Annotated in this window: 75 protein-coding genes and 2 pseudogenes (2 of these 77 only partly in view); 44 read left to right on the top strand and 33 right to left on the bottom strand. The window is 24.1% G+C overall.

The window, feature by feature from the left end:
* The 5 genes from ACZ91P_RS02465 to ACZ91P_RS02445 all read right to left on the bottom strand — a co-directional run.
* A protein-coding gene (locus tag ACZ91P_RS02465) for a hypothetical protein (RefSeq protein WP_465157857.1) crosses the window boundary here: on the bottom strand, positions 1–343 show its beginning. The gene continues 689 nt to the left of window position 1, outside the view; the window shows 343 of its 1,032 coding nt (coding positions 1–343); its start codon is at positions 341–343; its stop codon lies off the left edge, out of view.
* Between the two features lie 95 nt (positions 344–438).
* Entirely contained in the window at positions 439–1,665 is a 1,227-nt protein-coding gene (locus ACZ91P_RS02460; RefSeq protein ID WP_465157856.1) for a hypothetical protein, read from the bottom strand.
* Positions 1,666–1,683: 18 nt separating this feature from the next.
* Complete coding sequence (locus ACZ91P_RS02455; protein ID WP_465157854.1) at positions 1,684–2,142, bottom strand: hypothetical protein; 459 nt, start codon at positions 2,140–2,142, stop codon at positions 1,684–1,686.
* Positions 2,143–2,215: 73 nt separating this feature from the next.
* Entirely contained in the window at positions 2,216–3,013 is a 798-nt protein-coding gene (locus tag ACZ91P_RS02450; RefSeq protein ID WP_465157853.1) for a hypothetical protein, read from the bottom strand.
* Positions 2,977–3,261, bottom strand: a complete 285-nt coding sequence (locus ACZ91P_RS02445) for a hypothetical protein (protein ID WP_465157852.1) — start codon at positions 3,259–3,261, stop codon at positions 2,977–2,979. The genes ACZ91P_RS02450 and ACZ91P_RS02445 overlap by 37 nt, the downstream gene beginning before the upstream one ends.
* A 1,763-nt stretch (positions 3,262–5,024) precedes the next feature.
* Between ACZ91P_RS02445 and ACZ91P_RS02440 the strand changes: the two genes are divergently transcribed.
* From ACZ91P_RS02440 to ACZ91P_RS02415, 6 genes are all read left to right on the top strand, one after another.
* Entirely contained in the window at positions 5,025–5,528 is a 504-nt protein-coding gene (locus tag ACZ91P_RS02440) for a hypothetical protein (RefSeq protein WP_465157851.1), read from the top strand.
* A 17-nt stretch (positions 5,529–5,545) separates the two neighbouring features.
* Positions 5,546–5,788: a hypothetical protein gene (locus ACZ91P_RS02435; RefSeq protein ID WP_465157850.1), complete on the top strand. Its 243-nt coding sequence runs from the start codon at positions 5,546–5,548 to the stop codon at positions 5,786–5,788.
* Between the two features lie 3 nt (positions 5,789–5,791).
* Positions 5,792–6,328: a hypothetical protein gene (locus ACZ91P_RS02430; protein ID WP_465157849.1), complete on the top strand. Its 537-nt coding sequence runs from the start codon at positions 5,792–5,794 to the stop codon at positions 6,326–6,328.
* Positions 6,329–6,337: 9 nt separating this feature from the next.
* Complete coding sequence (locus ACZ91P_RS02425; protein WP_465157848.1) at positions 6,338–6,721, top strand: hypothetical protein; 384 nt, start codon at positions 6,338–6,340, stop codon at positions 6,719–6,721.
* Positions 6,722–6,800: 79 nt separating this feature from the next.
* Positions 6,801–7,859 (top strand): hypothetical protein, encoded by a 1,059-nt coding sequence (locus ACZ91P_RS02420; RefSeq protein ID WP_465157847.1) that lies wholly within the window; start codon positions 6,801–6,803, stop codon positions 7,857–7,859.
* 92 nt (positions 7,860–7,951) lie between these two features.
* Positions 7,952–8,656: a hypothetical protein gene (locus ACZ91P_RS02415; protein WP_465157846.1), complete on the top strand. Its 705-nt coding sequence runs from the start codon at positions 7,952–7,954 to the stop codon at positions 8,654–8,656.
* Positions 8,657–9,243: 587 nt separating this feature from the next.
* Here the strand turns inward: ACZ91P_RS02415 and ACZ91P_RS02410 are convergent.
* Positions 9,244–9,531: a hypothetical protein gene (locus tag ACZ91P_RS02410; RefSeq protein ID WP_465157845.1), complete on the bottom strand. Its 288-nt coding sequence runs from the start codon at positions 9,529–9,531 to the stop codon at positions 9,244–9,246.
* Positions 9,532–10,187: 656 nt separating this feature from the next.
* On the opposite strand from ACZ91P_RS02410, the gene ACZ91P_RS02405 reads away from it, so the two are divergent.
* The 15 genes from ACZ91P_RS02405 (at position 10,188) to ACZ91P_RS02335 (ending at position 20,037) form a co-directional block, all read left to right on the top strand.
* A complete protein-coding gene (locus tag ACZ91P_RS02405; protein WP_465157844.1) occupies positions 10,188–10,475 on the top strand; it encodes a hypothetical protein in 288 nt (95 codons plus the stop codon).
* Positions 10,439–10,924 (top strand): hypothetical protein, encoded by a 486-nt coding sequence (locus tag ACZ91P_RS02400; RefSeq protein WP_465157843.1) that lies wholly within the window; start codon positions 10,439–10,441, stop codon positions 10,922–10,924. Before ACZ91P_RS02405 ends, ACZ91P_RS02400 begins: the two co-directional genes overlap by 37 nt.
* Entirely contained in the window at positions 10,902–11,183 is a 282-nt protein-coding gene (locus ACZ91P_RS02395) for a hypothetical protein (RefSeq protein WP_465156213.1), read from the top strand. Before ACZ91P_RS02400 ends, ACZ91P_RS02395 begins: the two co-directional genes overlap by 23 nt.
* Positions 11,183–11,419, top strand: coding sequence for a hypothetical protein (locus tag ACZ91P_RS02390; RefSeq protein WP_465156215.1), 237 nt, complete (start codon positions 11,183–11,185; stop codon positions 11,417–11,419). The genes ACZ91P_RS02395 and ACZ91P_RS02390 overlap by 1 nt, the downstream gene beginning before the upstream one ends.
* A 174-nt stretch (positions 11,420–11,593) precedes the next feature.
* A complete protein-coding gene (locus ACZ91P_RS02385) occupies positions 11,594–12,052 on the top strand; it encodes a hypothetical protein (RefSeq protein WP_465156217.1) in 459 nt (152 codons plus the stop codon).
* A 17-nt stretch (positions 12,053–12,069) separates the two neighbouring features.
* Complete coding sequence (locus ACZ91P_RS02380) at positions 12,070–13,290, top strand: hypothetical protein (protein WP_465156219.1); 1,221 nt, start codon at positions 12,070–12,072, stop codon at positions 13,288–13,290.
* A 73-nt stretch (positions 13,291–13,363) separates the two neighbouring features.
* The gene (locus tag ACZ91P_RS02375) at positions 13,364–14,923 is read left to right on the top strand and encodes a hypothetical protein (RefSeq protein ID WP_465157842.1); all 1,560 of its coding nucleotides are present in this window, start codon (positions 13,364–13,366) and stop codon (positions 14,921–14,923) included.
* A 12-nt stretch (positions 14,924–14,935) separates the two neighbouring features.
* Positions 14,936–15,337 (top strand): hypothetical protein, encoded by a 402-nt coding sequence (locus ACZ91P_RS02370; protein WP_465156223.1) that lies wholly within the window; start codon positions 14,936–14,938, stop codon positions 15,335–15,337.
* 53 nt (positions 15,338–15,390) lie between these two features.
* A complete protein-coding gene (locus tag ACZ91P_RS02365; RefSeq protein WP_465157841.1) occupies positions 15,391–15,741 on the top strand; it encodes a hypothetical protein in 351 nt (116 codons plus the stop codon).
* A 24-nt stretch (positions 15,742–15,765) separates the two neighbouring features.
* Positions 15,766–16,179, top strand: a complete 414-nt coding sequence (locus ACZ91P_RS02360; protein ID WP_465157840.1) for a hypothetical protein — start codon at positions 15,766–15,768, stop codon at positions 16,177–16,179.
* A gap of 15 nt (positions 16,180–16,194) precedes the next feature.
* On the top strand, positions 16,195–16,464 hold the full coding sequence (locus ACZ91P_RS02355; RefSeq protein ID WP_465157839.1) for a hypothetical protein: 270 nt from the start codon (positions 16,195–16,197) through the stop codon (positions 16,462–16,464).
* Positions 16,465–16,477: 13 nt separating this feature from the next.
* Complete coding sequence (locus ACZ91P_RS02350; RefSeq protein WP_465157838.1) at positions 16,478–16,750, top strand: hypothetical protein; 273 nt, start codon at positions 16,478–16,480, stop codon at positions 16,748–16,750.
* A gap of 324 nt (positions 16,751–17,074) precedes the next feature.
* Positions 17,075–17,731: a hypothetical protein gene (locus ACZ91P_RS02345; RefSeq protein ID WP_465157837.1), complete on the top strand. Its 657-nt coding sequence runs from the start codon at positions 17,075–17,077 to the stop codon at positions 17,729–17,731.
* Positions 17,731–18,207 (top strand): hypothetical protein, encoded by a 477-nt coding sequence (locus ACZ91P_RS02340; RefSeq protein ID WP_465157836.1) that lies wholly within the window; start codon positions 17,731–17,733, stop codon positions 18,205–18,207. Before ACZ91P_RS02345 ends, ACZ91P_RS02340 begins: the two co-directional genes overlap by 1 nt.
* A gap of 186 nt (positions 18,208–18,393) precedes the next feature.
* The gene (locus ACZ91P_RS02335; protein ID WP_465157835.1) at positions 18,394–20,037 is read left to right on the top strand and encodes a hypothetical protein; all 1,644 of its coding nucleotides are present in this window, start codon (positions 18,394–18,396) and stop codon (positions 20,035–20,037) included.
* Between the two features lie 134 nt (positions 20,038–20,171).
* On the opposite strand, the gene ACZ91P_RS02330 is transcribed toward ACZ91P_RS02335, so the two are convergent.
* From ACZ91P_RS02330 to ACZ91P_RS02320, 3 genes are all read right to left on the bottom strand, one after another.
* On the bottom strand, positions 20,172–20,450 hold the full coding sequence (locus ACZ91P_RS02330) for a hypothetical protein (RefSeq protein WP_465156383.1): 279 nt from the start codon (positions 20,448–20,450) through the stop codon (positions 20,172–20,174).
* A gap of 9 nt (positions 20,451–20,459) precedes the next feature.
* The gene (locus tag ACZ91P_RS02325) at positions 20,460–20,660 is read right to left on the bottom strand and encodes a hypothetical protein (protein WP_465156417.1); all 201 of its coding nucleotides are present in this window, start codon (positions 20,658–20,660) and stop codon (positions 20,460–20,462) included.
* Between the two features lie 131 nt (positions 20,661–20,791).
* Complete coding sequence (locus tag ACZ91P_RS02320) at positions 20,792–21,577, bottom strand: hypothetical protein (protein ID WP_465156415.1); 786 nt, start codon at positions 21,575–21,577, stop codon at positions 20,792–20,794.
* Positions 21,578–21,979: 402 nt separating this feature from the next.
* Here ACZ91P_RS02320 and ACZ91P_RS02315 point away from each other — a divergent pair.
* Positions 21,980–22,956: pseudogene (locus ACZ91P_RS02315) on the top strand (IS30 family transposase).
* 106 nt (positions 22,957–23,062) lie between these two features.
* Here ACZ91P_RS02315 and ACZ91P_RS02310 read toward each other — a convergent pair.
* The 12 genes from ACZ91P_RS02310 to ACZ91P_RS02255 form a co-directional block, all read right to left on the bottom strand.
* Complete coding sequence (locus ACZ91P_RS02310) at positions 23,063–24,388, bottom strand: hypothetical protein (RefSeq protein WP_465157834.1); 1,326 nt, start codon at positions 24,386–24,388, stop codon at positions 23,063–23,065.
* A 187-nt stretch (positions 24,389–24,575) separates the two neighbouring features.
* Positions 24,576–25,667: an MFS transporter gene (locus tag ACZ91P_RS02305; protein WP_465157833.1), complete on the bottom strand. Its 1,092-nt coding sequence runs from the start codon at positions 25,665–25,667 to the stop codon at positions 24,576–24,578.
* 645 nt (positions 25,668–26,312) lie between these two features.
* Entirely contained in the window at positions 26,313–26,972 is a 660-nt protein-coding gene (locus ACZ91P_RS02300; protein ID WP_465157832.1) for an HNH endonuclease family protein, read from the bottom strand.
* Between the two features lie 107 nt (positions 26,973–27,079).
* The gene (locus ACZ91P_RS02295; protein WP_465157830.1) at positions 27,080–27,220 is read right to left on the bottom strand and encodes a hypothetical protein; all 141 of its coding nucleotides are present in this window, start codon (positions 27,218–27,220) and stop codon (positions 27,080–27,082) included.
* Positions 27,221–27,226: 6 nt separating this feature from the next.
* Positions 27,227–27,523 (bottom strand): GmrSD restriction endonuclease domain-containing protein, encoded by a 297-nt coding sequence (locus tag ACZ91P_RS02290; protein ID WP_465157828.1) that lies wholly within the window; start codon positions 27,521–27,523, stop codon positions 27,227–27,229.
* A 35-nt stretch (positions 27,524–27,558) separates the two neighbouring features.
* A complete protein-coding gene (locus tag ACZ91P_RS02285) occupies positions 27,559–27,777 on the bottom strand; it encodes a hypothetical protein (protein ID WP_465157827.1) in 219 nt (72 codons plus the stop codon).
* 18 nt (positions 27,778–27,795) lie between these two features.
* Positions 27,796–27,972: a GmrSD restriction endonuclease domain-containing protein gene (locus tag ACZ91P_RS02280; protein ID WP_465157826.1), complete on the bottom strand. Its 177-nt coding sequence runs from the start codon at positions 27,970–27,972 to the stop codon at positions 27,796–27,798.
* A gap of 222 nt (positions 27,973–28,194) precedes the next feature.
* Positions 28,195–29,763 carry a PTS transporter subunit EIIC gene (locus ACZ91P_RS02275; RefSeq protein WP_465157824.1) on the bottom strand — a complete coding sequence of 523 codons (1,569 nt, stop codon included), beginning with the start codon at positions 29,761–29,763 and terminating at the stop codon, positions 28,195–28,197.
* A 35-nt stretch (positions 29,764–29,798) separates the two neighbouring features.
* Positions 29,799–30,371: a hypothetical protein gene (locus ACZ91P_RS02270; protein ID WP_465157823.1), complete on the bottom strand. Its 573-nt coding sequence runs from the start codon at positions 30,369–30,371 to the stop codon at positions 29,799–29,801.
* Positions 30,372–30,642: 271 nt separating this feature from the next.
* Positions 30,643–31,392: an L-lactate dehydrogenase gene (locus ACZ91P_RS02265; protein WP_465158941.1), complete on the bottom strand. Its 750-nt coding sequence runs from the start codon at positions 31,390–31,392 to the stop codon at positions 30,643–30,645.
* 334 nt (positions 31,393–31,726) lie between these two features.
* Positions 31,727–31,999 (bottom strand): hypothetical protein, encoded by a 273-nt coding sequence (locus ACZ91P_RS02260; protein ID WP_465157822.1) that lies wholly within the window; start codon positions 31,997–31,999, stop codon positions 31,727–31,729.
* Between the two features lie 265 nt (positions 32,000–32,264).
* Complete coding sequence (locus ACZ91P_RS02255; protein ID WP_465157821.1) at positions 32,265–32,594, bottom strand: hypothetical protein; 330 nt, start codon at positions 32,592–32,594, stop codon at positions 32,265–32,267.
* A 2,676-nt stretch (positions 32,595–35,270) separates the two neighbouring features.
* Between ACZ91P_RS02255 and ACZ91P_RS02250 the strand changes: the two genes are divergently transcribed.
* The 12 genes from ACZ91P_RS02250 to ACZ91P_RS02195 all read left to right on the top strand — a co-directional run bounded on the left by ACZ91P_RS02250 (position 35,271) and on the right by ACZ91P_RS02195 (position 43,467).
* A complete protein-coding gene (locus tag ACZ91P_RS02250; protein WP_465157820.1) occupies positions 35,271–36,002 on the top strand; it encodes a hypothetical protein in 732 nt (243 codons plus the stop codon).
* Positions 35,983–36,381 carry a hypothetical protein gene (locus ACZ91P_RS02245; RefSeq protein WP_465157819.1) on the top strand — a complete coding sequence of 133 codons (399 nt, stop codon included), beginning with the start codon at positions 35,983–35,985 and terminating at the stop codon, positions 36,379–36,381. Before ACZ91P_RS02250 ends, ACZ91P_RS02245 begins: the two co-directional genes overlap by 20 nt.
* A gap of 12 nt (positions 36,382–36,393) precedes the next feature.
* Complete coding sequence (locus tag ACZ91P_RS02240; protein WP_465157818.1) at positions 36,394–36,525, top strand: hypothetical protein; 132 nt, start codon at positions 36,394–36,396, stop codon at positions 36,523–36,525.
* Between the two features lie 346 nt (positions 36,526–36,871).
* Entirely contained in the window at positions 36,872–38,092 is a 1,221-nt protein-coding gene (locus ACZ91P_RS02235) for a hypothetical protein (protein ID WP_465157817.1), read from the top strand.
* Positions 38,093–38,128: 36 nt separating this feature from the next.
* Complete coding sequence (locus ACZ91P_RS02230; RefSeq protein WP_465157816.1) at positions 38,129–39,088, top strand: hypothetical protein; 960 nt, start codon at positions 38,129–38,131, stop codon at positions 39,086–39,088.
* A 121-nt stretch (positions 39,089–39,209) separates the two neighbouring features.
* Positions 39,210–39,404, top strand: coding sequence for a hypothetical protein (locus ACZ91P_RS02225; protein WP_465157815.1), 195 nt, complete (start codon positions 39,210–39,212; stop codon positions 39,402–39,404).
* 9 nt (positions 39,405–39,413) lie between these two features.
* Positions 39,414–39,725 carry a hypothetical protein gene (locus ACZ91P_RS02220; RefSeq protein WP_465156371.1) on the top strand — a complete coding sequence of 104 codons (312 nt, stop codon included), beginning with the start codon at positions 39,414–39,416 and terminating at the stop codon, positions 39,723–39,725.
* Positions 39,726–39,737: 12 nt separating this feature from the next.
* The gene (locus ACZ91P_RS02215) at positions 39,738–40,673 is read left to right on the top strand and encodes a hypothetical protein (RefSeq protein ID WP_465157814.1); all 936 of its coding nucleotides are present in this window, start codon (positions 39,738–39,740) and stop codon (positions 40,671–40,673) included.
* Positions 40,674–40,688: 15 nt separating this feature from the next.
* Positions 40,689–40,958, top strand: a complete 270-nt coding sequence (locus ACZ91P_RS02210) for a hypothetical protein (protein WP_465156375.1) — start codon at positions 40,689–40,691, stop codon at positions 40,956–40,958.
* Between the two features lie 13 nt (positions 40,959–40,971).
* A complete protein-coding gene (locus ACZ91P_RS02205) occupies positions 40,972–41,121 on the top strand; it encodes a hypothetical protein (RefSeq protein WP_465157812.1) in 150 nt (49 codons plus the stop codon).
* Between the two features lie 97 nt (positions 41,122–41,218).
* Entirely contained in the window at positions 41,219–42,226 is a 1,008-nt protein-coding gene (locus tag ACZ91P_RS02200; protein ID WP_465157811.1) for a hypothetical protein, read from the top strand.
* Positions 42,226–43,467: a hypothetical protein gene (locus tag ACZ91P_RS02195; RefSeq protein ID WP_465157809.1), complete on the top strand. Its 1,242-nt coding sequence runs from the start codon at positions 42,226–42,228 to the stop codon at positions 43,465–43,467. The genes ACZ91P_RS02200 and ACZ91P_RS02195 overlap by 1 nt, the downstream gene beginning before the upstream one ends.
* A 14-nt stretch (positions 43,468–43,481) precedes the next feature.
* On the opposite strand, the gene ACZ91P_RS02190 is transcribed toward ACZ91P_RS02195, so the two are convergent.
* Entirely contained in the window at positions 43,482–43,973 is a 492-nt protein-coding gene (locus ACZ91P_RS02190; protein ID WP_465157808.1) for a lipoprotein, read from the bottom strand.
* Positions 43,974–44,333: 360 nt separating this feature from the next.
* Here ACZ91P_RS02190 and ACZ91P_RS02185 point away from each other — a divergent pair, with 360 nt between their 5' ends.
* The 3 genes from ACZ91P_RS02185 to ACZ91P_RS02175 all read left to right on the top strand — a co-directional run bounded on the left by ACZ91P_RS02185 (position 44,334) and on the right by ACZ91P_RS02175 (position 46,529).
* Complete coding sequence (locus ACZ91P_RS02185) at positions 44,334–44,573, top strand: hypothetical protein (RefSeq protein WP_465157804.1); 240 nt, start codon at positions 44,334–44,336, stop codon at positions 44,571–44,573.
* Between the two features lie 552 nt (positions 44,574–45,125).
* Positions 45,126–45,419, top strand: a complete 294-nt coding sequence (locus ACZ91P_RS02180) for a hypothetical protein (protein ID WP_465157805.1) — start codon at positions 45,126–45,128, stop codon at positions 45,417–45,419.
* Between the two features lie 45 nt (positions 45,420–45,464).
* Positions 45,465–46,529: a hypothetical protein gene (locus ACZ91P_RS02175; protein ID WP_465157807.1), complete on the top strand. Its 1,065-nt coding sequence runs from the start codon at positions 45,465–45,467 to the stop codon at positions 46,527–46,529.
* A gap of 26 nt (positions 46,530–46,555) precedes the next feature.
* On the opposite strand, the gene ACZ91P_RS02170 is transcribed toward ACZ91P_RS02175, so the two are convergent.
* The 3 genes from ACZ91P_RS02170 to ACZ91P_RS02160 all read right to left on the bottom strand — a co-directional run bounded on the left by ACZ91P_RS02170 (position 46,556) and on the right by ACZ91P_RS02160 (position 48,817).
* Positions 46,556–47,686, bottom strand: coding sequence for a hypothetical protein (locus tag ACZ91P_RS02170; RefSeq protein WP_465157806.1), 1,131 nt, complete (start codon positions 47,684–47,686; stop codon positions 46,556–46,558).
* 45 nt (positions 47,687–47,731) lie between these two features.
* The gene (locus ACZ91P_RS02165) at positions 47,732–48,025 is read right to left on the bottom strand and encodes a hypothetical protein (RefSeq protein WP_465157805.1); all 294 of its coding nucleotides are present in this window, start codon (positions 48,023–48,025) and stop codon (positions 47,732–47,734) included.
* Positions 48,026–48,577: 552 nt separating this feature from the next.
* Entirely contained in the window at positions 48,578–48,817 is a 240-nt protein-coding gene (locus tag ACZ91P_RS02160; protein ID WP_465157804.1) for a hypothetical protein, read from the bottom strand.
* A 360-nt stretch (positions 48,818–49,177) separates the two neighbouring features.
* On the opposite strand from ACZ91P_RS02160, the gene ACZ91P_RS02155 reads away from it, so the two are divergent.
* Complete coding sequence (locus ACZ91P_RS02155) at positions 49,178–49,690, top strand: lipoprotein (protein ID WP_465157803.1); 513 nt, start codon at positions 49,178–49,180, stop codon at positions 49,688–49,690.
* A gap of 18 nt (positions 49,691–49,708) precedes the next feature.
* Here the strand turns inward: ACZ91P_RS02155 and ACZ91P_RS02150 are convergent, their stop codons facing one another.
* Positions 49,709–50,002 (bottom strand): hypothetical protein, encoded by a 294-nt coding sequence (locus ACZ91P_RS02150; protein WP_465157801.1) that lies wholly within the window; start codon positions 50,000–50,002, stop codon positions 49,709–49,711.
* Between the two features lie 26 nt (positions 50,003–50,028).
* Here ACZ91P_RS02150 and ACZ91P_RS02145 point away from each other — a divergent pair, with 26 nt between their 5' ends.
* Together ACZ91P_RS02145 and ACZ91P_RS02140 are read left to right on the top strand one after the other, a co-directional pair.
* Entirely contained in the window at positions 50,029–50,775 is a 747-nt protein-coding gene (locus tag ACZ91P_RS02145) for a hypothetical protein (RefSeq protein WP_465157800.1), read from the top strand.
* Positions 50,685–51,134 carry a hypothetical protein gene (locus ACZ91P_RS02140; protein WP_465157799.1) on the top strand — a complete coding sequence of 150 codons (450 nt, stop codon included), beginning with the start codon at positions 50,685–50,687 and terminating at the stop codon, positions 51,132–51,134. The genes ACZ91P_RS02145 and ACZ91P_RS02140 overlap by 91 nt, the downstream gene beginning before the upstream one ends.
* 162 nt (positions 51,135–51,296) lie before the next feature.
* Here ACZ91P_RS02140 and ACZ91P_RS02135 read toward each other — a convergent pair.
* Positions 51,297–52,274, bottom strand: a pseudogene (locus ACZ91P_RS02135) (IS30 family transposase).
* A 406-nt stretch (positions 52,275–52,680) separates the two neighbouring features.
* Between ACZ91P_RS02135 and ACZ91P_RS02130 the strand changes: the two are divergent.
* The 4 genes from ACZ91P_RS02130 to ACZ91P_RS02115 all read left to right on the top strand — a co-directional run bounded on the left by ACZ91P_RS02130 (position 52,681) and on the right by ACZ91P_RS02115 (position 54,085).
* On the top strand, positions 52,681–53,076 hold the full coding sequence (locus tag ACZ91P_RS02130) for a hypothetical protein (RefSeq protein WP_465157798.1): 396 nt from the start codon (positions 52,681–52,683) through the stop codon (positions 53,074–53,076).
* 38 nt (positions 53,077–53,114) lie between these two features.
* The gene (locus ACZ91P_RS02125) at positions 53,115–53,465 is read left to right on the top strand and encodes a hypothetical protein (protein ID WP_465157797.1); all 351 of its coding nucleotides are present in this window, start codon (positions 53,115–53,117) and stop codon (positions 53,463–53,465) included.
* 131 nt (positions 53,466–53,596) lie between these two features.
* Positions 53,597–53,797 (top strand): hypothetical protein, encoded by a 201-nt coding sequence (locus tag ACZ91P_RS02120; protein WP_465157796.1) that lies wholly within the window; start codon positions 53,597–53,599, stop codon positions 53,795–53,797.
* Positions 53,798–53,806: 9 nt separating this feature from the next.
* On the top strand, positions 53,807–54,085 hold the full coding sequence (locus ACZ91P_RS02115) for a hypothetical protein (protein WP_465156383.1): 279 nt from the start codon (positions 53,807–53,809) through the stop codon (positions 54,083–54,085).
* 14 nt (positions 54,086–54,099) lie between these two features.
* On the opposite strand, the gene ACZ91P_RS02110 is transcribed toward ACZ91P_RS02115, so the two are convergent.
* The 6 genes from ACZ91P_RS02110 to ACZ91P_RS02085 form a co-directional block, all read right to left on the bottom strand.
* Positions 54,100–54,945 carry a hypothetical protein gene (locus tag ACZ91P_RS02110; RefSeq protein WP_465157795.1) on the bottom strand — a complete coding sequence of 282 codons (846 nt, stop codon included), beginning with the start codon at positions 54,943–54,945 and terminating at the stop codon, positions 54,100–54,102.
* Entirely contained in the window at positions 54,908–56,173 is a 1,266-nt protein-coding gene (locus tag ACZ91P_RS02105; RefSeq protein WP_465157794.1) for a hypothetical protein, read from the bottom strand. The genes ACZ91P_RS02110 and ACZ91P_RS02105 overlap by 38 nt, the downstream gene beginning before the upstream one ends.
* Before the next feature lie 143 nt (positions 56,174–56,316).
* Positions 56,317–56,529 carry a hypothetical protein gene (locus ACZ91P_RS02100; RefSeq protein WP_465157793.1) on the bottom strand — a complete coding sequence of 71 codons (213 nt, stop codon included), beginning with the start codon at positions 56,527–56,529 and terminating at the stop codon, positions 56,317–56,319.
* Positions 56,529–56,987 carry a hypothetical protein gene (locus tag ACZ91P_RS02095; protein ID WP_465157792.1) on the bottom strand — a complete coding sequence of 153 codons (459 nt, stop codon included), beginning with the start codon at positions 56,985–56,987 and terminating at the stop codon, positions 56,529–56,531. Before ACZ91P_RS02095 ends, ACZ91P_RS02100 begins: the two co-directional genes overlap by 1 nt.
* The gene (locus ACZ91P_RS02090) at positions 56,951–57,187 is read right to left on the bottom strand and encodes a hypothetical protein (RefSeq protein ID WP_465157791.1); all 237 of its coding nucleotides are present in this window, start codon (positions 57,185–57,187) and stop codon (positions 56,951–56,953) included. The genes ACZ91P_RS02095 and ACZ91P_RS02090 overlap by 37 nt, the downstream gene beginning before the upstream one ends.
* Before the next feature lie 372 nt (positions 57,188–57,559).
* On the bottom strand, positions 57,560–57,671 hold the 3' portion of the coding sequence (locus ACZ91P_RS02085; protein WP_465155766.1) for an Mbov_0401 family ICE element transposase-like protein. Its footprint extends 1,229 nt past the window's final position; the window shows 112 of its 1,341 coding nt (coding positions 1,230–1,341); the start codon falls outside the window, past its right edge; the stop codon is at positions 57,560–57,562.

Raw genomic sequence — 57,671 nt, 5'->3', positions numbered from 1 at the left:
TTTCAAGTAGTTTAGTTTCTTTCGCTAATTTTAAAATTTTAGTTGTTCGAGCAGCACGCGTTAATTTTCCAATACCACCAATTGCTGGTAGCAAATTTAAGACAGTACTTTTTACTGTCACTTCTGATGTTAATTTATCGTATATTTGATTTACGGCAAAATCGGTTGCTGTTTTTATTCCAAATGAGATAAATGCTGCGGCAAAATTAGATAATCTCGCACTAAGACCAACAGCCGAAGCAATACCACCAGTTAAAACTGATAAACCAAGAGCTAAAACTTGAATTCCTAAAAATTCTAATAACTGTAAACCAAAACTTTTTTCTTGTTGTTGGATTGACAATCTAGTTCGATTTTTTTAACAGCATAAATAAGGGCTGTTTTAGATGTTCCAATTGGCATATCTATCAAACGAAAAAGTACTATTTTTTAGTACTATTAAGAATTTTTAATTTTAACATCAATCGGAGATATTTGACCAGTAGCGTTGTTTTTACCATCAATTTGAACAGAAACAGTTTTATCATTTGTAATATTAATTGGTCAATCTTCACCTTTACTTTCAACAAAGTAATCAAAATCACTTTCAGTTAAAGAACTATTTACTGCTTTTACTGCTTTTAAAACAACATCTTTAAATTGTGATTTTAACTGTTCGACTGTTGCTTTTGTTGGGTCTGTAACATGAATATTTGGTTTATCTATTTTATTAATTTTACTAATATCAATTTTTGAAACAATATGTTTAATAATTCCTTTGGGTTCAACCACTGCTCCACCTAAATATAAAACTCTTTCCATAATTAAAGTATTACCCATTACAGTACCCAATGCAGCTGCACCAACTCTTAATGGAGTATGGTCTTTTTTGTGTAAGATAAGAGGGTCATATTTTTTACTAAATTTAAAGGCAATTGCATTAACACCATCTGGTAATAGAGTAATTGTTCCTTCTGAATCATCTTTATTAATAATTGGTAATTTTTTAGGAACCATATAATATGTTGTTCCTTCAACAGTTTTCATTGCTCCGCTTGTTTCAATTACATTGTTTATTTGGTCATTTGCTCCAAGTTGTAACTGTAATTTATTACGAATTCCACGAATAAAATCAGCCGAACCTAAAACAACTGTTTCTGATGGGGTAAATCCATTTTCATATATTTTATCCATAATTTCATTGTGAATTTGTAAAGCATTAGTATCATCTGCTTTTTGGCCTTGAATGGTTGTAACTACTCCTTTATTAATAATTTCTAAAATTTTATTACGTTTATAAGCAACCTCAGTATCCATTGCTTCTTCAATATCAGCAGCCCAAAGATTAGGGTTAAAATCACTTTCTACAGGGTCTAATTTACGAGCAAAAGTTAAAATTGTATCTAATTCAACAATTCCATCATCAAATTCTACTTCTGAATAATTTAATAATTTATCATCAGTATTAAATACTTTCCCATCTTTACCAGAACCTTCATTATATTTAATATTTTTCTTTCTTTTATATGCTAAACTAAATTTACTTGCATCTTTTCATGCAAATAATGCTTCTCAACTAAATTTTTGTTGATAAGTTTGTAAATATCATTGTTCAAATGTTTCTCGATCTCGTTTTGTTGCTTGATTAGCAATATCTCCGAAAATTCTTTGTGGGTTTTGTGCCATAATTTTATACCTTCTTTCTTATTTATTAAATACATTGTCTGTATCTAAAATATTGTTTTCTTTGTTTTTTACTTTTTGTACGCCACCAGTATTAACTGTTTGTACCTTAATTAATTCATCATAAACACTTTGCAATTGTGTTTTAATGATTTCAATATCATCAGTAATATCATAAGACTTTAATAAAACATTTTTAAATTCTTCATTATCAGTTAAAGAATTAATAAAGTCAATTACTTCAATTTGTTTTAATTGAATTGTTTGTTGTTCAATTTGTGAAGTTAATTCAGTATTTTTTGTTTGTAGTTCGTTGATTTGCTGATTACTATTTTCTAAATTAATTGCATTAAATTCTTCAACTTCAGCAGTATTTTCTAAAATAATTTCAGCAGTTTTAATATCTAAACTACCATCTTCATTTTTAATAGGTTCACTATTTTCATTAATAAGAACATATTTTACATTTTTTAATGCCATTGTTTTTCCTCCTATTTTTTAATATTTGTATTTGTTCTTTTTCTAATCGCTTTTTGTATAATTTCAAAACTGTCTACTCTAAAAGACAAAAAAAGCGTTTAGTTTTTATATTTAACTGATTAAATACTGAGCCTTTAATTTTTATCTCATCATCTTTTTTTAATTTCAAAAACTCAGTTAAAATAGATGGGTTATATATTGATAATGTTGAGTAATTTAATCCTTCTCACTGACATTTAGCCGAGCAAGCATCAACTTCAACACCACCAGCAACCAGTGCCTTAATCTTAGTTTTAATCGGATTTTCATGTAATCTAACAGTTAATTCTAACTTATTAACTTTTTTATTTTTTATTTTAGGTTTATTAGTTATTGATTTTTTAGGTAAATTACTTTTTGTTTGTGCCATTTTTTCAACTCCTTTTGCTAAAAAATACTGTAAATGTTTTCAAGCATCGTGTTCGTGCTCTGACATTTTAATATTTCCTTTATAAATATAATTTTTCTTAATGACTGGTGATTGCAAAATATATTTTAAATTAAATAGATATTTGCATAAAATTTTTAAACCACCAATAAATTTAGGAGTAGATAATGGATTTTTTATTTTTAAACCCTTATGAAGTTGATAATCTTCAATTATTACAATAACTTTATTTAAATAAGAACAAATTTTATTTTTAAACTCATTTAATATTAAATACATATTATTTATTTCTTCTTCTTCATTTTTGGAATTAAAAGTAATATTATTAATTATTTTCTTTTGCAAAACATTATAAATAATAATACCAGTTTGTCCAATTCCAGCAGGGTCAATTGCAATAATATATTTTAATTTATTTGTTTTATTTTTTTGTCAATTTGTCATATTTTTCATCCATCGGATGCTAAATCTAAAATATCGTTAATTTTATAATATTGCATATATGAAACAATAACATCTCACTTGTCTTTAAATAAATTTAAGTACATTTTGGCTCATTCTAAACATTGCAAATCACAATGCTTTTTATGATGTGAAATACGACAATTAATAGGTTGACAATTAACTCAATCAAATGATGTTGTTATTTCATTTCAAGTTTTATTAATATATTTACTTTTATATTCTGTCATTTATCTATACTCCTTAATTCTTTTTATTTGTTGATCAAATTTCATCATTAATATCATTTACTGTTACCAGATAAGCTTGTATCATTAATTCTTGTAATTTATTTTTAATTTTTTTATTTCATTTTTTCATCAAATATTTTTCTTTCTGTAAAAAAACATAATATTCCTTTATTGGTTAATATTTTGATATTTAGTAAATAATTTATTTTAATATTTAATTACTTCGCCGCCCGCTCCACTTTGAAGGTGAGCGGGGGCGGATAGGATATTTTGATAGAGTTTACCCCCATACGGAAATAAACAAAAAACAGTTTATCCAGTTATTAATTACGCTTCATCCATCCCTACACAACTTTATATAAAGAAAATAACCTTTTAGAGTTCCAACCCTCTTGTTTTTTAGTGTCCGATATTGTTTTTTTCGGTTTAACAACACTCTTTTTATGAAAACAAACCAAAAAACACATGCTCTGACATTTCGCAAGTGATTAATCTTGCCGAAAATTAAAGAAATAAATAGGAGTAGTAAATCCAATCGCTTTCACACTTTCTTTAAGGCTTCGTGCCATAGATGAGTTATCCATCTTTAAGCATCAAAAAATATTAAGTTTTAGTATTGCATTATTCATCAGATAGTACCTTTATTAAAAATGATATTATTAGTTGTTAAACCGAAAAAATATAATAAATCACAGAAAGGAAATTATAAAAATTAACTAGTTTGTAGGGCAAAATAGGTTAATTTTTAATTTTAAAGATACTATCTGATGAATAATGCAAATAAAAAAATCGTTCTAATAAGCGATTACTTTAATTTGTATTTAATTACTTTATTTATAATTTTTATAAAAACTAAGCTTTTTTCCGATTACCAAAAAATTACTTACAAAATAATACTTTTTTAAATGATATTAAAATAGAAAATGATTATCTTTATTCATTAGTACAAAATAATGAAGAAGAAAATATATATAAATTAGATTATAATAAAAAAGAAGATACTTTTATTAGAGATAGTATTTTTTTAAGATTTAATACATTTTTAACAAATATTAATCAATACATTAAAAACAAATATTCTAATTATTATATAAATTATGAACCAATTAATTATGATATTAATGAACTTTATATAACAATTAAATTTATTGATTTAAATAAAATTAATGAAAAAAATGAAAGTAACTTTAATAATTCAATTTTAAAAGTTGTATCTTGTGAATTTGAATTTAATTATCAAATTAAATATAAAAAACAAATAAAAATAGCAAATTTTACAACAAATTTTAATATAACAAATAATAATAAAGGATTTAATATTTTGAAAAAAAGAAATCATAAATTATTTTGATCAAAAAATATCTTCATTTTTTATTAATAAACAATTAATAGAATTCGCAGAAAAAGATTTTAAAACTTTATATAATGAATTTAAAATTGATTTAAAAGTTAATGAAAACAATGTTAATGATATATTTACTAAAATTTTACAAAATTTTATAAAAGAAAATAATATTGAAGGAATTACTTATAATAAAGGGAAATTTATAAATTTAGAATCTTATCTATTTAATGACATATATGATCGTGGAGACTATCACAATAATATTAAAGGCAAAAGATTAGAACATCAATTAAATTTATGAATTAAAAAAGATGAAAAAGAAGAAGATTTAATTAATAATTTTATTCAACAATATAAAAATAAAATAGTACCAAAACTAAATGGTAAAATTATTGAATTAGCAAAATTTAGTTTTAATATGAATTATATTAATATTTATGGTTTATCATTAAATGGAAGATATCAATATACATCAGGAAAAAACTTTCTTTCAACTTTTCAATTAAGAGAAAAAGATATCAATAATAAGTTATCTGAATTTGCAAAAAAAATATTAGAATTTTTAAATTATTACAAAGTAGTAGAATACTGAAATAACGAAATAAAACAATTTAAAGTTTTTGAAGAATTTTGAAATATATTAATAGAAAATATCAAAGAAAAAAAATTAACAACAATGAACTTAACATCAAAATTATGGGAAAATTTCAAAAATAATAATATTAACATAAATGAAAAATCATTTAAAATTATCCCAGAGACAGTATGATATTCAAAACCAGTTTTTCTTAATAAAGAAGAAAATAAAATATTTTTTAATGGCGGAGGATATGAAACTTATTTTATATTTTACCAATCATTTATATATAAACCATTTTATTATTTATATAAAACTTCAATGAAATATGAAATTATAAAATAATTATTTTAGTAGACCAAATGCGACAAAATGAATTAATTACTACTAGATTAGATAATTGAACAATGGAGCCAATAAGAGCGATAACTGAATATGATAATGTTGATGAATTAGAAGCAATCAAATATTATGAAAAAATTGAAAAATACTGAGATAAAAGGCATGCCCAAGAGATAAAACATAATAATAAATTAATGGAATATTATGAAACTGGTAATAATCAAAATGCCGTACAAGGTAGAACAGAAATAAAGGAGAATTAACAAATGCAAAAAAATAGTCCAGCAGCTATGCAATGATTAAGAACAGGAGCAGGTGCTACTGCAATAGATATAAGAGAAAGTATAAAAGAACATAGACATTGAATGGTATTTCCTTTTAATGTTTATAGTTCATATATTCCTGATACTGAAACAGGTTGAAAACCCAATAATGCTAAACCAAGTGATTATGGTAGTTATTCAAGAATATTTGATAATATGGAAAGTACGATTGCTCAATGACAAGATACTTTAAAAATAGTCCAAAAATATAAAGGTCAAGAAATTAATATATTAACAATTGATGATTTTAAAAATCAACCAATTAACTCAACAATATGAGCCAATAATGAAACACCTTTTGCGATAAAATTAAAAGATAAAAATAATAATCTTTATTGAAAATTAATTGATGGTGAAAATATTTATGATATTAATAAAATGTTAGAATACTTAAACCAATATAAATTAAGTTATTTTATTAATAATGATAATAAAGCTGATAACTTTTATACAAAAGAGGTTAAAGTTGGTAAATATTAAGATACTTATATGGTTGATGATATAAGTTCTATTAAATTTGGTGATGCTAAATTTGAACAAGTATTTACTCAACAATCAACAGAATGACAATATACTTTATTAATTTTAGATGAAGATATTACTAAATTAAATATTAATGATTATTATAATTTTTATACTGTATTTGATGACCGTGGTTTAAATATTAGTGGTGGTGATATTAATTCTGCACCTCAAGATAGACAATGATTATATCCATCAAATGTTATTAATTATTATTCCGTAGAAGATGGTGATTTCTTATGACAAGAAATTACTTTTTTAAGTATTAATAACAAAATTAGTAATAGTGGTTTAATCAGTACGACAATTTATTCAAACAAGTGCCCCAGGTGAAGGTTATTGTTTTCCTAAAATAACTTATGATGAAAAACTAAATAAAGGTATTGTTGAATTAGATGAGATTTTATTAAAAGACCCAGGTGTTAGAGCAATGGCAGTTAAATTTTATGGTAATCCAATCTTTTTTGATATGCCAGTTATTGGCCGACCAATTATTAAAGGTCAATTTAATAAAAAAGTAATGAATTCAAGAGATTTATTAATGTATAACATGTTTCCTGCACCACCTGATAAAATAAATACTTATGCTTCACCCGAAGTAAGTTGATATAACATTCAAGGGATACAACCAACTATTATTACTGGATATAAAGATTGAAAAGAACATATTCAATCAATGTCTGATTTTTGAATTGAAAAAAATAATGAGGGTATGATAATAACAGATAAAGCAAGTTCAACAGCAACTAATCCAACTGTTGGAACAACTATTAAGGAAGAAAATTCAAATTCTAAACCTTATTGGTCTAAAAATTGAATGATTACTCCACCAGATAAAGTAAAAGTAAATAGTGGAACTATTAATAACATTATTAGTACCCAAGCATCATCATATTTTAGAAGAAAAGATGAATTTGGTAATACTGTTGATCAAGTTCAAATTGAATATAATAAAATGGGTGCATGTAATGTTTGAGATATCTTAAATATGAATAATTTTATTAATCGTCAAATTACAGTATTACCTTTAAACTATACGCAAAAATTAGTATTTAATCCTTTTACGATACCTGTTATTGGAAAGTTTTTAAACTTTGTTTCGTTCGGTATTCCTTGGGACTGAATTGGTAATTTAACAATTACACAAGATGATAAATGACCTAATTTCCCGTGACTTAATGGTTTTATGAGTTCTAATGTTTATAGTTTTTATAACGATGCCTTTTGAGATGATAAAGCTGCTGGTAAAGGTTATTTACCATTTGAAATATTTAGAAAACAAGGGAATGATAAAATTGGTGCTATGATTGGTGCTAATGCTACTAGTTTTAGTTTTACTACTTTATTAACTGATAAAATACAAGGTAATGTTTTAGAAAAAGATGGTAAACCAACTGAACGAATAACTTATTCAACTTACAATTTAAAACAATTAAACCCTAAAACTAATCGCATATATTTAATTAATGAATTAGTAAGATCAGTGTAGATGCTCAAACACTAGTTAGTGATAGTGAAAAAGATAATAATTGCGAATTCTTACAAACACCTGATGGGACAAATTGTAGTTATATTATTGATATGTTTTCAATACAAGCATTATATAAAGGTAATTTTGAAATTATCTTTTATGCTGATAACCCATATACTAACAATGAAGAAGATTATTTAAAATTATCAGTATGAAGTTTTCGTGGTAAAACAAAAAGCGTATTAAATAATTATTTACGAGATATGACAACGAATTATAAAACTAGTTTCTTATTACCACATGATTATGAAATACCAACATTTAATTACCCACAATATGTTCTTCCACCAGTTCCATATAACTATAAACCTTATATCAAAGATATTATGCCTTCCGATGTAGTACTACCATTAAAAACTAAAATTATTGCACCAGCTCAATGTAAAGAAAACTTTCCTCCCGTTAATTTATTTGATGATACAGCAGAACATAATGCTTATTATGAAACTGAAATTGATTTAAAACAAATTGACCCAACAATTCAAAGTATTAGTAAATTTCAAGATGCTTATAAAACTATTGAAATAAGTAATCTTAATAATTTACAAGTAGAATGTGGACGACCTAATATAGAAAATTTTATTCCTGATAGAAATGTTGATATTTTGGGTGGTTTAAACTGTAATATTAATTTGGGTTCATTAGCAAATATAACTTTACAAGAAAGTGGTCGTTTACAAACAGATAAAGTTAATTTTGATAATATAAGAACTTTATATACAAAAAATATAAATAATAATAATTCAAACATTTAAACCTATTGCATATACTAATGGTTTACAGGGTGATGATTACGAAAATAGATATTTTGCTTCTGATAAAAGAGTAGTTTTAGATTTTTTACTTCAAATAACAAAATTATCTAATAATGATAGCGGTAAAATAAAAGAAACATATTTACAAGCATATTACACTAATAATGTAAAATTAAAAATTAGAATATCAAAAATTATAAATATAAATTTATTATTAGATAGCACAATGCATTGAAAATATTTTGGTAATAACAAAAATATTGTATTGGATGTTGATAATCCAAATGTACTAGGCATTAGGAATAAAAGTGAAAACCCAGTCAAAATTACATTTATACCAAGATAAAGAAAAAAAGAGATTTAATAATCTCTTTTTATTATTTATTATTCCTTAACTTTTAAATTATCCTCTTTATCAATTTTAGGTAAATTGAGTTCATCATTGCCTAAATATTGATAAATTCCTTTGAAGTTGCTAACTCCTCTTTCTCACGGTGAAACATTATTTCAATCTCCATTAAAATTAATAAGTCCTATTGTATAGTATTTTCTTTCAATATCATTTACATTGCTTGTTAATCAATATACTATACTTTTTTTGAATTCGATGCTCCAAAAATATAATTTGGCTTAATTTCTTTATTTTGAAATTTAAATATTTCTCAATTATCTTCTAAATTTAATTTAGCAATAATAATATATCATTTATTATCAGCTACATTAAATTTTTCTTCTCTGTAACATATTCTTTCAAAATCACTAATAATTTGGTAGTCGGAAAAAAGTTTAGGTTTTATAAAAATTATAAATAAAGTAATTAAATACAAATTAAAGTAATCGCTTATTAGAACAATTTTTTTATTTGCATTATTCATCAGATAGTATCTTTAAAATTAAAAATTAACCTATTTTGCCCTACAAACTAGTTAATTTTTATAATTTCCTTTCTGTGATTTATTATATTTTTTCGGTTTAACAACTAATAATATCATTTTTAATAAAGGTACTATCTGATGAATAATGCAATACTAAAACTTAATATTTTGATGCTTAAAGATGGATAACTCATTTATGGCACGAAATCTTAAAGAAAGTGTGAAAGCGATTGGATTTACTCTCCTATTTATTTCTTTAATTCTCGACAAGATTAATCACTTGTGAAATGTCAGAGCATGTGTTTTTTGGCTTGTTTTCATAAAAAAGTGCTGTTAAACCGAAAAAAACAATATCGGACACTAAAAAAACAAGAGGGTTGGAACTCCAAAAGGTTATTTTCTTTATATAAAGTTGTGTAGGGATGGATGAAGCGTAATTAATAACTGGGTAAACTGTTTTTTTATTTCCGTATGGGGTAAACTCTATCAAAATATCCTATCCGCCCCCGCTCACTCCCCAAAGTGGAGCGGGCGGTGAAGTAATTAAATACTAAAATAAATTACAAGAATTAATGATATGTGCTTATCCAGTAACTGCAAATAATATTAATGATGAAATTTAATCAACAAATAAAAAAATTAAGGAGTATAGATAAATGACAGAATATAAAAGTAAATATATTAATAAAACTTGAAATGAAATAACAACATCATTTGATTGTTGAGTTAATTGTCAACCTATTAATTGTCGTATTTCACATCATAAAAAGTATTATGATTTGCAATGTTTAGAATGAGCAAAAATGTACTTAATTTTATTTGAAAACAAATGAGATATTATTGCTTCTTATATGCAACATTACAAAATTAACGATATTTTAGATTTAGCATCAGATGGATGAAAAATATGACAAATTGACAAAAAAATAAACCAGATAAATTAAAATATATTATTGCAATTGACCCTGCTGGAATTGGTCAAACTGGTATTATTATTTATAATGTTTTACAAAATAAAATAATTAATAACATTACTTTTAATTCCAAAAATGAAGAAGAAGCAATAAATAATATGTATTTAATATTAAATGAGTTTAAAAATAAAATTTGTTCTTATTTAAATAAAGTTATTGTAATAATTGAAGATTATCAACTTCACAAAGGTTTAAAAATAAAAAATCAATTATCTACTCCTAAATTCATTGGTGGTTTAAAAGTTTTATGCAAATATCTATTTAATTTAAATTATGTTTTACAATCACCAGTTGTTAAGAAAAATTATATTTATAAAGGAAATATTAAAATGACAGAGCAGGAATTAGATGCTTGAAAACATTTACAATATTTTTTAAAAAAGAAAGTGATAAATAATGACAATAACAGAATCAATTAAATTTAACAAACTTAAAGAAGAAAATGAAACACTTAAAAAAGAACTTGCTAAAAAAGAACAAGAAATAAATAGTTTCAAACAACAAATAGATATGGCACATAATTTTAATCAAAATTTAGGTAGTGAAATTGAAGAATTAAAACAACAACAATTATATAAAGAAGATTTTTACAAAAATCCATATTCAACAGGTTCTATCGATTGAATATTAGTTGACAGTTCAAAATATGACAAATTATCTAATAAGGATGTTAAATAATGTCTCAAACAAAAAATAATTTACCTAAAAAATCAATAACTAATAAACCTAAAATAAAAAATAAAAAAGTTAATAAGTTAGAATTAACTGTTAGATTACATAAAAATCCTATTAAAACAAAAATTAAGGCTCTTGTTGCTGGTGGTGTTGAAGTTGATGCTTGTTCGGCTAAATGTCAGTGAGAAGGATTAAATTACTCAACATTATCAATATATAACCCATCTGTTTTAAATTAGTTTTTGAAATTAAAAAAAGATGATGAGATAAAAATTAAAAGCTCAGTATTTAATCAGTTAAATATAAAAACTAAACGCTATTTTTTTGTCTTTTAGAGTAGATAGTTTTGAAATTATACAAAAAGCGATTAGAAAAAGAACAAATACAAATATTAAAAAATAGGAGGAAAAACAATGGCATTAAAAAATGTAAAATATGTTCTTATAAATGAAAATAATGAACCTATTAAAAATGAAGATGGTAGTTTAGATATTAAAACTGCTGAAATTATTTTAAAAAATACTGCTGAAGTTGAAGAATTTAATTCAAGTAATTTAGAAAATAATAATCAGCAAATCAACGAACTACAAACAAAAAATACTGAGTTAACTTTACAAATTGAACAACAAACAATTCAACTAAAACAAATTGAAGTAATTGATTTTATTAATTCTTCAACTGATAATGAAGATTTTAAAAATGTTTTATTAAAATCTTATGATATTACTGATGATATTGAAATCATTAAAACACAATTGCAAAATGTTTATGATGAATTAATTAAGGTACAAACAGTTAATACTGGGGGCGTACCAAAAGTAGAAAACAAAGAAAACAATATTTTAGATACAGGCAATGTATTTAATAAATAGAAAGAAGGAATAAAAATATGGATCCAAAAACAATTTTTGGCGATATTGCTAATCAAGCAACACAAAGAGACCGAGAAACATTTGAACAATGATATTTACAAACTTATCAACAAAAATTTAGTTGAGAAACTTTATTTGCGTGAAAAGAAGCAAATAAATTTGGTTTAACATATAAAAGAAAGAAAAATATTAAATATAATGAAGGTTTGGGAAAAGATGGACAAGTATTTAATACCGATGATAATCTTCTAAAATATTCAACAGTAGAATTTGAAGATGGAGTTGTTGAATTAGATACAATTTTAACTTTTGCTCGTAAATTAGATCCTGTAGAAAATGATTTTAATCCTAATCTTTGGGCTACCGATATTGAGCAAGCAATGAATACTGAGGTTGCTTATAAACGCAATAAAATTTTAGAAATTATTAATAAAGGAACAGTTACAACTATTCAAGGCAAAAAAGCAGATGATACAAATGCTTTACAAATTCATGATGAAATTATGGATAAAATATATGAAAACGGCTTTACTCCATCAGAAACAATTGTTTTAGGTTCGGCTGATTTTATTCGTGGAATTCGTAATAAATTACAGTTACAACTTGGAGCAAATGACCAAATAAATAGTGTAATCACAACAAGTGGAGCAATAAAAACTGTTAAAGGAACAACATACTATATGGTTCCTAAAAAATTACCAATTATTAATAAAGATGGTTCAGAAGGAACAATTAAATTATTGCCAGATGGTGTTAATGCAATTGCCTTTAAGTTTAGCAAAAAATATGACCCTCTTATTTTACGCAAAAAAGATCATACTCCGTTAAGAGTTGGTGCTGCTGCATTAGGTACTGGAATGGGTAATACTTTGATTATGGAAAGAGTTTTATATTTAGGTGGAGCAGTGGTTGAACTAAAAGGAATTATTAAACATATTGTTTCAAAAATTGATATTAGTAAAATCAATAAATTAGATAAACCAACTATTCATGTTGCAGACCCAACAAAAGCAACAGCCGAACAGTTAAAACTACAATTTAAAGATGGTGTTTTAAAAGCAGTAAAAGCAGTAAATAGTTCTTTAACTGAAAGTGATTTTGATTACTTTATTGAAAGTGCTGGTGTTGATTGACCAATAAATATTACAAATGATACCAAGGTTTTTGTCCAAATTGAAGATAAAAACAACACTACTGGTCAAACAAATCCGATTGATGTTAAAATTAAAAATTCTTAATAGTACTAAAAAATAGTACTTTTTCGTTTGATAAATGATATGCCAATTGGAACATCTAAAACAACCCTTATTTATGCTGTTAAAAAATCCAACTAGATTGTCAATCCAACAACAAGAAAAAAATTTTGGTTTACAGTTATTAGAATTTTTAGGAATTCAAGTTTTAGCTCTTGGTTTATCAGTTTTAACTGGTGGTATTGCTTCGGCTGTTGGTCTTGGTGCGGGATTATCTAATTTTGCCGCAGCATTTATCTCGTTTGGAGTAGAAACAGCAACCGATTTTGCCGTAAATCAAATATATGATAAATTAACATCAGAAGTAACAGCAAAAAGTACTGCCTTAAATTTGTTACCAGCAATTGGTGGAATTGGTAAATTAACGCGTGCTGTTCGAACAACTAGAATTTTAAAATTAGCAAAAGAAACTAAACTACTTGAAAAATTAGGTGTAATAACTGCTAATAATTTAGAAGATGTTGTAAGGCAAGTTACAGGTAAAAAGATTTTATCTTCTAAATTAATATTTGATTTTACAAAGCAGGCTAATAATGAAACTTTATTATATACAATTGGAAAATTAGCCCGAAATGATTTTTATAAAGGTTTTAAAGTTTCTAATTTAGAAACAATTAATAATTTATTAAAAATTGAGAAAAATATTCAAAAAATAAGTCCTAAATTAGTTCAAAAAATACCACGCGTGAATGAAAAAAATGCTAATAAATGATTGTCTGAATATGGATTAAATATTAATAAAATAAGTAAAATTAATACTAATGAGTGATATAACATTATGACTAATCTTCATAAAAAAGGTGTTGGTAAAAATCTACTATTAAATGCTAATTTAATGCGGGGCAGTAAAATACATAATAATAAATTATTAAATATTTTTTATCAAACACCAATTAAATTAAATAAAATTTTAAATCATTTAAACCCAAATTTTTATATTCAAAAAGTAACTAAAAAATTATTAGACCCTATTGAAAAACAAATAATTACTATTAAACAAAAAGTAATTAGTAAAATTACTGATAAATCTAAAAAAATATTATCTAAATTTGAAACTAAGGCTATTAAAAAAGGTCAATTATTACCTTTTGCTTATGGTTCTGATGTTTTTTTAGCAGTTAAAATTGTTCCATTATCAGTTGCGGGTGAAGTTGCTTTAACAATATATTATAAAAATCCTAAATATGCCCTTATTGTCGTTATGACAACTTTAATCAAAGCAAAACAGTTTGTTTTGGCTCCTGAACCATTTAAATTCTATATGAACAGTGAGTGGTTTATTGGTTGGGGATTTAAAAAAACAAGTTTGTTTAATTTAGTTTCTTTTGCCCCACTTGTTTATCAGCAAGTAGTAAAAAATAGTTTTAAAATATATCGGACAATTGCTAAGATATTAAAAATTCAAGAACAATTTAAAAATAACTTTAATAAAGATAAATTGTTAAATACGTTAGAAGATAGTGCGGTTACTAGTTTGTTAGGTAATGGACTAGTATTTCAAGCATATAAACAACTCAGAACAAAACAAGATTTAAACAAAACAATTAAAACAAAAACATTACTAAATAGTAAAAAAATTATATTAAAGAAAATATATTCTAAAAAAAGTAAATGATAAGGAGATGATTAAATGTTAAATGAATTATGACAAAATGTTACTTTGGAAAATTATAATAATTTTATTTCAATGACAGGTAAAATTACACAAGTTCCAGTTTGTTATAATAAGTTTTTTAAAGGTGATATAGAATTATGATTTAAAACATTTGCTTTAAGAGCCCAAAATATGATTAATTCTTACTTAAACTATCCATTTTCAAAACTAAAGTTTGAAACATTTAAAGATCCATTATTAAAGAAAATTTGTATTAATATGGTGTTTATTACGATTAAACATTTAACCGCATTCCAATTGAATTTTTTACTTCGGCAAATATGAGTGTTGGTGATATTAATTATTCATCGCAAAATGACCCCATGATTATTTGACAAGGTCTATTGCCTACCTATGCAAAATCATTCGCTAATTTAACAACTTTAAAGAAAATGTTTCGTACTTTTTAAGAAGAAGGTATTGATTTAACAATGATTGATTTAGAATCATATTATACTCAATTAGAAGTTGATGCTTTAATAGAAAAAGAAAAAACTAAGATTGAAAATAAAACTATTGTTAAAAATAACAATAATAAAATAAATGTTCCCTTTGATAATGATACTATTTATGAAAAAAATGATGTCTGAAAAGCAAAACAAAGTGGCGGTAGTGATATTAAAATTTATAATAAAACAATTATTAAAAATACTGCTAATGAATTAATGGTTTCAGATTTAAAACAAAATAAAATAACTTTGTTACCTAATAGTAGTGGTCGTGTTAATGCTGATTTTAATGCTGAAAAGGGGGAATTAAGAATTTGAGACCCTAGTTTTTAAGCTGGTAAAAATACTGCTGATTATATGATTATTGATAGTACAGTTGCGGGAATTGAAAGTACTGATGATACATTTGGTACTACTAAATATTTAGATAAATTTTATTTACAGAAAAAAGATTTACCTAAAATATCAAATGATTGAAAAGTTGTTGATACTAGTGATTTTGTTCAAGATTCTAAAGGATATAAAATTAAAAATTTTAATAAGTCAGAATATTATTATAGTTTATGGTGTTATACAATGCTTGAGATAGAACTATATATAATTACGCATATAAACTTTAAAGGTCAATTAGCAAGTGGAATATCATATGGAAATAATCCAAGTCGTTGAATTACCATTCAATTATTTTCCAACGGTGAGTTTAAATTATCATCAATATCAAATAGTGTTGAAATTAAAGGATTGTATATTGAAAGAAAAAAAGTAAGTTAGGAAGGAGATGGTATTATGCCAAAAGTAACTATTAAAGATATGATTATGTTTTTGAAAATCTTTGGAGTTTCATCATTGTTTTTTATTGCCGGAATTATTATTTGTTTTATCGGAGAAAAAACATTGGGTATTTCTTGACCAGCATATGTTATTGTTTCAGCAATGCTTATCAGAGCTGGAATTATAGTTTTAATTATTGAAACAATTAGTTTTATCAAAACTCATAACAAACAACAAAAACAAGATAGTATTGAAGATGTTATTAAAAAAGAAGATACGAAATAAAGAGGTGATATAAATGGGATTGTTATTAGCAAAAAAGAAATTAAAAAAAGAATATGATATTGATAGTTATTATCTTAATTTAGCATCAACGATTACTAATCATAAAAATGTTACTGTTCAAAAACATAAGGAGATTTTAGAAAAAAGAATTTGTGAAGATAATGCTAATTTTTTAAATCCACGAGATTTAGAAATTAGCATTTATAATCCAATTAATAATAAACAGATAGATACTAAATTAATTAATAACTTTTTAAAAATGCAAGACTTTACTAATAAGAATTAATATAAGGAATATAAAATTAATAAGAATGGTAAAGGTGCATATTTTATTTTTGCTAATAATTTAAAACTTAATTTTATTACTATTGATTTTTATAATAACCAATATGACGAATTAGGTAATTTAGTATCTTGTACTTTTGATTATGACCCTTATATTAAAAATGACCAGAGTGTTTTTATTACTGAAAAATTAGAAATTGATTATGTAACTAAACAAGTAAAAGTTATTAGAAAGTTAAAAACACGATTATACAGCACTATTACCGACTTATATATTGATGATGCTAAATGAAATAACTATACAACTTTACAAAGAGAAGAAATATTGCCACTTAATTTTATACCAATTGAAATTATTCCTAATAACCCTAATTTTGAGCCTTCTGCTCGTTATGGTAAACAATTTGCTAGTATTTTAGATATTATTGCTGAAAAGATAATGTTAGATCCATTATTAAATAGTGGTAAATTTACCATTAATACTAATGGTGTTACTGGTGTGGTTGACCAAGAAATTAGTAAAATGTTGGCTTCATTTATTGAAAATGACTTGTTATTAGTTGAAGGAGACTCTTATAATAATTTTCAACCAGTAGACTATATTGCTGGTAATTTTAAAGGTGAACAATTAACCAAAATATATGATTGATTATTAACTAATTACTATAAAATAAATCGCCATCATGTTCCCGCAATCGCCAAGGGAGCCCAACAAACAAAAGCAGAAGTTGCGGGAGTAAATATTCAAACAAACGCATCATACGAACAAATGATATATATTAGAGAAATTAAATTAACTGAATTCATTATTAAGTTAATTAAATATGATAATGCTATTTTAAACAGTAGAACATTTAATATTAAAAATATTGATGATTTAATTATTGATGTTCGCTTACCAGTAAATCCTACTTTAAACAGACAATTAAATAACAATGAAACTATTATAAATATGCCTAATGAAGAAGAAGAACAAGAATAATGTTAAAACCATCTGAAAAAATGTTAGCACAATTAGCAGAAAATGATGAACCAATTGACTATTCAATTTATAGTATTCCATTAGATTTTGCTAGTCAATCGCAGTACAGCGACCCTGATTTAGAACAATTATTTACTGAAGACCGTGCTAGAACCTTATATATTTATAAAATTAATAATCTTGTTAAGACAAAGCAAAAACCAATCTTAAACTACTTTCAAAATAGCGTTAAAATAGGTTTTATTGACAAAGATGAATATATTAAAATAACTGGTTATGAAATTAGTGATTTTAATTTTAAATTACAAATTCAACAAAATACCACAGTCCAAGATAATAGCACAAGTTATGTAATGATTGAAGAAAAAGATATTTTAATTAATGATATTTCAAAAAAAGACAAAGAATTTTTAGAATCCTATGACTTAAAAATAGTATCTATTAATGAACCAATTACCGAAGACAATAAAAATTAATGTTATATTATCGAAGAATATAAAAGACCTTATTCATCTGATGGTGTTGATATTATTAAATCTACTCATTTAGTTAAGGTGACTGATTTTAAATGAAAAAATTAAAATAGTATTCATTTAGTATTACAAAAATCATTACCCGAAGATACAGTATTTACTGGGATTGAGATTAAATACCCTAAATCAATGTTATTTGGAAATATTAAATGTTGAGGTAATATTAATGGTGTTTATTCTTATCCTTCATCAATAGTTGAAAATGCTAATTTAGTACCGTTGCTATCTATGTCTATTGAAACAAAACCTAATTTAAGAGTATTTCAATATTGATTTACCGAAAGTTTTTTACCGTGGTTTATTGCAAAAATATATATTCAACCAGATGATATTTTAAGTTTAATAAAAAATAATGGTTTAGAAAAAGTTTTATTAAATTATTTAACTTATCGTTATAATTATGATTGAAAATTTCAAGGTGCAAAATATGATGAAAAAGGAAATCCCACTAATAAAGCGGCTGAATTACGTCAAAAATTTGAAGGACAAAAACCAGAAGATGTTATTGATGGTTTATTTGAAAATTGAAAATTAGACAATCCAAGTGAATTACATAAAAGATATGTAAAAAGAATTAAACAAGTGATATACATGTTATCAAATTATACATATAGTAAATATGCAATTAATAAAGGCTATAATGATGATGTTAAATTATTTGCCCCTTATTATTTTGAATTAATATCTAATCCAAGAGAGGTAGAAACTGGATATTGAGAGTTTGAACATTGCAAAGTTAAATTAAATTCATCATATTTTAATTTTACTGGTGGTTCTATTCCAACAACACCAATAAATTATTGAGAAGAGGTTTATTCAAATGACAAACCATTTAATGAGAAAGATGATAAATGATATTTTGCTGTGTGGCGTGGTGATAAAAATGCTGATTGGCGTATTATTAAGTTTAAAAATAATGAAATGACTATTAAAATTGATAATTCTAATAATCGGCAATTGCAGAAAACTGATTTAGGTATGGGAAGAGATTTATATATTACAAATGATTCAGGGTTTGTTAAATATGTGACACATTGAACAGATGATAATGGTTCTTACTTTAAATCAGTTTATCGTTGAAATAATGATAGCGAACCAAATACACCGTTTATTTTACCTAAAACAGGACAAATTACAGATTGAAATTTAAAAAATCAAAATAATATTAATAAAAATGATGAAATTAAAGTAACTGTTAAAAACAAAGATATTTCAGAAAATACTATTTATAAATTAGAAGCAAATTACTTTAATTGATTATCCATAACAAGTGAATTAGAAACAAATAATATACCTTCTCTTATTCCTGCTGAAATTAAACTATCTGATGGTGAATATGGCAAATATTTAACTAATTTAATTGTTTCTAATGACAAAATAAAAGATTATTTAAACTATTTTTCTCAATGAAATAAATTACTTTATTCTAAATCAAATTGAGTGAGTATAACTAAAAATTTAGTTGAGGACAGTATTAAAATAACTTTTTTAAAACACGAAAAACTATTTAATTTAAATCAAATCGAAATATCTGGCATATGATGTTATGGGAATTATGATATAAATATTTTTATTGAAAAAATAAATGAAAAAATTACTGAAGGAAAAGATATTAACTTAGAATTAATCAAAAATTGTCCTATCGGAACTAAAGTCAGTGGAAAAGACAGAAATACATATTTACAATTAATCGAAGATAATGAATGATATTTGTATAAAAATGGCATTGAAAATGAAAACTCATATTCAAATATCGCAGTTGTTAATTTTTAAAAAAAATCAAATAGTTTAATATTTTCCTATCCACCCACAAAAGAACAAATTAATATTAATAATTTAAAATTATTTAATAAAAATAATGAAAAATTATCATTAATTACATTAGAAATATAAAAAGTTATTTAGATTTATAAATCTAAATAACTTTTTAATTTATTTTCAACATATATATTTGGTTCGCTATCATTATTTCAACGATAAACTGATTTAAAGTAAGAACCATTATCATCTGTTCAATGTGTCACATATTTAACAAACCCTGAATCATTTGTAATATATAAATCTCTTCCCATACCTAAATCAGTTTTTTGCAATTGCCGATTATTAGAATTATCAATTTTAATAGTCATTTCATTATTTTTAAACTTAATAATACGCCAATCAGCACTTTCATCAACACGCCACACAACAAAATATTATTTATTATCAATTTGATTAAATGGTTTTTCTTGATATGCTATTCATTCTAAAATACCATTTTTTGTTTTTATATTATTTTTTTCTTTTAAATCTGCTAATTCTTTTTTGCTATATTGTGGTTTATTAAAAGCAACTAAATTTGTTGTATTTGTTCTAATTAAAGTATTTGTTTCCAAAAGACTTAATATTTTTTTCATATTTTAATTCTACTATACTATAGCTGCTATTAATTCTGGTTCTGCCATTTCTCAAATTGATAAAAAAATACTAATAGCTTTTTCACAAAATAATTGAAAAACATCTTCATGAATTAATACGATACCGTTTTCTATTTGATTAAATAAAATATTAAAAATTTGTTCCCCGTCATTGAAATTTCTGTAGTTTGATCTGGAATAAATTCAGCTTCACTGTCTTTTCATGGATCTCTAACATAATAAGTATCTTCAAGTATATTTTCTTTATTTGGTTTGATTCCAACAATTAATGCAGCATGATAAGAGCTATCACATCCTTCATCATTATATTCGTCGTCATCAAATAAACCACCAAACATAATAGGAGATTGTCTAGAAAGAGATTCCCATATTAAATGTCTTATCCACATTACTTTTTCTATTTCATTTAATTTATTTCAAAATAATCGAGTTAAATCAATTTTCTTTAAATTAAATCCCAAATTTTCCTGAATTATCGGGTTTGTGTTTAATATTTCAATTACCTTTGATAATGAAGCGCCATCATTTGCATTGTTTGGAAAAAAACTTGCAATTTCTTCTTGTTCTATTTCTTTAAGATCTTTATTATTAATAATATTATTACTAAATATATTTTTTAAAATTGCAATAACACATCATCAATCATGTATTTGAAATTCCATTGGTTTTTTCATGCTAGTTTTTCTTAAATCAATTAACACATCTTCTAATATTGGATATGTTATTTCTTGTCTTTTAACTCTATTTAAATTTTTTAAATTATTTGTTTGTAAATAACTAATTTCATTATTTTCTAATTTAGTTTCTTCTTTTTGATAAGGACTAGCGGCAATTTTTGTTGGTACAGCAGTTCCACTAATTGTTAATACACTTAATAAACTAAGTAATTTTTTCATTTTTTATAATTTCCTATCTTTTATCTTGAAACTTTTTTCAAGATCTATTGACATTATATATATAAGCACTTTTAAATCTATTTTAGAAAGAAAATTATACAAATGATTATTATTGTGATTATATTGTACTAAATCTGGGCTCGCGGTGATTTCCATAAGTTTTGCGAAAAATGCCTTAAAATTTAAAAAATTTTTTGCCGCGCTTTTCAAAATATTTGGGAAAAATTCTAAGCGTTAAGCGAAGAATTTTATAAAGGTTCCCAAATTTGTTTGAAAGAACCTCAAAATCTTTTTTAACTTGTAAGTTATTTTATCACAAAAATTTAAGAAAATCAACCGCTCGCCCAAAACCTCAAAAAACTATATAATTAGCTTTGTATATAAAAGAAAGGATTTTTTAAAATGGATAAAACAAAGCATTATTTTACTTTTAAAGAAAGAGTAATGTTAAAAGATTTATTAGAACTTGATTCTTTAAAAAGAAAAAATGGTAAATCCAATATATCTAAAATAGCAAAAATATTGCATAAAAATCGCAATACAATTAGACAAGAAATAAAAAGGTTAAAAGATAATGAATATGACGCTAAATTAGCACACGAAGATTATTTACAAAAACGACAAAAATGTTTTAAAAAATCATCATTATTGCTAAATATTTTAGAATGACTAGATGAAAAATATAACAAATTTCATGATTTACCAGAACAAATCTGTAAAAAATATGAAAAAGAGTTTGGTATTAAATTTCCGGTATGTTTTAAAACTTTATATAAATATATTCATTTGGGATTTTTAAATTTCAAGAAAGATAATTTATATTTTCATGGTAGAAAATATAAAGCAAAAAAATAATTTATAACCGTGGAAAAATAAGAAATTTTAGAACTATTGAAGAAGCAAAACATGATAAAAATGAATTTGGTTGATTTCAAATGGATACTATGGTTGGTAAAAATAATAGTGTTTGTTTAGTTTTAATCGAAGAATTAACCCAATTTAAAATTATGAACCATTAAAAGAAAAAAACAACAAAAGAAGTTACAAACGCATTAAAACGAATTTTTTCTAACAGATTTTTTAAAGATAGATGCAAAGGAACAATAACAGATCAAGGCAAAGAATTTGCTGATTGAGAAAAAATTGAAAAAATAACAAATGCTAAAGTATATTTTTGTGATGCTGGAACTCCAACTCAAAAACCCAAAGTTGAAAGAGCAATTCGTGATTTTAGACATTGATTTTCCAAAGGAATTGATTTAAGTATTTATTCAAGAAATTATTATCAAGAAGTTGCTAATATAATAAACTCTAAACTTAAAAAATCTTTACATTGACTATCTTCAAAAGAAGTTTTTATACAAATGTTTAATTTTTAATATAATTACCTATAAAAATTTTAATCATTTTATTTTTCAGTGTGCCAAAATTCATAAATTTAAAACAAAAATACTAAATTTTTTTAAAATAAATTATATTGAACATTTATTTTATTGGTGTTATAATAAAATTAAGTAGGGTGCTACACTTCATAGTACAATTTACATCTAAAACACTAGCACTTTCAACTAATGCATCAAACTCATTTTGCCGCATTTTAAAAACAAGGCGATGATACTCATTATATGTTTCTAATTTATAATAATGTCAAAAAGCCATTATCACCTTAGCAAATTCTTCTAACTTTTCGTGAACTTTATCTTTTTCCTTTAATATTTTAACTGGTGATTTTAGTTTTATTCTAGAAAAATTACATTTAAATAATAAATTTTCAATTGTAAAATTAACTGGAATAATGCTTTTTATGTTTCCAAAATAATAATACTTTTCTTCACTTAATATCGCTGCTTTTTTTATATAAAATTTTAAAAAGTTTTCTGGTGTCAATTTATCAGGGTTATACCCCTCTCCCGCTCACATCAAGGTAGAATCCGATTTGCGAAAAGGAAGACGATTAGATCTCTCTGTAAAAGAGTTAGAAACTGATTGAAAGTCAAAGAATAAAAAATTAATATTATTAAACAAAAAATTTGCTTCTTTTAACTTATTTTCAATATTTGTTCTTAATATATTTACCCTTCTAACAGCATCTAAATTTACTTCTACTGGTACAATAAGCCTAAAATTTTGTTCTTTTAAAATATTATTAACAAACATAATAAAATACTCATCAAGTTTTTCTTGCACATTAGTCAAGGCATCTAAATTATTACTAATAGTCACTAGATTATCAATCTTATTCTGGAATGGTTGTATTTCTTTAAACCTAACTTCATAAGGAATATTAACTTCGATTGTAATTCCCAACAGTTCTTGTCAAGTACTTTTTAATAACTTTGCGATGTTACCAAAATTAATATTATACAAAGTAAATGAAATATCATCCTCCATTAAGAGTAATGGCATTGAATTAGGATAATAATTTGAATATTTATTTTGTAAACTTTGATTTAAATTAGCAAACTCTGCTTTAAAACCAGTAAATAACTGCGTTAAAAAACGATATTTATTGATTTCTTCTCTTCTGAGAGTTAATTCATTATCTTTTGTTTTTACTTCTTTAACTAAGTTTGTAAAAAATATTTCTTGGTCCGGATAATTCTTAATATTAACTGTTGATTTTGATTTTCATCATGTTACAAAATATTGGTAGCTTTCTTTTTTAATCTTATTTAAAATGTCAAGATCTTGATTGGCATCTAAGTCATTTTCATCAATATCATGCTTCACTCGTGTTTTACAACTAGCAACCCGCAAACTACTGCCAAGTCCTAAAACGAGAACACTAAAAAGGGTTAATAACTTTTTCATCAAATTGTTTCCTTCCCTTTGTATAATATTTATTATTATACTAAATAAAATAAATAAAAAAAGTCTAGGGTCTCCTTTAACAAGTTAGTTGCTTAAAAAGGATGTTCTAGAAATTATTTGTGTTATTAATAATAATTTTATTTTCTACTATAAAATAAAAACAATATAAAAAGGATATTTCTATCTCCTAAATATTGCCTAATTCTCTTCAACGGAATGATATTTTATTCAACTTCTTAATTTCTTTTTTATTTAGAAGATAAACTACAACTCCACAAAGTAAAACAAGCAAAGCACATCCAATCGTAATCAGTAATAAGATTTGTAACCCTTGTAGATTATATTTTTGATTTATATTATCTCAATTACCAGCTAATTTACCAATTTTTCCTGCTAAATAATTAAATCAAGCATCGGGGCTAAAAGCTAAAAATGATATCACAACTAATATACTAGCATAGCTATTCTTTTCCATTGGTAATTCACCAATTTGAACAAATCGTAATGTTAATAACGCTCACCCAATACAACCAATAAAGATAAATAATCCACACATTATAATATGAAATAAGATTTTAATTCCAGCTTGTTGTTGATTAAATAATGCTTCACCTCACCCTGGAATTAAGGTAAATAAAATACAAGCTAAGATGCCAATTAATAAAATAAATACTAAACCTAAAACATATGATTTTCATTTATCTGATAATTTGCCAACTGGACTAGCAACTAAAAAGCGTAAACCATACGATCTAATTCCGCCAAGGACAGCAACAATCGTTGTATTAATCCCAATCACAGTTAAAACATCTTTCATATAATACGAAAAGACCGATTGAAACATATACATCCCAAAGATAAAAATTCCACATAATCAGACACGCAAGAATTTAAAAGGTCGTAATAAGTTAAAAAAATGCTTACTAAACTTAATTATTTCTTTTTCTTCACCTTTTTTCAGTGTAATAAAGATTAATGCTAAAACTCCCATTAAAATTACCATTCCACAAATAAAATATGCAAAGATTAAAAATGGCGCCGTTTCAGTTACACCGGTTGATTTAGTTGCTTCTGTAACTCCCGTTGCCGCTCCACCAATAACTAACACTCCAAACAAACCAAGAATGCTGCCTTGTAACCCATAGGCTGCTCCTTGTTTTTCTTTTGGCACATTTTGCGAAACTAATTTCCACAATGGATTTCAAAATAAACCCGCAATTGAAATTCCTCATAATAAGTAAATAACATATAATTGTCCTAATCGAATTCTTTTATCCATATCATCAAAAATTGGTAATGTTAAAGTAGTCCGTCATATCCCGACTAACCCTGTTATGAATAAAATGCTACTACAAACATAATCTTTTCATTTAATCTGTCTGCTAAATATCCCCCTGGGATCCGAGTTACCAACGCAGTTAAACCATAAATCGAAATAGCAATATCAAATTTTGTTTGATTTAACTTTAAGTAACTAGCAAAATCAGGGATGATATATCGTAAATATAAAACCCCACTAAAAACAAATAAATCTGCTAATGAAAAGATTGTAATAATTCCAATGCTTTTTTACTTAACCCATGTGTAAAAAAATTAATAAATTTTTGTTTTTTCGTAAAAGCCGCTGTTTCTTTTTTATCCATTATTATTCCTACTTTCTTCCTACATTTTGTAAATTAATTATGGTTAATATAAAAAGAGAACTACTTAACTAGATTTATTTTTAATACTAATTAATTTCTGTTTGTTTTTTGTAATAATTTAAAAATTTCAAATATTATTTCAATTCTTTTTAAAATAAATTTACTATAAAGTGCAAAACTAAAATTGTAATAAAATTACACATTGGTTAGGTTTATTTTGCAAACAAACCTAAAATACTTATTACAACTAAAATATTTTTAATAAATTAAAAAATGTAAAACTATTTTTTTCATATAGATACTGCAAAATTTGCAAAATATTTTTGCCGTTCATTTATTTCTTTTTCTGTCCAATTATTATAATTTAATATTTTTTTAGTTATTTCAATAGATGACTGTTTATAAATTTCTTTTTTCTGTTCAAAAGGAAAATTACTACATTTTTTATTAAATTCACTACCTAAAAAAGACAAGTTACCTAAACGTCATAAATATTCATCATGAAAATCTATTGTTACATCTTTTCATAAACTATAATCTACTGGCAAAATATGTTCTATATTAACAATAGCATTATCATCAATAATTTTCATTTCTGGCGCAACTAAAGAAATGCTACTATCAATCATTTTTAAAATATACCTAATTGCTGATTTGTTTTTAATTTCAAAAGTTGAAAATGCTTGTTTAAAATCATAATCGGATACAATTCATTTATTAATTTCTTGAATTATATCATCAATTTTTATTAATTTTTCTTGAGAAATCTTAAATGCAATTTTAGAAAATTCAAGTTCATAAATATTTGTTACTTTTTGAGCTACTACAAAATTTCGTACTACAAGAACTTCTAGTACAGATAATATTTTTAATATTTCTTTATCCTCAAAATTCTGCTTTGTTAAAGCTAATAAAATAGGATAAAAAGTTTTTGCTGACAAATCTTTTAATATTATTAATTTTTTATTAATATCATTTTAAAAATATGATTCCTCTCTCGGATTAACTAAATTACTATATACTTCAGCTAAAAAAGATAGATCTTTCACTAACTCAAAACATTTTTTGGAGAAGTAATATTTTTACGCATTATTTTATAAAGATCTTTTTCACGTAAAAAAATATTTTGAGAATTTCAATAATGTCGTATATAAGTTGTTGGATCAATTTTTCCTAGTTTACTAAGCATTATCTTTTATTCTTCCTTAATATAATCTATTTTTGAATCAGAAATTCTAAATAAATTTTTTTTTAATAAGTCAGCTGTTTCTAAATCTTTCCCACGAGCATTTAAAGTTTCAAAAATAATAAAAACTTCATTAATATCATCAGTTTTTACAGCTAATATGTTAAATTGTTCAATAAAAACTTTGTATATTTTATTAAGATAATTATATTTAGAAGTTTCTGACATAGTATCATTTAATTTTTCATTTAACTTTTTTATAAAAAAATCACTAGCAAATATAATTCTTTTTTGTGAATTTGACAATTTTTCCTTTGGAATTATTGGATTTTTGACTTGTATTACATCTTTAAAAAAATTCTATCACTTTCACCTAAATATAATGTTTGTTCTTCGCGTGTTTCAGTAATTCTACCTATATATTTACTTGTAATATCATTGGCAGTCTCTTTTGAATCTTCTAAATTAATACTTTCAAAAAATTTCCTAAAAACTGATAGTAAAATAATAGTTGTTGTCATACGTTGCTGTCCATCAATAATAAAACTCTTTTTTTTCATTAATACTATTATGAACAACTATTTGCCCAAAAAATGGGACTCCATTTCTCCATTAATCATTTCTTCTAAATCTATTCATAAATCAGTAAGTTCTTCTTTATCTCATAAATATTCTCTTTGATAATCAGGTATTCAGTAAGTATCATCAAAAATAAAAGAACCTATTTTCTTAATTTTAGAACTCTTGATTGACATATTTTTCACCTATTTTTAAATTTTCCTTTATTTTTAAATTTCCCGTTTAATATAATATGAATTAAAATAAATAGCATTTCATATTTTCCACATGACATAGTTTTTGTATAATAATTATAACATTCTAAAATATAATGTTAATAGATATTTAAAAAGTTTATGGAAAGGTGTTATTTTATAACACCTTTCCATTAACCTAAATAATAATATATTTGTTATCCATTAATGATTCCACATTTCATGATAATTCTTGTGAGTAATTCGTGGTAAAATCATTTCTCTTCGGCCAATAAAAGGATAATCAAAATAAAGAATTGCTTTCCAAAATATTGGCATAATAATAACAAATCAAATAAGAGTAAAGACTGGGACTCAGAAGAAATTAGTTCCTTTGGCCACTGGAATAATTCCTCTGTAAATAAAATCAATTAAACCATTAACAAATGATACTCAAATATGCACATCAAACATCGACATAAATAAACCATTAAAACCAGCAAGTGGAGTATAAACACAAAAATATAACATTGGTGAAACAAAGAAAGTAAATAAATTAATAATAACATTATTCCCTGTTAAAATAGTAACCACCACAATTGCTGTCATTAAAATTGCTGTTGGCATACGGTTTTCTTTTTTACTAGTTAAAATAATGGTCGTACTAATTGCTAACGAACCACCAAAGACAAATGCATAATTTGGTGGTAATTTTAGTTGTAATAAATGACCAAAATTACTAGATAAAAACCAATTATAAGTTTGCGCAGAATAACCATTTGCTTGTGGTAATCGGTCAATTGGTAGTAAGTTAAGTCAATCTAAAATTGTTAAATGACGTTCTTCAAATGTTGGTTGGTTAATAAAATCCCACACTTTTTGAATTGTGGCATTATTCCAAGTATCATCAAAAATATTGTGTATTCAACCATAATGCATGGCAATATTTTTGAATAAATTTTCAAACTCTCTTTGACTTAATAATTCAACATTTGGGTTAATAAATAAATTAGTAACAAGATCTTTAAAACCAAATGGAATTAATAATGTATTTAATAGTTCATAAACAAAAGCAGCTCCTAAAAAATGGTTTGCATTTTGTTGTCACATTCATTGATAAATATGGTTTAAAACAATTGCAATTACAATTCATAGTAATAAGAAAAACAACGCTAAGAACATACTTGCTAAAACAACAAGTAAGGTAACAAATGGAAAACCATTTAATAAACCAAATGGTTTTGCCAAGCGTAAATCAATACACTTAATGTAAATGTATGATGAAATAATTCCTACTGTTATTCCCCCTAAAATTGATGTATTTAAAGCAACAAGGCCAAAACTTGAGCCTAAAAACATTGCTAAATTTTCACCTTGGTAAAAGAAGAGAATACTTGTTACATAAAGTTTTCCTTCTGGGGTTATTTTATATTGAATTAATGCATATTGCATCACAATGAAAACTAAAAAGCCAGTAACAGCAATTGCTACAGCTTTTACATTGTTGGTAATACTAATCACTGTTACTAAACAAAAGATAATTGATAAATTGTTAAAGACTGCTTTTCCAATCTTAATACAAACATCACCAATCGTTAGGGCAACAAGATTACTAGTATATTCTTGTAAAATCAAGCCAATTCCATAAATTAAAACAATTAATAATAATGGAATAATTATTAAAGTAATAATTTTAATAAAATATTCATAAATATTTCTAATTTTAATTTTATTACTATTGTTACGATAGCCTTTTCCGTTTTTTCTAATTTGATACAACCTATCAATTTTCAAAATTATTGTCCTTTCTTTACAAACAAATTAATTTTTTATTCACTGTAAAACTTGATTTTGTCAGTTTCTGAACTAAAAAATGGATAAGATCTAACATATTGTTGTGAAATATTGATATTATATACAACACCAAAATTAATAATCTTCTTGTCTTCTTTTACTTGACCAAGAACTGATAAACGAATAAAATCAGTAATATATTTTGATTCAATTGTGTCAATTATAAATTGACCATTTCGTTCTTGTAATTTAAAATCAGCAGTGTTAAAAGTAATATTTGACAAATCTCTTATTTTTTGGTCTCCTTTTAAATTAGTTTTCATACTTAATGTAGTAAATTTAAATTTTGGATATTTTTGAACAAATTCTGCTCAAGTCTTAGCATAGTTTCCATATTCAAAAACTAAAGCTTTTTGTTTATTGACAAAACCAGAGGCAAGTTTTTGTGCAGGAAAAGTATCTGTTCCTGTCATACTTGCAATACTATATTCTACTGCCTCTTGTGCAAATTTATGCGTTTGAACTGTTGAAGTTCCTTTATTAATATTTGGCATACCTGCAACTGAAGTCGTTGTCGCTGCAATCATTCCTAAAGTAAATCTTTTCATATTTAAAAACTCCTTTTTGTATATATTAAATTGATATTGTTGATAATTGATACATAGTTAATACATGGTTGATATAAAAATAGGAAATCCTTTGAGATAATGATAACACATTTTTCTTTTAAAAAAGAAAAAAATATTATAAATTTAACATAAAAAAAGACTTAAAAAGTCCTCCTAAATATTACTTTAATGCTGCAAGAGCAACATTTAAAGCTTCATGTAATTGTGTCACTGATTTTTCAAATTTAACTTGCTTTTCTTTTGTTAATTTTTACTCAATAATTTCTTCAATCCCATTAACACCAATAACTGCTGGTACACCAATGTAAGTTCTCGCAACATTATATTCACCTTCACATTTTGCACCAATTAAAAAGGTTGATCTTTCATCATTTAAAATTGCTTTTGCAATTGATGATAAACATACACCAATTCCATAAAAAGTTGCTTTTTTCAAATCAATGATTGTATAAGCCATTTTCATCATTTGTTGGTGCATATCTTCTAAATCTTTTTCTGTTAATTTTCCTTCTGCCACAAAACCAGCAATTGATTTTTGCATAATTGAAGCTTTTGATCAAACAGAAACTGATGAATCACCATGTTCACCCAAAACATAAGCATTAACACTAGCTGGAGCAATGTTTAATTTATTACCAACTAATCTTCTTAAACGTGCTGAATCTAAAGTTGTTACTGAAGAAATAACTTTATTTTTTGCATAACCAGTTACTTTTTGATAAACTGATGCCAGAACATCCACCGGATTTGAAGCAATTAGCGTAACACCCTTAAAACCTGAGGCTTTAATTTTTAAAGCAATATCTTGCATAATTCTTGCATTATCAGCAACCATATCTAATCGTGTTTCACCATCTCATTGTGGTCTTCCTGCTGTAATGACAATTAAATCAGCATCTTTACAATCACTATAATCACCAGCTTTAATTGTACTAAAACGATTTTCTAAAACAGCAGTTGCATCTGATAAATCAATAGCATTCCCTTCTGTTGCTTGTATTTATCTATTAAAATAAAATTCCTAAGAAAAAGATAAATTTATCTTTTTTAATTAATTTAATTATAACATAAAAGTAATAATTTACAATACAAAAAATAATAATTCGCAAATTATTTAATAAATTTATTTTAAATTATTGATTTTTACTTTAAATTTTAGACAAAACATTGTGCTTGGTGAGCAACATTTTTATTTATTAAAAATTGCTGATTATACTTATCTTCATTTTTAAAATAATAATTATATTCTTTTTCATTTTTTTGTTTAATTTATTAAGATAAAACTCAATTAAATTAACATCATTTTCTTTTTCCATTTTCAATGCAATCATATTTTAAAAAACTTTTTCACTATATGATTTAGCACCATATCCTTTTAATCATTTGACATTATGCGAAATTTGTGGTTCAGTACAAGACCCCATATATCAATCTTCTTTATAAACTTTAATACCCTCAGAATTATTTTTGATATATTTAATGAAACCATTGATTTTATCTTTTTTATCTTTTAAAAATGGATATTCTTTAATATTTTTTCTTGTAATTAATTTTTTTAAATATTTTATTGCTTCATCCGGATCGCCATTTTTAAATAATTTATTCATATCTCAATAAATTTGTTTTCTTTTTTTTCATTATCGGTTAAATTTTTAGTAAGTTTTCTTCTTCAATAAGGAAATATTGTTTTTAATTCTTTCATTAAATGAAATTGATCTAAAATAAAAATTGCACCAATTTCATTCGCAAATTTTTGGATTCATTTTGCTCCTTCACCTGCTAGCGTTAACTTACAATTTTCAATATTAAAATTTTGATTTAAAAAATGTAAAAATTCTTTTTTATATTTTTAAATAAGATAGTATTTATTTTTTACTGATTTCATAACAATAAAAATTTTTTATCTTTTAGAACATTTTTATTTTTAGTGCTTTTTATTTCATCATACCCAGTATGAAAATATGCTGTTCTAAACATATTTTTTTCTATTTTTCTATATTTTGTTAAATTACTAAATGAATCATCAACCCCAGCATACAAATATGGTGTTTGGACAATTATTTTTTTATTTTTTGTTTTTAATTGTTCTTTAAATAATTTAGCAAAATCAATTTCCTTACTAATGTTTGTAATTGTCATCTTTGATATATTTAATTTTGGGTACATATCCATAATATCTCTTTGTCTTTTAGTACTATCCATTAATTTTAAAATTGCTATTTTAATAAAAATACTAATTCTACTTCGTTTTTTTCTTCCGACTTTCTTATAAAATAAGAAAACAAATTGATATTTATTAGTATCTTTATTTTAAAAAACGAAATAATGTTCTAAAAAAGGTAATATGACCATACTCTGTTTTTTCTGTAAAAGGTCTTTTACCCTACATAATATAGCCATTTTGGCCATTACAATTTTTTCTCGTAATTCTTGATCAATTTTTTCTCATTCTTCTAATATTAATCTTTTTCCTGTTTCATTAACATCAATATTTACTTTTTCTCTAAAATTAATAGTATTGAAAATATTTAAGATATACTTATATTCCTTTTAAATTATCATTGCATGATAGTAAAATTTTATACTGCTTAAAATAATTTGTCAGCAGTTTTATTACATTATTTTTATCGATAGAAAGAGAGAAATTAATTAACCTTCTTATTCTTTTTCTTTTCTTTTAATTTCACTAGTTATTTGTTAGATAACTTTATTAACTTTTTCTCATTTAGGTAGAGTTTCCCTTAGGTGTGGTTTAGTTAATCACTTACGACTACTCTTATGCCCCATGTAGTACTAATTTAATTAGTTGATTAACCTTACAGATATCCTCCCACTTCGTTTATTTTTAAGTGTTCCAGTTTGACCACTTTGTGAAATCTTACTATTTATAAAAAATAATTATTCCTTTTCAGAATAATTATTGGTTTCTTGTCTTTTGATTAATTCTATTTCAAGGTTTTTGTTTTTTGTAAAAGTAAATTTATCATTGTTTTATTTTGAATAGATTTGTAATTTGTATTTTCATACTCTCTTAATTGCATTTTTAAATTATTAATTGTAGAATAAACGATAAAATAGGACAAAAAAAAATCGATCCTTATTGGGTTGATTTTTTTATTTAAAAATTAACTCTAAAAAATAATTTGAAAGTGAGGTAATAATAATTAAACAACAAAAAATATGTGATGTTAATGATTGTTATAAAACAATATCATTCATTACCGAAGAATTTTTATCAAATAAAGTTTTATGAACTTGTAAAAAACATAAAGATTTATTAAATTGGACAAAAAATAAAAAACAAAAGCGGTTTTATCAAAAAATAGAAAATTCAAAAATTATCTTTGATTGAAAAACTGGGTTCTTAAAACTTAAATTTTAACAATAACTTAATTTAATGCAGCGTGGGACGGTTATTTTAAATAACTAAGTGTTTTTATTCCACATGGCGGTCTAGCCCAGCGGTAATGTAAGTCCGGAAATAATAGACGCTTTGTTTTAAAAGCGATAGTCGTGATAAGTGCAGGGTCAACATCAAACGACAATAAAAATAAAGATGAACACTTTATAAATAAATTTGCGTATAGCATTATGCTCTTCAAGGTGCAAGTAAATTTATTTTAAAAAATAAACGTTTTGACCTGAAATCGTGCGGATCAAGAGGTGTATATACACGGCGTAACAAATTTACAAACAACTACAAAATGTAGAACATTGTAGTACTTTGTAGTTAATTTTAAATGTTAATACCGCCACCGCTCACCCCCAGTGAAGCGGATGGCGTAGTAAATAAATAGATAAATAATTATATAACTAATTCTCGCTTGGCACTTTCACTTGGGAGTGAGTGCCAGCGAGTTAAAAATAGGAAGTTTATATGAAAAAGTTAAATAAAACTTGTCTTAAACAAAGATATTGAGGTTATTGTTCAAAATGCGATCAAAAAAATAAATTACAAGAATTAATGCTTTAAAGTTATCCAGTATCATTTGAAGATATGACTGATGAGCATTGAGCATTAGGAAAACAAAATTAGGAGAAACTAACCTATGAAATGTCAAAGAATTAATTGTAATAATCAAAATGCTTATTTTGGAAATAATTATATTGAAAAAATTGGTGATAAATTAGAGTGAAATTTAGGTTAGGCGTCCTGTACGATGAACCGGCAAAAAACAATTCTTGTGAGATTATTTTTTTATTTTTATATTAAAAAACATAAATTTATTTGCATTATTCATCGGATAGTATCTTTAAATTTAGAATTTTTATCATAAAACAGATATTATTCTATTTTCCCTACACAAAATAAACGATATTTTTATAAATTTCCTTTTAAATAAAGATATTATCCGATGAATAATGCAGCCCCTAAAACTTAATATTTTTTGATGCTTAAAGATGGATAACTCATCTATGGCACGAAGCCTTAAAGAAAGTGTGAAAGCGAATGGATTTATTCTCCTATTTATTTCTTTAATTCTCGGCAAGATTAATCACTTGCGAAATGTCAGAGCGCGTGTTTTTTGCTTGTTTTCATAAAAAGAGTGATTTTAAACCGAAAAAAACAATATCGGACACTAAAAAAACAAGAGGGTTGGAACTCCAAAAGGTTATTTTCTTTATATAAAGTTGTGTAGGGATGGATGAAGCGTAATTAATAACTGGGTAAACTGTTTTTTTATTTCTGTATGGGGGTAAACTCTATCAAAATATCCTATCCGCCCCTGCTCACTCCCCAAAGTGAAGCGGGCGGCGAAGTAATTAAATATTAAAATAAATTACAAGAATTAATGATATGTGCTTATCCAGTAACTGCAAATAATATTAATGATGAAATTTGAGCAACAAATAAAAAGAATTGAGGAGTATAGATAAATGACAGAATATAAAAGTTTGTATATTAATAAAACTTGAAATGAAATAACAACATCTTTTGATTGAGTTAATTGTGAACCTATTAATTGTCGTATTTCACATCATAAAAAGCATTATGATTTTCAATGTTTAGAATGAGCAAAAATGTACTTAATTTTATTTGAAAACAAGTGAGATATTATTGCTTCTTATTATGCAACATTACAAAATAAACGATATTTTAGATTTAGCATCAGATGGATCAAAAATATTACAAATTGACAAAAAAATAAACCAGATAAATTAAAATATATTATTGCAATTGACCCTGCTGGAATTGGTCAAACTGGTATTATTATTTATAATGTTTTACAAAATAAAATAATTAATAATATTACTTTTAATTTTAAAAATGAAGAAGAAGCAATAAATAATATGTATTTAATATTAAATGAGTTTAAAAATAAAATTTGTTCTTATTTAAATAAAGTTATTGTAATAATTGAAGATTATCAACTTCATAAGGGTTTAAAAATAAAAAATCCATTATCTACTCCTAAATTTATTGGTGGTTTAAAAGTTTTATGCAAATATCTATTTAATTTAAAATATATTTTTCAATCACCAGTCATTAAGAAAAATTATATTTATAAAGGAAATATTAAAATGTCAGAGCACGAACACGATGCTTGAAAACATTTACAGTATTTTTTAGCAAAAGGAGTTGATAAAAATGACACAAACAAAAAGTAATTTACCTAAAAAATCAATAACTAATAAACCTAAAATAAAAAATAAAAAAGTTAATAAGTTAGAATTAACTGTTAGATTACATGAAAATCCTATTAAAACAAAAATTAAGGCTCTTGTTGCTGGTGGTATTGAAGTTGATGCTTGTTCGGCTAAATGTCAGTGAGAAGGATTAAATTACTCAACATTATTAATATATAACCCATCTGTTTTAACTGAGTTTTTGAAATTAAAAAAAGATTATGAGATAAAAATTAAAGGCTCAGTATTTAATCAGTTAAATATAAAAACTAAACGCTATTTTTTGTCTTTTAGAGTAGATAGTTTTGAAATTATACAAAAAGCGATTAGAAAAAGAACAAATACAAATATTAAAAAATAGGAGAAAAAAACAATGGCATTAAAAAATGTAAAATATGTTCTTATAAATGAAAATAATGAACCTATTAAAAATGAAGATGGTAATTTAGATATTAAAACTTGCTGAAATTATTTTAGAAGATACTGCTGAAGTTGAAGAATTTAATGCAAGTAATTTAGAAAATAATAATCAGCAAATTAACGAACTACAAGCAAAAAATACTGAGTTAACTTCACAAATTGAACAACAAACAATTCAACTAAAACAAATTGAAGTAATTGATTTTATTAATTCTTCAACTGATAATGAAGATTTTAAAAATGTTTTATTAAAATCTTATAATATTACTGATGATATTGAAATCATTAAAACACAATTGCAAAATGTTTATGATGAATTAATTAAGGTACAAACAGTTAATACTGGGGGGCGTACCAAAAGTAGTAAACAAAGAAAACAATATTTTAGATACAGACAATGTATTTAATAAATAGAAAGAAGGAATAAAAATATGGATCCAAAAACAATTTTTGGCGATATTGCTAATCAAGCAACACAAAGAGACCGAGAAACATTTGAACAATGATATTTACAAACTTATCAACAAAAATTTAGTTGAGAAGCTTTATTTGCGTGAAAAGAAGCAAATAAATTTGGTTTAATATATAAAAGAAAGAAAAATATTAAATATAATGAAGGTTTGGGAAAAGATGGACAAGTATTTAATACCGATGATAATCTTCTAAAATATTCAACAGTAGAATTTGAAGATGGAGTTGTTGAATTAGATACAATTTTAACTTTTGCTCGTAAATTAGACCCTGTAGAAAATAATTTTAATCCTAATCTTTGGGCTGCCGATATTGAGCAAGCAATGGATACTGAGGTTGCTTATAAACGCAATAAAATTTTAGAAATTATTAATAAAGGAACAGTTACAACTATTCAAGGCAAAAAAGCAGATGATACAAATGCTTTACAAATTCATGATGAAATTATGGATAAAATATATGAAAACAGCTTTACTCCATCAGAAACAATTGTTTTAGGTTCGGCTGATTTTATTCGTGGAATTCGTAATAAATTACAGTTACAACTTGGAGCAAACGACCAAATAAATAGTGTAATCACAACAAGTGGAGCAATAAAAACTGTTAAAGGAACAACATACTATATGGTTCCTAAAAAATTACCAATTATTAATAAAGATGGTTCAGAAGGAACAATTGAATTATTACCAGATGGTGTTAATGCAATTACCTTTAAGTTTATCAAAAAATATGACCCTCTTATCTTACGTAAAAAAGATCATACTCCGTTAAGAGTTAGTGCTGCTGCGTTAGGTACTGGAATGGGTAATACTTTGATTATGGAAAGAGTTTTATATTTAGGTGGAGCAGTGGTTGAACCAAAAGGAATTATTAAACATATTGTTTCAAAAATTGATATTAGTAAAATTAATAAATTAGATAAACCAACTATTCATGTTGCAGACCCAACAAAAGCAACAGCCGAACAGTTAAAACCACAATTTAAAGATATTGTTTTAAAAGCAGTAAAAGCAGTAAATAGTTCTTTAACTGAAAGTGATTTTGATTACTTTATTGAAAGTAAAGGTGAAGATTGACCAATTAATATTACAAATGATAAAACTATTTCTGTTCAAATTGAAGGTAAAAACAACGCTACTGGTGAAACAAATCCGATTGATGTTAAAATTAAAAATTCTTAACAGTACTAAAAAATAGTACTTTTTCGTTTGATATATATGCCAATTGGAACATCTAAAACAGCCTTTATTTATGCTGTTAAAAAAAATCCAACTAGATTGACAATCCAACAACAAGAAAAAAGTTTTGGTTTACAGTTATTAGAATTTTTAGGAATTCAAGTTTTAGCTGTTGGTTTATCGGTTTTAACTGATGGTGTAGCATCTGCTGTTGGTTTAGGTGCTGGTTTATCTAATTTTGCCGCAGCATTTATCTCATTTGGAGTAGAAACAGCAACTGATTTTGCCGTAAATCAAATATACGATAAATTAACATCAGAAGTGACAGCAAAAAGTACCGCCTTAAATTTGTTACCAGCAATTGGTGGAATTGGTAAATTAACGCGTGCTGTTCGAACAACTAGAATTTTAAAATTAGCAAAAGAAACTAAACTACTTGAAAAATTAGGTGTAATAACTGCTAATAACTTAGAAGATGTTGTAAGGCAAGTTACAGGTAAAAAGATTTTATCTGATAAATTAATATTTGATTTTACAAAGCAGGCTAATAATGAAACTTTATTATATACAATTGGTAAATTAGCCCGAAATGATTTTTATAAAGGCTTTAAAGTTTTTAATTTAGAAACAATTAATAATTTATTAAAAATTGAGAAAAATATTCAAAAAATAAGTCCTACATTAGTTCAAAAAATACCACGCGTAAATGAAAAAAATGCTAATAAATGATTGTCTGAATATGGATTAAATATTGAGAAAATAAGCAAAATTGGTACTAATGAGTGATATAACATTATGACCAATCTTCATAAAAAAGGTGTTGGTAAAAACCTAATATTAAATGCTAATTTAATGCGGAGCAGTAAAATATATAATAATAAATTATTAAATATCTTGCATCAAACACCAATTAAATTAAATAAAGTTTTAAATCATTTAAACCCAAATTTTTATATTCAAAAAGTAACTAAAAAATTATTAGCCCCAATTGAAAAATAAATAATTACTATTAAACAAAAAGTAATTAATAAAATTACTGATAAAACTAAAAAAATATTATCTAAATTTGAAACTAAGGCTATTAAAAAGGGACAATTATTACCCTTTGCTTATGGCTCTGATGTTTTTTTTAGCAGTTAAAATTGTTCCATTATCAGTTGCGGGTGAAGTTGCTTTAACAATATATTATAAAAATCCTAAATATGCCCCAATTGTCGTTATGACAACTTTAATCAAAGCAGAACAATTTGTTTTATCCCCCAAACCTTTTAAATTCTATATGCATAGTGAATGATTTATTGGTTGGGGATTTTAAAAAACAAGTTTGTTTAATTTAGTTTCTTTTGCCCCACTTGCTTATCAACAAGTAGTAAAAGATAGTTTTAAAATATATCAAACAATTGCTAAAGTATTAAAATTACAAGAACAATTTAAAAATAACTTTAATAAAGATAAATTGTTAAATACGCTAGAAGATAGTGTGGTTACTAGTTTATTGGGTAATGGAGTAGCATTTCAAACATACAAGCAATTCAGAACAAAACAAGATTTAAACAAAACAATTAAAACAAAAACATTACTAAATAGTAAAAAATTTATATTAAAGAAAATATATTCTAAAAAAAGTAAATGATAAGGAGATGATTAAATGTTAAATGAATTATGACAAAATGTTACTTTGGAAAATTATAATAATTTTATTCCAATGACAGGTAAAATTACACAAATTCCAGTTCGTTATAATAAGTTCTTTAAAGGTGATGTAGAATTATGATTTAAAACATTTGCTTTAAGAGCCCAAAATATGATTAATTCTTACTTAAACTATCCATTTTCAAAATTAAAGTTTGAAACATTTAAAGACCCGTTATTAAAGAAAATTTGTATTAATATGGTGTTTATTACGATTGAGCATTGAACATTTAATCGTATTCCAATTGAGTTTTTTACTTCGGCAAATATGAGTGTTGGTGATATTAATTATTCTTCACAAAATGACCCTATGGCAACATGGCAAGGTCTATTGCCTACCTATGCAAAATCATTGGCTAATTTAACAACTTTAAAGAAAATGTTTCGTACTTTTCAAGAAGAAGGTATTGATTTAACAATGATTGATTTAGAAGCATATTATACTCAATTAGAAGTTGATGCTTTATTAGATAAACTTGTTATAGAAAAAAATAAAGATGAAAAACTTGCAAAAATAAAAGAAGAAATTTTAGATGAATTAAAAAAATCAATTGTTATACCAAAAGTTCCAGATTGAGAAATTGTTGATACTAGTGATTTTATAGTTGGTCAAACTGGATATAATATTCCTAATTTTGATAAAGAAAATTATATTTATAGAATATGAGCCTCAGGAAAAAATATCAAAGGAAATTTAAAAAGTCAAGGGATGTTGCAAACAAGGCATAGTTTTAAACAAACAATAGGTGTTATATATGATCAAATAGGTGTTAATAGTGCATGTTTAGTATTATCTATTAATCCTGATGGATTGATTAATATTGGAGTCAATGGTCCAGCAACATTTAGACCTTTGGGATTTGTGTTTATTGAAAGAAAAAAGGTAAATTAGAAAGGAGATGTTATTATGCCAAAAGTAGAAGTTAAAGATGTAATTATGTTTTTGAAAATATTTGGAGTTTCATCATTGTTTTTTATCGCAGGAATTATTATTTGTTTTATAGGAGAAAAAACATTAGGTATTTCTTGGCCAGCATATGTTATTGTTTCAGCAATGCTTATCAGAGCTGGAATTATAGTTTTAATTATTGAAACAATTAGATTTATCAAAACACATAACAAAAAACAAAAAGAAGATAGTATTGAAGATGTTATTAAAAAAGAAGAAACAAAATAAGGAGGTGTTATAAATGGGATTGTTGCCAGCAAAAAAGAAATTAAAAAAGAGTTATGATATTGATAGTTATTATCTTAATTTAGCATCAACGATTATTAATCGTAAAAATGTTACTGTTCAAAAACATAATGAGATTTTAGAAAAAAAGAATTTGTGAAGATAATGCTAATTTTTTAAATCTACGTGATTTAGAAATTAGCATTTATAATCCAATTAATAAACAGTATTTAGACACTAAATTAATTAATAAATTTTTAAAAATGCAGGACTTTACCAATAAGAATTGATATAACGAATATAAAATTAATAAGAATGGTAAAGGTGCATATTTTATTTTTACTAATAATTCAAAACTTAATTTTATTACTATTGATTTTTACAATGACCAATATGATGAATTAGGTAATTTAGTATCTTGTACTTTTGATTATGACCCTTATATTAAAAATGACCAGAGTATTTTTATTACTGAAAAATTAGAAATTGATTATGTAACTAAACAAGTAAAAGTTATTAGAAAGTTAAAAACACGATTATATAGTACTATTACCGACTTATATATTGATGATGCTAAATTAAATAACTATACAACTTTACAAAGAGAAGAAATATTACCACTTAATTTTATTCCAATTCAAATTATTCCTAATAACCCTAATTTTGAGCCTTCTGCTCGTTATGGTAAACAATTTGCTAGTATTTTAGATATTATTGCTGAAAAGATAATGTTAGATCCATTATTAAATAGTGGTAAATTTACTATTAATACTAATGGAGTTACTGGTGTGGTTGACCAAGAAATTAGTAAAATGCTGGCATCATTTATTGAAAATGACTTGTTATTAGTTGAAGGAGACCCTGATAGTAATTTTCAACCAGTAGACTATATTGCTGGTAATTTTAAAGGTGAGCAATTAACTAAAATATATGATTGATTATTAACAAATTACTATAAAATAAATCGACATCATGTTCCCGCCATTGCTAAGAGAGCACAACAAACTCAGGCAGAAGTTGCTGGTGTAAATATTCAAACAAACGCATCATACGAACAAATGATATATATTAGAGAAATTAAATTAACTGAATTTATTATTAAGTTAATTAAATATGATAATGCCATTTTAAACAGTAGAACATTCAATATTAAAAATATTGACGAGTTAATTGTTAATGTTCGCTTACCAGTAAATGCTACTTTAAACAGGCAATTAAAAAACAACGAAACTATTATCAATATGCCTAATGAAGAAGGAGAACAAGAATAATGTTAAAACCATCTGAAAAAATGTTAGCACAATTAGCAGAAAATGATGAACCAATTGACTATTCAATTGATAGTATTCCATTAGATTTTGCTAGTCAATCGCAGTACTGCGACCCTGATTTAGAACAATTATTTACTGAAGACCGTGCTAGAACCTTATATATTTATAAAATTAATAATCTTGTTAAGACAAAACAAAAACCAACCTTAAACTATTCTCAAAATAGCGTTAAAATAGGTTTTATTGACAAAGATGAATATATTAAAATAACTGGTTATGAAATTAGTGATTTTAATTTTAAATTAGAAATTCAACAAAATACCACAGTCCAAGATAATAGCACAAGTTACGTCATGATTGATGAAAAAGATATTTTAATTAATGATATTTCAAAACAAGACAAAGAATTTTTAGAAACATTAGACTTAAAAATAGTATCTATTAATGAACAAATTACAGAAGACAACAAAAATGAATGTTATATCATTGAAGAATATAAACGCCCCTATTCACCCGATGGTGTTGACATTATTAAATCTACGCATTTAGTTAAAATAACTGACTTTAAAAAATGAAAAAACCAAAATAGTATTCATTTAGTTTTACAAAAACCATTGCCTGAAGATACAGTATTTACTGGTATTGAAATTAAATATCCTAAATCTATGCTATTTGGAAATATTAAATGTTGAGGTAATATTAATGGTGTTTATTCTTATCCTTCATCAATAGTTGAAAATGCTAGTTTAGTACCGTTGCTATCTATGTTTATTGAAACAGAACCTAATTTAAGAGTATTTCAATATTGATTTATCGAAAGTTTTTTACCGTGGTTTATTGCAAAAATATATATTCAACCAGATGATATTTTAAGTTTAATAAAAAATAATGGTTTAGAAAAAGTTTTATTAAATTATTTAACTTATCATTATAATTATGATCGAAAATTTCAAGGTGCAAAATATGATGAAAAAGGAAATCCCACTAATAAAGCGGCTGAATTACGTCAAAAATTTGAAGGACAAAAACCAGAAGATGTTATTGATGGTTTATTTGAAAATTGAAAATTAGACAATCCAAGTGAATTACATAAAAGATATCTAAAAAGAATTAAACAAGTGATATACATGTTATCAAATTATACATATAGTAAATATGCAATAGAACAAATTAATATTAATAATTTACAATTATTTAATAAAAATAATGAAAAATTATCATTAATTACATTAGAAATATAAAAAGTTATTTAGATTTATAAATCTAAATAACTTTTTAATTTATTTTCAACATATATATTTGGTTCGCTATCATTATTTCAACGATAAACTGATTTAAAGTAAGAACCATTATCATCTGTTCAATGTATCACATATTTAACAAACCCTGAATCATTTGTAATATATAAATCTCTTCCCATACCTAAATCAGTTTTCTGCAATTGCCGATTATTAGAATTATCAATTTTAATAGTCATTTCATTATTTTTAAACTTAATAATACACCAATCAGCACTTTCATCAACACGCCACACAACAAAATATCATTTATTATCAATTTGATTAAATGGTTTTTCTTGATATGCTATTCATTCTAAAATACCATCTTTTGTTTTTATATTGTTTTTTTCTTTTAGTTCTTTCAATTTTTCTGGTGTATATTCTTGTGGTTTATTACAAGCAACTAAACTTGTGGTACTTGTTCCTACTAATGTAATTGCACCTAAAATACTTAATAATCTTTTCATTGTAGAATTTTCCTCCCTTTATCGTCATCATCATAACATATTATTTTATTTTTTTATAAATTATTATGATACTATTATCATAGTTAAAAAAAGAGAATGATCCTGATCATTATTCTTACTATAATTATATTACACATAATATTTTTTACAAGTAAGAGATAATAATGTTTTTATTCTTTAACTTTTGCAAGAAAGGATGTTACTTCTGGCATATAAAAAATGAGATATTGTTTGAGTTTATTAATTACATATTGATAAAATTAAAGATTTTTTAAATATTGAATTAAGTAATTTTTGAAAAGAAAATCCAATTATAATAGAAAAAATTTGGAATAATAGTAAAAAAATATTACTAACGATATGAAAAAAAATATAAATAAATTTTCTATATGAACTGAAAAAATTAATAAAATTGTAGAACAAAATAAATTAGAATTTAATAATAATTTAGAAATTGAAGAAAAAAATATTATTTTACTTGATTGTTATCATGAATTGTTTGAATTGTTAATACCACTTTTAGATATATCTAAAAATCAAATAAAATTATTACAAAAAATAATAATAAATGAAAAAAATATATACGATTTATTTTTTTAATTAATATGTATAAAGAAATTTCTTTAAATATTGAAATTTTAAAAAATAATGAATCTATTTATAGGCCATGTGTTATATTTCATAAATCCAGTGATTACTATTGAGTTATGCCCATTCATACAATTAAAGAAGATAAAAATAATTTTAATAGTAAATTTTATATTTTATTAAATAAAAAAAGTATTATTAAATGTTGTTCTTTTGAAAAAACTTACATAAGTTTAATTAAAGACAAAAAATAATAAATAATAAGGATAAAGTAGATAATTTAGATTTACAAAATAAAATTACAGAAAAGTTTAATTGATTTTTCTTAAAATAAAAACAGAGAGTATTTTATTCTCTGTTTTCCTTTCGGCCATTACTGGCATAACTTATAAAAGTTATCTATGTTTCCATAGATCCTATCCCTAGGATAATTTAATTATAACACTTTTTAATTAAATTGTTGATTATTTTTACGGTGATGTTAAGACGGTGTCGTAAAATTAAGAAAGGAAGATAAAATATGAGTTATGAAATCTTATTGATATTGAAGTTGGTGCTTGTTTTATGGGTATTTTAGGTTATAAAGGATTGGAACTTTTAATTAAGAAAGTAACTAAAAATAAACTTAAAGAGTCTACAAAAAAAGTAGTAGGACAAGAAACATTAGAGGCTATTCATTTAGGTTTAATTCAAACTGCTAATACTTTGGGTCTTGGTAATACAGAATGAGCACAAGTATTAGAAACAAATAAACCTATTAGTGAAGAAGAATTTAATCATATTGTTAAAGTACAAAGAGCAAAAACACCAATTTCTAAAAAAGATATTAAGTTATTTAATAAAACAATTAAAGTCTAAAAAAGACTTTTTTTGTTTATAATGGTGATGCCAAGAGGTGAAATAATGGCAGATATAACAAAATTAGAAAGTTTTAAATTAATAACATTAGAAGAGTTTAAAAATTGAGAGGGTTATGATAAATTAGTAGCACAATATAGTGATAAACTTTATAATAATGATATTTCAAATTATTTAATTGAGGGTATTTCAAGAGCAAGTTTACAATTAGATAGTATTTGTGGTTATCGTTTAGAAACTGAGTTTCCATTACTTGATCCAAATAGTGATAATCATAAAGAAAGAATTAAAAATGTTAAACTTGCTTGTTGTTTACAAACTCAATATTTAATAAGAACTGGAATTGAATATTCTAGTGGTGGTGAAAATAGTAGCGATGGTGTAGCAAGTTATACATATCCTAGTAATATGAAGATAGAATTTTCCCCTGATGTTATAAGTTTATTAGAACCAGCAAAGTTTTATAAATCACAAACTATAACTAAAATAAACCCTGATAATTATGGTTTTAAAAATGAATATCATACTTGATTTGGTTGCCCTGATATTAATCATAAAGATAGACCAATTATGTTAAGTGAAGCAGATGCTAAATATGTATGAAAAAATAGTATTTTTAGATCTAATACTTTATCTATTATTCCTTGGGCAGATACTGAAAAAAGTGGAATATGACAAATTGAAATATCACAAGAATTATTAGCAAAATATATTGATAATTATATAAAGAATGTTTCAATTAAAGTTTATAATAAATCAGTGGTATATAATTCTAATAATGAGTTATCTGTTCAATTTGATAATAAAACAATTATTAAAAATGATAATAATGAGATTGCAGTTTCTGATTTAAAACAAGATAAATTAATAAGTGGTGAAAATATTAAAACTATTAATGGTAATTCATTATTAGGTAGTGGTGATATATCTATTAGTAGTGGCAATGATCGAGAATTAATTAATTTTCCAGAGGCAAACGAAAAATTAACATTTAAAATTCCAGATTATGATTTAACAAAATATTACTATAAAATATCAATTTCAATAACAGACTATTCATCTGCTAATAAATTTGTAACATATTATTTTGAAACAATATCACAAAAATAATCTTTTTCATTTTTAGCAGATAATTCTTATAAAAGAATAACAATTAAGCAAGATGGCTCAATTTCAAATGATACAAATAATATTTCTATTAAAAATTTAACAATTAAAAGAAAATTAATAAATAATAGTGAATTAATGGCAGATGAATAGTCTGTTATTGAAATTGATATTTTATAGTAATATTTTGTTAAATCATAATCTGGAATTTTAAATGTTAATTTTTCGTTTGCCTCTGGAAAATTAATTAATTCTCGATCATTGCCACTACTAATAGATATATCACCACTACCTAATAATGAATTACCATTAATAGTTTTAATATTTTCACCACTTATTAATTTATCTTGTTTTAAATCAGAAACTGCAATCTCATTATTATCATTTTTAATAATTGTTTTATTATTAAATTGAACAGATAACTCATTATTAGAATTATATACCACTGATTTATTATAAACTTTAATTGAAACATTCTTTATATAATTATCAATATATTTTGCTAATAATTCTTGTGATATTTCAATTTGTCATATTCCACTTTTTTCAGTATCTGCCCAAGGAATAATAGATAAAGTATTAGATCTAAAAATACTATTTTTTCATACATATTTAGCATCTGCTTCACTTAACATAATTGGTCTATCTTTATGATTAATATCAGGGCAACCAAATCAAGTATGATATTCATTTTTAAAACCATAATTATCAGGGTTTATTTTAGTTATAGTTTGTGATTTATAAAACTTTGCTGGTTCTAATAAACTTATAACATCAGGGGAAAATTCTATCTTCATATTACTAGGATATGTATAACTTGCTACACCATCGCTACTATTTTCACCACCACTAGAATATTCAATTCCAGTTCTTATTAAATATTGAGTTTGTAAACAACAAGCAAGTTTAACATTTTTAATTCTTTCTTTATGATTATCACTATTTGGATCAAGTAATGGAAACTCAGTTTCTAAACGATAACCACAAATACTATCTAATTGTAAACTTGCTCTTGAAATACCCTCAATTAAATAATTTGAAATATCATTATTATAAAGTTTATCACTATATTGTGCTACTAATTTATCATAACCCTCTCAATTTTTAAACTCTTCTAATGTTATTAATTTAAAACTTTCTAATTTTGTTATATCTGCCATTATTTCACCTCTTGGCATCACCATTATAAACAAAAAAAGTCTTTTTTAGACTTTAATTGTTTTATTAAATAACTTAATATCTTTTTTAGAAATTGGTGTTTTTGCTCTTTGTACTTTAACAATATGATTAAATTCTTCTTCACTAATAGGTTTATTTGTTTCTAATACTTGTGCTCATTCTGTATTACCAAGACCCAAAGTATTAGCAGTTTGAATTAAACCTAAATGAATAGCCTCTAATGTTTCTTGTCCTACTACTTTTTTTGTAGACTCTTTAAGTTTATTTTTAGTTACTTTCTTAATTAAAAGTTCCAATCCTTTATAACCTAAAATACCCATAAAACAAGCACCAACTTCAATATCAATAAGATTTCATAACTCATATTTTATCTTCCTTTCTTAATTTTACGACACCGTCTTAACATCACCGTAAAAATAATCAACAATTTAATTAAAAAGTGTTATAATTAAATTATCCTAGGGATAGGATCTATGGAAACATAGATAACTTTTATAAGTTATGCCAGTAATGGCCGAAAGGAAAACAGAGAATAAAATACTCTCTGTTTTTATTTTAAGAAAAATCAATTAAACTTTTCTGTAATTTTATTTTGTAAATCTAAATTATCTACTTTATCCTTATTATTTATTATTTTTTGTCTTTAATTAAACTTATGTAAGTTTTTTCAAAAGAACAACATTTAATAATACTTTTTTTATTTAATAAAATATAAAATTTACTATTAAAATTATTTTTATCTTCTTTAATTGTATGAATGGGCATAACTCAATAGTAATCACTGGATTTATGAAATATAACACATGGCCTATAAATAGATTCATTATTTTTTAAAATTTCAATATTTAAAGAAATTTCTTTATACATATTAATTAAAAAAATAAATCGTATATATTTTTTTCATTTATTATTATTTTTTGTAATAATTTTATTTGATTTTTAGATATATCTAAAAGTGGTATTAACAATTCAAACAATTCATGATAACAATCAAGTAAAATAATATTTTTTTCTTCAATTTCTAAATTATTATTAAATTCTAATTTATTTTGTTCTACAATTTTATTAATTTTTTCAGTTCATATAGAAAATTTATTTATATTTTTTTTCATATCGTTAGTAATATTTTTTTACTATTATTCCAAATTTTTTCTATTATAATTGGATTTTCTTTTCAAAAATTACTTAATTCAATATTTAAAAAATCTTTAATTTTATCAATATGTAATTAATAAACTCAAACAATATCTCATTTTTTATATGCCAGAAGTAACATCCTTTCTTGCAAAAGTTAAAGAATAAAAACATTATTATCTCTTACTTGTAAAAAATATTATGTGTAATATAATTATAGTAAGAATAATGATCAGGATCATTCTCTTTTTTTAACTATGATAATAGTATCATAATAATTTATAAAAAAATAAAATAATATGTTATGATGATGACGATAAAGGGAGGAAAATTCTACAATGAAAAGATTATTAAGTATTTTAGGTGCAATTACATTAGTAGGAACAAGTACCACAAGTTTAGTTGCTTGTAATAAACCACAATATAGCGAAGATGAATTAAAAAAAGAAAAAGAAAAACATAAAATAGATACAAAAGACCAAACTATTAAAAACAATTTAAAATGAATGGCATCACAAGAAAAACCATTTGATAATGTTGATAATAAATATTATTATGTAGTGTGGCGTGGTAATAAAAATGATAGTTGAAGATTAATTAAATTTCAGAATAATCAACAAAATAAATTAAAAAATAAAGATGAATATGATAATTATAAACTTGCACTAGTTCAAGATTTAGATTGGAATAATACATTTGATTTAACTATCCAAAAAAATAATTTAAAATGATTTTTTTGGCATAAGGATATTCAATATTTTAAATCAGTATATCGTTGAAATTTATTAGATACACAAGAACCTAATTTAATTCTTGATGAGAATAATAATATAAAAGTTAATGGTGAATAAAAAAATAGGTATAAAAACCTATTTTTCTTTTAACCTAATATATGCACCTGCAATAGTATTAATTTCAAAATGTCCACTTGAATTCATACTAGTTAAATTACTGGCACCAATACCTCATAATTCATAATTAACTTTCATTTTTAATTTAACAGCTTGATTGTAAAATGAAATTTGTGTTCTAAAATGATAACCCGCTAGTTTACTTCATGGATATGCTTCTTCTTCTAAATTAACAAACAGACTATATCCACTTTCATTAATATTTTCTATTTTAATAATATGTTTTACTCCTAAGGGTTTATTAATTCACAATACAAGATAATAGCACAAGTTATGTAATGATTGATGAAAAAGATATTTTAATCAATGATATTTCAAAACAAGATAAAGAATTTTTAGAATCCTATGACTTAAAAATAGTTTCTATTAATGAACCAATTACCGAAAACAATAAAAATGAATGTTATATCATCGAAGAATACAAAAAACCATATTCAACAGATGGAATTAACATTATTAAATCTACTCATTTAGTTAAAATAACTGACTTTAAATGAAAAAATCAAAATAGCATTCATTTAGCATTACAAAAATCATTACCAGAAGATACAGTATTTACTGATATTGAGATTAAGTATCCTAAATCAATGTTATTTGGAAATATTAAATGTTGTGGAAATGTGAATGGTGTTTATTCTTATCCACAATCTATAGTTAAAAATGCTAGTTTAGTACTTTTACTATCAATGCCAATTGAAACAAACCCTAATTTAAGAGTATTTCAATATTGATTTACCGAAAGTTTTTTACCATGAAGTATTGCCCAAAACTATATTAAAGGTAAAGATATACTAGGTTTATTAGATGTTAAAGAATTAAATATTGTTTTATTAAATTATTTAACATATCGTTATAATTATGATAGAAAATTTAAAGGTGCAAAATATGATGAAAAAGGTAATCCCTCTAATAAAGATTTAAACAAATTATCTATATGTTATCAAATTATACATATAGTAAATACGGAATTAATAAAGGTTATAATGATGATATTAAATTATTTGCTCCTTATTATTTTGAATTAGTTTCAACTCCTAATAAAATAAAAGATGGTTATTGAAAATTTAAAGATTGTCAAGTACTATTAAATTCATCATATTTTGTTTTTTCTGGTGGACCTACTCCACCTAAAAATTATTGAAAAGAAGTTTATAAAAACCAAAAACCGTTTAATGAGAAAGTTAATAATAAACGGTATTTTATAATATATAAAGATAATTCTAATAATATAAAAATATCAAAAAGAATAAATAATAATTCAAATATCAATGTAGCATTACCATGGTCTCCAAGTTGAATAAAAGTTTATCGTTGAGATGGGACTGCTGAACCTAATTTACCTGAAATAGATAAAAATGGTAATATAACTAATTGAAATTTGTAAATTGTACTACGAAGTGTAGCATCCTACTTAATTTTATTATAACACCAATAAAATAAATGTTCAATATAATTTATTTTAAAAAAATTTAGTATTTTTGTTTTAAATTTATAAATTTTGGCACACTGAAAAATAAAATGATTAAAATTTTTATAGGTAATTATATTAAAAATTAAACATTTGTATAAAAACTTCTTTTGAAGATAGTCAATGTAAAGATTTTTTAAGTTTAGAGTTTATTATATTAGCAACTTCTTGATAAGAATTTCTTAAATAAATACTTAAATCAATTTCTTTGGAAAATCAATGTCTAAAATCACGAATTGCTCTTTCAACTTTGGGTTTTTGAGTTGGAGTTCCAGCATCACAAAAATATACTTTAGCATTTGTTATTTTTTAAATTTTTTCTCAATCAGCAAATTCTTTGCCTTGATCTGTTATTGTTCCTTTGCATCTATCTTTAAAAAATCTGTTAGAAAAAATTCGTTTTAATGCGTTTGTAACTTCTTTTGTTGTTTTTTCTTTTAATGGTTCAATAATTTTAAATTGGGTTAATTCTTCGATTAAAACTAAACAAACACTATTATTTTTGCCAACCATAGTATCTATTTGAAATCAACCAAATTCATTTTTACCATGTTTTGCTTCTTCAATAGTTCTAAAATTTCTTATTTTTCCACGGTTATCAATTCTATTTTTTGTTTTATATTTTCTACCATGAAAATACAAATTATCTTTCTTGAAATTTAAAAATCCCAAATGAATATATTTATATAAAGTTTTAAAACATACCGGAAATTTAATACCAAACTCTTTTTCATATTTTTTACAGATTTGTTCTGGTGAATCATGAAATTTTTTATATTTTTCATCTAGTCATTCTAAAATATTTAGCAATAATGATGATTTTTTAAAACATTTTTGTCGCTTTTGTAAATAATCTTCCTGTGCTAATTTAGCGTCATATTCATTATCTTTTAACCTTTTTATTTCTTGTCTAATTGTATTGCGATTTTTATGCAATATTTTTGCTATTTTAGATATATTGGATTTACCATTTTTTCTTTTTAAAGAATCAAGTTCTAATAAATCTTTTAACATTACTCTTTCTTTAAAAGTAAAATGATGCTTTGTTTTATCCATTTTAAAAAATCCTTTCTTTTATATACAAAGCTAATTATATAGTTTTTTGAGGTTTTGGGCGAGCGGTTGATTTTCTTAAATTTTTGTGATAATGTGATAAAATGACTTACAAGTTAAAAAAGATTTTGAGGTTCTTTCAAACAAATTTGGGAACCTTTATAAAATTCTTCGCTTAACGCTTAGAATTTTTCCCAAGTATTTCGAAAAGCGCGGCAAAAGTTTTTTTAAACTTTAAGGAATTTTTCACAAACTTATGAAAATTCCGCGAGCCCAGATTTAGTACAATATAATCAGAATAATAATCATTTGTATAATTTCCTTTCTAAAATATATTTAAAAGTGCTTATATATAATGTCAATAGATCTTGAAAAAAGTTTCAAGATAAAAGATAGGAAATTATAAAAAATGAAAAAATTACTTAGTTTATTAAGTGTATTAACAATTAGTGGAACTGCTGTACAAACAAAAATTGCCGCTAGTCCTTATCAAAAAGAAGAAACTAAATTAGAAAATAATGAAATTAGTTATTTACAAACAAATAATTTAAAAAATTTAAATAGAGTTAAAAGACAAGAAATAACATATCCAATATTAGAAGATGTGTTAATTGATTTAAGAAAAACTAGCATGAAAAAACCAATGGAATTTCAAATACATGATTGATGATGTGTTATTGCAATTTTAAAAAATATATTTAGTAATAATATTATTAATAATAAAGATCTTAAAGAAATAGAACAAGAAGAAATTGCAAGTTTTTTTAAAACAATGCAAATGATGGCGCTTCATTATCAAAGGTAATTGAAATATTAAACACAAACCCAATAATTCAGGAAAATTTGGGATTTAATTTAAAGAAAATTGATTTAACTCGATTATTTTGAAATAAATTAAATGAAATAGAAAAAGTAATGTGGATAAGACATTTAATATGGGAATCTCTTTCTAGACAATCTCCTATTATGTTTGGTGGTTTATTTGATGACGACGAATATGATGATGAAGGATGTGATAGCTCTTATCATGCTGCATTAATTGTTGGAATCAAACCAAATAAAGAAAATATACTTGAAGATACTTATTATGTTAGAGATCCATGAAAAGACAGTGAAGCTGAATTTATTCCAGGTCAAACTACAGAAATTTCAATGACGGGGAACAAATTTTTAATATTTTATTTAATCAAATAGAAAACGGTATCGTATTAATTCATGAAGATGTTTTTCAATTATTTTGTGAAAAAGCTATTAGTATTTTTTTATCAATTTGAGAAATGGCAGAACCAGAATTAATAGCAGCTATAGTATAGTAGAATTAAAATATGAAAAAAATATTAAGTCTTTTGGGAACAAATACTTTAATTAGAACAAATACAACAAATTTAGTTGCTTTTAATAAACCACAATATAGCGAAAAAGAATTAGCAGATTTAAAAGAAAAAAATAATATAAAAACAAAAAATGGTATTTTAGAATGAATAGCATATCAAGAAAAACCATTTAATCAAATTGATAATAAATAATATTTTGTTGTGTGGCGTGTTGATGAAAGTGCTGATTGGCGTATTATTAAGTTTAAAAATAATGAAATGACTATTAAAATTGATAATTCTAATAATCGGCAATTGCAAAAAACTGATTTAGGTATGGGAAGAGATTTATATATTACAAATGATTCAGGGTTTGTTAAATATGTGACACATTGAACAGATGATAATGGTTCTTACTTTAAATCAGTTTATCGTTGAAATAATGATAGCGAACCAAATATATATGTTGAAAATAAATTAAAAAGTTATTTAGATTTATAAATCTAAATAACTTTTTATATTTCTAATGTAATTAATGATAATTTTTCATTATTTTTATTAAATAATTTTAAATTATTAATATTAATTTGTTCTTTTGTGGGTGGATAGGAAAATATTAAACTATTTGATTTTTTTAAAAAATTAACAACTGCGATATTTGAATATGAGTTTTCATTTTCAATGCCATTTTTATACAAATATCATTCATTATCTTCGGTTAATTGTAAATATGTATTTCTGTCTTTTCCACTGACTTTAGTTCCGATAGAACAATTTTTGATTAATTCTAAGTTAATATCTTTTCCTTCAGTAATTTTTTCATTTATTTTTTCAATAAAAATATTTATATCATAATTCCCATAACATCATATGCCAGATATTTCGATTTGATTTAAATTAAATAGTTTTTCGTGTTTTAAAAAAGTTATTTTAATACTGTCCTCAACTAAATTTTTAGTTATACTCACTCAATTTGATTTAGAATAAAGTAATTTATTTCATTGAGAAAAATAGTTTAAATAATCTTTTATTTTGTCATTAGAAACAATTAAATTAGTTAAATATTTGCCATATTCACCATCAGATAGTTTAATTTCAGCAGGAATAAGAGAAGGTATATTATTTGTTTCTAATTCACTTGTTATGGATAATCAATTAAAGTAATTTGCTTCTAATTGATAAATATAGTTTTCTGAAATATCTTTGTTTTTAACAGTTACTTTAATTTCATCATTTTTATTAATATTATTTTGATTTTTTAAATTTCAATCTGTAATTTGTCCTGTTTTAGGTAAAATAAACGGTGTATTTGGTTCGCTATCATTATTTCAACGATAAACCTGATTTAAAGTAAGAACCATTATCATCTGTTCAATGTGTCACATATTTAACAAACCCTGAATCATTTGTAATATATAAATCTCTTCCCATACCTAAATCAGTTTTCTGCAATTGCCGATTATTAGAATTATCAATTTTAATAGTCATTTCATTATTTTTAAACTTAATAATACGCCAATCAGCATTTTTTTCACCACGCCACACAGCAAAATATCATTTATCATCTTTCTCATTAAATGGTTTGTCATTTGAATAAACCTCTTCTCAATAATTTATTGGTCTTGTTGGAATAGAACCACCAGTAAAATTAAAATATGATGAATTCAATTTAACTTTGTAATGTTCAAACTCTCAATATCCAGTTTCTACCTCTCTTGGATTAGATATTAATTCAAAATAATAAGGGACAAATAATTTAACATCATCATTATAGCCTTTATTAATTGCATATTTACTATATGTATAATTTGATAACATGTATATCACTTGTTTAATTCTTTTTAGATATCTTTTATGTAATTTACTTGGATTGTCTAATTTTCAATTTTCAAATAAACCATCAATAACATCTTCTGGTTTTTGTCCTTCAAATTTTTGACGTAATTCAGCCGCTTTATTAGTGGGATTTCCTTTTTTATCATATTTTGCACCTTGAAATTTTCGATTATAATTATAACGATAAGTTAAATAATTTAATAAAACTTTTTCTAAACCATTATTTTTTATTAAACTTAAAATATCATCTGGTTGAATATATATTTTTGCAATAAACCACGGTAAAAAACTTTCGGTAAATCAATATTGAAATACTCTTAAATTAGGTTTTGTTTCAATAGACATAGATAGCAACGGTACTAAATTAGCATTTTCAACTATTGATGAAGGATAAGAATAAACACCATTAATATTACCTCAACATTTAATATTTCCAAATAACATTGATTTAGGGTATTTAATCTCAATCCCAGTAAATACTGTATCTTCGGGTAATGATTTTTGTAATACTAAATGAATACTATTTTGGTTTTTTCATTTAAAATCAGTCACCTTAACTAAATGAGTAGATTTAATAATATCAACACCATCAGGTGAATAAGGTATTTTATATTTTTCGATAATATAACATTCATTTTTATTGTCTTCGGTAATTGGTTCATTAATAGATACTATTTTTAAGTAATAGGATTCTAAAAATTCTTTGTCTTTTTTTGAAATATCATTAATTAAAATATCTTTTTCTTCAATCATTACATAACTTGTGCTATTATCTTGGACTGTGGTATTTTGTTGAATTTGTAATTTAAAATTAAAATCACTAATTTCATAACCAGTTATTTTAATATATTCATCTTTGTCAATAAAACCTATTTTAACGCTATTTTGAGAGTAGTTTAAGATTGGTTTTTGCTTTGTCTTAACAAGAGATTATTAATTTTATAAATATATAAGGTTCTAGCACGGTCTTCAGTAAATAATTGTTCTAAATCAAGGTCGCTGTACTGCGATTGACTAGCAAAATCTAATGGAATACTATCAATTGAATAGTCAATTGGTTCATCATTTTCTGCTAATTGTGCTAACATTTTTTCAGATGGTTTTAACATTATTCTTGTTCTCCTTCTTCATTAGGCATATTTATAATAGTTTCATTGTTATTTAATTGTCTGTTTAAAGTAGCATTTACTGGTAAGCGAACATCAATAATTAAATCATCAATATTTTTAATATTAAATGTTCTACTGTTTAAAATAGCATTATCATATTTAATTAACTTAATAATGAATTCAGTTAATTTAATTTCTCTAATATATATCATTTGTTCGTATGATGCGTTTGTTTGAATATTTACTCCCGCAACTTCTGCTTGTGTTTGTTGGGCTCCCTTGGCGATTGCGGGAACATGATGGCGATTTATTTTATAGTAATTAGTTAATAATCAATCATATATTTTGGTTAATTGTTCACCTTTAAAATTACCAGCAATATAGTCTACTGGTTGAAAATTACTATCAGAGTCTCCTTCAACTAATAACAAGTCATTTTCAATAAATGAAGCCAACATTTTACTAATTTCTTGGTCAACACCACACCAGTAACACCATTAGTATTAATGGTAAATTTACCACTATTTAATAATGAATCTAACATTATCTTTTCAGCAATAATATCTAAAATACTAGCAAATTGTTTACCATAACGAGCAGAAGGCTCAAAATTAGGGTTATTAGGAATAATTTCAATTGGTATAAAATTAAGTGGCAATATTTCTTCTCTTTGTAAAGTTGTATAGTTATTTCATTTAGTTACATAATCAATTTCTAATTTTTCAGTAATAAAAACACTCTGGTCATTTTTAATATAAGGGTCATAATCAAAAGTACAAGATACTAAATTACCTAATTCGTCATATTGGTTATTATAAAAATAAATAGTAATAAAATTAAGTTTTAAATTGGTTGTATGTATTATTTAAGGATTTTAATTAATATCTTAGAAATTGTGGAATAAAAATACCACTTACTTATTTAAATTATATTACTTTTAATTTTATTGTCAACAATATTTTAACATTTTTTAAATTTTTCCATGACAAAAATATATGTTTATTAAAGTTATTTAATTTATTAGATAAAATTAATAAAAATATAAGTTTGGTTGTAAATTATTATTTACAAAATTATTAACTGAATAATTAATTCTATTTTCTTCTAATGGTTCATTAGTATTAAATAAATTAATTTTATTT

The sequence above is a fragment of the Spiroplasma endosymbiont of Halictus nicosiae genome, from assembly GCF_978018445.1.
Note: the sequence above shows the minus strand (reverse complement) of the source record. Positions and strands in the feature narration are given on the sequence as shown.